This window comes from Nostoc sp. PA-18-2419, assembly GCF_005869855.1.
Lineage (GTDB): Bacteria > Cyanobacteriota > Cyanobacteriia > Cyanobacteriales > Nostocaceae > Nostoc.
The window spans coordinates 57672-115342 of record NZ_SZNH01000007.1; the positions used below are offsets into that span (position 1 = coordinate 57672).

Genomic DNA, 57671 nt, shown 5'->3' on the forward strand with positions numbered 1-57671 from the left:
GTAATTCAACAGTTTGGATTAGCGCAGATTAAAGTAGATGAAGTTGAGAGAATAGTTTCAGTAAAGAGTTTAACTAGATAAAACAAGCATTATTACTCTAGTAATGCTTGATATATAGAGTAGTACAAAGTACTAATTATAAATCAAAATTAATATTTTAATACATTATGTATTCAATGAAAAACAGTATCAGGACTAATACTTTACTCGATTTACAATAATAAAATCATGCATCATAAAATAAATCAAATAAAAATTTGTCCCATTAATAAAAGTGGAAATGAGACAAGGGAGTTTTTAAGCAAAGACAGAAAACTTGTATTTATTTAGAGGTATTTGCAATCAAATCCATAAAGCCATACTTCTGATAACAAGAAGGACTGAGAAATTCACAAAATGACTACAACTATAAATGAGAGTGAGTTAAGTTGTTCTTAATACTTCCTATTGATTTAAATATGAAACAGAGTATTTAAATTGACCTCTTCTAAAAGAATATATTTAAATTTAGTCAGTTTGCGAGCGCAGATACAAAAGATAGGGTAGGGAGTATTGCTCATTTGTTATTCTCCTTGTCCTCTTGTATTTCTCATCTTCCTCACTTTTGATCCCGTTCTTTGAGTTTCAGCATAATTTCTGCGTGCATCTCGCGGGTAATTGGGTAAAAATACGTTAAAACTAAGCCACAAATCAAACATATTGTGGGTATAGGCCCAACAGCGATCCGAATAGCTAGCAGTGCCGATTCCGGTTGAATAGGTAGTGTAGTTTGTCCAATTACAGCTTCTTTAAAACCAGCTATTTGTAAAGCATTTCCTACTAAAAATAGCCCAAAAGCTAAACCAAATTTTTGTAGTAAAACCATAAAGCCATAAAAAATGCCTTCTCTACGTTGTCCAGTTTGCAGTTCATCTAATTCAATTACATCTGGAATCATTGACCAAGGAATTAAATAAGCTGTGGACACACCAATACCTGCCATAACAGCCATAAAATACATCAAAGCAATTTGACCAGGTTGCAAGAAAAATAATCCGGCGGCTGCTATAATCCATAAACTCATTCCCAGAAAATAAACAACTTTTTTACCAACTTTTTTACTTAATGCACCCCAGACAAATAGCATTAACAAAGCAGTTCCTTGGACTGCAATCATTAATGTAGGCACATCTGATTCCTTGAGGCGCATACAATCGACTACAAAATAGGGAATAATGCTAGCTGTGATTTGCACGCCTAGCCAAGAAAAAAGATATATACCAATAACAAATAAAAAAGCTCTATTAGTGAAGACAATTTTTAACTGTTCGTTAAACGGGAGAGATGGAGGTTCCTCAATTTGGGTACGTTTGGCTTCAAAAGCCAGAATGCGATCGCGGACTCCAAAAACACAGCAATATAATGCCAAAATTGAAATTATTGCACAAATTCCTGATAAAACTAGATATTGTTGTTGGCGATCGCTAATTAGAAAAAAAATAACTTGTGTTAAAATCAACGACAAAATGCTGCCACCAATAGAAAATGTAAAGCGAAAGCTATTTAAGCTAGTGCGTTCGTCGTAATCTTGAGTTAATTCTGGAGTCATTGCCGTATAAGGCAAATTCACAACAGTGTAAAACGCCTGAGATATCACGCCAATCACCACGTAATACCAAAACAACGGCCAAATATTATTACTCTGCTGGGCACTAAAACGCGGTACAATCCACTGCAAGAAGAAGAAAATTCCAAAGGGAATTGCTCCATAAAACATCCAAGGAAGACGACGACCCCAGCGACGAGATTTTGTTTTATCAGTTAGAAAGCCGACAACAGGATCGTTTATTCCATCCCAGATTTTGCCAATCATCAAAATACTGCCAGCTAAACCTGCTGGGATACCAGCAACATTAGTAAAAAAAACTAGGAGAAAAAAGACAGAGATATTTGCAGTAACAGCTGGACCTAGATCTCCTACACCGTAAGCTAATTTTGTTTTCAAATCCAGTTTTTCACTTACAGGATTTCGTTGGGCATTGCCATCACCAACAGAATCATTCATAATAATTTGCACTCATACTAAAATAAAAAGTTTGCGTTTGCCTTCAATAGTAGCTATTTACCACTGAAGTGAGACTTATGCCAGACCTTTATGTTTCTTGGTCAAATTATCACCAAAAAATTGAACAACTGGCCATTGAGATTTATCAATCTGGTTGGGAATTTAACCAAATTATCTGTCTTGCTAGAGGAGGACTACGAGTTGGAGATATTCTCTCCCGTATATACCAGCAACCGCTGGCGATTTTAGCAACCTCATCTTACAGTAGCCCTGGTAAACAAGAAAGAAATAATTTAATTATCTCCGGTCACTTGACAATGACTGCCCAAAAGTTAGGTTCGCGCATTCTTTTAGTAGATGACTTAGTAGACTCTGGAATGACACTCCAGCAAACTGTTTCTTGGCTGAAGCAAAATATTGATTTACCCATTGAAGAAATTCGCACCGCTACACTGTGGTACAAAGCGTGTTCAGTTATAGCACCCGATTATTACGTTGATTATCTGCCCGATAACCCCTGGATTCACCAACCCTTTGAACGCTATGAACAAATGAACATCACTGAACTAGCAGCCAAGATAAGTCGAGAAGATTAAATTATACTTCTTGTTTCAGTATGGTTGAAAAGAAAAAAGCTTAGAAAGCTATATTTTTAGTAGTTTTATAGCAAGCATTAAAAGTTGGGGTGTAGTTAGTTTATTTGTTCATAAGTAATGTATACTACATTAATTTGATAAGTAATCTAACCGTTTCTACTTGAAAGCGATCGCCAGACATGATAATGCAAACTAAATATTTTGCCTATCTCTAGACTGCTTTTAAGAAATCTTTCTCTGATGGATTTATCAAAAAAAGATAGCAGAAGAAACATCATAAAAATCTGCAAGCTTTTGGATACGAGTGACTGTTAAATTGCTTAAAAAACCTGACTCAACTAAATAAATAAAGTAAACGTTAAAAAAAATTAGCAAGTTGCGAAGCTGAGTGTAAATACTTACTTTTGGAGTATTTATACTGACTAAGATAGTGGATTAATCTAAAATCAAAACAGCCATAGCCAAATTGGCAGAGTAATCAGCAATACTATAGCTCCAGCAGCTAAGGCAGTTACAGCTAAATCACGATCAAGATTGAATGTCTCAGCAATTACCAGTGTGGCAAAAGCTGGAGGCATAGACATTTGCAGGACTATCACCTTTGCTATAGAACCCGTTAATCCAAACACTGGTAGGATGCTTCCCAAGATTAAGGGAACTAGTAGCATTTTGATTGCTAAGCTTACTGCTACTTGTGGTAGGCTGCGCCAAGAGTTGAGCAACGCTAGTCGCATTCCAATTAGCACCAAAGATAAAGTTAGAATACTCCAAGCCAATTTCTCTAAGCACAATTCCACCACTGTGGGGATTGTGACCTCTCGAAACAGCAAGCCAAATCCGAAACTCCATAGAGCAGGATTAATTAAGACAGCTCTAAAAGTTTGCCAATAATTGTGGACACCACCGCCAAAACGCGCTGCTAGTAATACGCCCAAGCCATAAGCTCCTGGGAACGAACCCAACAAATCGTAAAATAACGCCCAAGCAAAGTATTCTTTACCTACCATTGCTAAGGCGATGGGAAAGCCGAGAAAGCCTGTATTACCCAGCATTGCCGTTAGCAGCAAACTAGCCTGAGTTGGTGGTTGGGGAATGGTCTTTCTAAAATAGGCTTGTACTTTAATGCCTACCCAAGCTAAAAATGCACCGAGTAGAATGGCTAGGTAAGCGATCACAGGTGCAATCCAAATCTGCCCAGACAAGCTAGAGCGGTGCAAAAAAGATACTATGCTGATGGGTACTCCCACCCAATAAAGAAACTGCCCTAACCTGGTAGGAACTGTTACAGGTAGTTTGCGTCCCAAAACAAAACCTACTAGTACTAATCCTCCCAGCTTGACGTATAGTTCTAAAAGGTTTGTCAAAATTGCGCCTAAGAATTACAAATCTAAAATGCTACCTTTTACCTCTACCTTTTGTCCAGTGCAAAATCTGTTATGGCTATCCCACAAAACAGGAGTTTTCCCTTGAAGAAGGCTGGGTTTTCTAAAAAACTACACAATTCATCACCCGATCCAGATGATATTCCGGTGGCTGTACGTGATACTCCTGTTGCAGTACCCAAGGTGTGGTTGCAGCCTCGATTTTTGTTGATTGGGGGATTAGCAGGATTTATCCTGCTGGCTTTAATTAGTAGTTTTTTGTTTTTTCTGATTACATCTAGAAAAACTGCCAATTTGCAACCCTCAGCAATTAGTCCTGCTCCTGCAACCAGCGCAACATCCAATAATTCCAACACCAATAATTCCAACAATACTTTGTTAGGGCATCTAGCATACTCAGAAGCCCCCGAGTCACAATTAGTAACCATTTCCGGAAATAGGGGCATTAGAATGCGAAAAGCTGCTGCCCAAAAGTTTCAGGAGATGGTAGCAACTGCACGAAGTGCAAATGTAATTTTAGTGCCAATTTCTGGCTTTCGCTCAATTAAAGACCAAGAGCAATTGTTTTTTGCTGTCGGTGCCCAGCGAAATCAAACACCAGCAGAACGAGCAGCCCTTAGCGCTCCTCCTGGTCATAGCGAACATCACACAGGTTATGCTGCGGATATTGGAGACGGTGCAGCACCAGCGACAAATCTCCAAACCAACTTTGACAAAACCAAAGCTTATCAGTGGCTACAAGCAAATGGAGCCCGTTTTGGTTTTGAAATGTCCTTTCCGAAAGATAATCTTCAAGGTGTGAGTTACGAACCTTGGCACTGGCGTTTCGTTGGCGATCGTGATAGCTTAGAAACTTTCTACAGAGCTAGAAATTTAAAACCCGCTCAGGCGGCTCAATAAAACTTTATCTCTGGGGTAAGAGTCATGTGTTATTAGTTATTTTCACCTCTACCTGCTGCTTTCCCTACTCTTTTAGTAGAGGCTAAAGCACTAGTCCCCTAACGACTAGACAGTAATATTCAGCATACATTTTGAATTCTTCCTTCTCTTAGTCTCCAGTACTATGTCCAGAATTGTGAGTTTTAGCTTCTGATGCTTCAGACTGGGGTTTTTGATACTTACTGGGATATTGATGCTGAAAATAAGCTTCCAGCACTTGTAAAACCATTGGGCCGCAAACAGTACCGCCATGATCGCCGGAGTTTTCACCAAATGCTACAACCACAATTTCTGGCTTATTAGTGGGGGCATAGGCACCAAACCAAGTATGATTGGGGCGACCAACACCAGCTTCGGCAGTACCACTCTTTCCTGAAGCTGGGGCAATTGTGGGTACATCTAAGCGCTTACCTGTACCCTCACTGATTACCTTTCGCAGTCCCTCGCGGAGAACTTTAATGGTTTGGGGCTTCATATTTAAAGACTCTCGCCAACTTTTTGCTGATTCGTTGTCTTTAAGTAAATGCGGTTGAACTCGATACCCACCATTAGCAGGGACAGAAAACATGATTGCCGATTGCAGGGGTGTCACTTGCAAAGCACCTTGACCAATTGACATATTAATGGTGTCACCTACAGTCCAAGGTGTCTTCAAAACTTTTTGCTTCCATATTTCATCTGGAACCAAGCCTTTTGATTCTTCATTGACAAATTCAATGCCGGTTTTTTGACCAAACCCGTATTTGCGACTCCATTCGATTAAAGTCGGGCCACCGACTTTTCTGCCAACTTGATAAAAGAAAGTATCGCTACTCATCGCGATCGCTCTGGGAAATCCCAATGGGCCAAATCCGGCGTGGTTCCACTCGCCAAAAGTTACTCCACCAACAGTCAGCGAGCCAAAGGTTTGTAATACTGTGTCTGGAGAAAAATTACCCGATTCCAACCCAGCTGTTGTTGTAATAATTTTAAAGGTACTGGCGGGTGGAAAAGCGCTCAGGGCACGATTTACTAAGGGATGGTCTTTACCTTGGACGCTTTCCCAATCTTTGTGGGAGAGTTTTTGTTTGGAGAAAATATTCGGGTCAAAGGTGGGGTGAGATACCATTGCTAAAACCGCACCATTATTCGGGTCAAGTGCGACGATCGCTCCTTTGCGATCGCCTAAAGCTTTTTCTGCTGCTTTTTGCACATCTAAATCTATAGTCAAGTGTAAATCATTACCCGCTTTGGCCTGTTTTTCGCCTAAAACCCGCAGTGGCCGACCTGCACCATCTACTTCTACCTGTTGACCACCCCATTCACCTCGCAACATTTTCTCATAAGCCTTTTCAACTCCCATTTGACCGATGACATCCCCCAATTTGTAGCCTTCCTGCTTCTTTTCTTTTAACTGTTCGGGAGTTAATTCTCGTGTATAACCTAGTACATGCGCTAATTCTTGACCATGCGGGTAGTAGCGAACGGCTTCCGTAGAAATTTCTACATCTTTAAGTTCACTTTCATACTCCTTTAATGCCGTAATTTGTGCTTCATTTAAGTCGCGAGCAATCCGAATCAGTGAAGAAGAATTGGCACCAGCTTCTTCGAGTTTCTTTTCCATCTCCTCTTGAGGAATATCGAGAATTTGAGATAGACGCGGAGCCACAACTGACCATGAGGGTTTAGTATGTGCCATCGGCCACAAATACACGGAGCGAGGATAGCGAGTACTAGCTAGAAGTTTGCCATTACGGTCAAAAATATTACCTCGTTCTGGTTGTTTGGAGATCGTCCGAATCCGATTTGCTTCTGCTCGTTTGCGGTGATTCGCTCCTTCAATAATTTGTAAGTATGCCAGACGAGCGCTAATTCCCGTCACCATCAATAGAGTAAATACAATTAAAAATATTGGTTGGAAACTCCGTCCGACTGTGCGTGTATTTTTTTTACCACCAAATGGAGCTGGTTTCAATAATGTCATAAGACAAAGAGTACTTCAAGATTAAGATTATTTGTAGATATTACGATAGTCAGTACTGGGTGCTAATAAATTGGGCGAGTATATTCCTAAACAATTGTTTTTGGCGGATACAATAAACCAAAGTGTCAAATTTAGTCTGCCCAAAAGACTAAACAAATTGACAAAATCAGGTAAAATCACGGCATTCTACTAAGGATTATGGCTCAAACTGCGATGCAGAATCAGAGGGGGATCGCAACTTTTCACCCACTTGACGTTGAACTGCGTAATGTATTCAAGTTTTTTAACCAAGAACCAGCAGTACACGGAATAGATTTGGATGTCAAACAGGGGGAATTTTTTAGTATTTTAGGCCCCTCCGGTTGTGGAAAAACAACAACACTGCGTTTAATTGCCGGCTTTGAAATTGCCGACGCTGGCAAGGTGTTGATTCAGGGTCAGTCTATGACTAATGTGCCCCCTTACCGCCGACCCGTCAATACTGTATTTCAAAGTTACGCTTTATTTAACCACTTGAATGTGTGGGATAACATCGCTTTCGGACTGCGCTTAAAAAAATTACGTAAAACGGAAATTGAAACTAGAGTTCAAGAAGCATTAAAACTGGTAAAAATGGAAAGTTTGCGATCGCGCTTTCCCAATCAACTTTCTGGCGGTCAACAGCAACGCGTTGCTTTGGCTAGGGCTTTAGTCAATCGTCCTGCTGTCGTCCTATTAGATGAACCTTTAGGGGCGTTAGATTTAAAACTGCGTAAGGAAATGCAAGTTGAGTTATCAAATTTACATCAAGACTTGGGATTGACGTTTGTGATGGTGACACACGACCAAGAAGAAGCACTTTCTTTGAGCGATCGCATCGCTGTGATGAATCTAGGGAAAATAGAGCAAGTAGGTACTCCCAGCCAAATTTACGAACGTCCCAAAACATCTTTTGTTGCTGATTTTATTGGCGATACTAATTTATTTAATGGTGAAATCCTAGCGGTCAACTCTTCTGATGTGGAAATTTTGACAAAAACAGGACTCTCAATTATCATCGCCCGTGCTGAAGATACACCAACTGAATTATCACAACCAGTAGTTGTCAGTGTACGCCCAGAAAAAATCCAGCTTTCACTTTATCCGCCCAATTTGCCAACAAATTGTTTTGAAGGTCGCTTAGTTAATGTTATGTATTTAGGCACCCACGTTAATTACATTGTGGAATTAATAAATGGTATCAGAATCAATGTATTACAACCAAATACTTTTGGTAATTTACCAGACCGCGATACACCAATTTATGCTTGGTGGGCAGAAACAGATTGTTTAGCATTATTAAGTAATTAGTTGTCCTTTATTTGTAAACGAACAATAAAAAGAGCTAGGATAACCTTTGAGTTTACTTAATAAAATTTTTGGCGATCCGATTTAATTTGATTAATTCGGTTACTATTTTTATGCAAGCTTCTATAAAATTTACTCAAGTTTAATCATATAAATTAATATAAAATTAATCATAAAAAGTATTCAAGAAGAATAGAAATATAAATGATCCGACCACGCAAGGTCTTTGCTCAGCATTGGCTTAAAAGTGAAAAGGCACTCGAGGCAATTATTAAAGCAGCAGAGTGTACAGAAGGCGATAGCATCCTGGAAATTGGCCCAGGAACAGGTATTCTCACTCGTCGTTTACTACCTTTAGTACAATCTCTACTTGCAGTTGAAATAGACCGTGATTTATGTAAAATATTGGCAAAACAAATAGGTAAAAAGGAAAATTTCCTACTGCTGCAAGGAGATTTTCTCACCTTAGATTTACCATCCCACTTGGTAGCATTCCCTCATTTCCAAAAGCAAAATAAAGTAGTAGCCAATATTCCTTACAATATTACAGGCCCAATCATCGAAAAACTACTCGGTACGATTGCTAATCCTAACCCCGAACCGTTTGAATTGATAGTCTTGCTAGTACAAAAAGAAGTAGCAGAAAGATTGTACGCTCAACCAGGGTCAAAAACTTTTGGGGCATTGAGCGTGCGGGTACAGTATTTAGCTGAGTGCGAATTAATTTGCCCAGTCCCAGCAGCTGCATTCCATCCACCGCCAAAAGTCGATTCAGCTGTCGTGCGATTGCGTCCCAGAAAAATAGAGATCCCAGCACTTAACCCAAAACGGTTAGAAAATTTGCTAAAGCTAGGATTTGCTGCCAAGCGTAAAATGTTACGAAATAATTTGCAATCTGTAGTAGAACGCGATCGCCTGACCCAATTACTGGAACAATTAGAAATAAATCCCCAAGTCAGAGCCGAAGACCTCAGCCCTCAGCAGTGGGTAACTCTAGCAAATGAGTTGTCGGGAGTGCTGAGTACTGAGTGTTAACTGTTGACTGTTGAGTAAGGAGTTAAGAGTTATTCTCCCCACCTCCTTATCTCCCCATCTCCCTCATCTTTCTCGCTCCCTAAAAATGCATTCCTACAGCTTAATTGCCCCTGCTAAAATCAATTTATATTTGGAAATCATTGGCGATCGCCCTGATGGCTATCATGAGTTAGCAATGATACTCCAAAGTATCGCTCTTGCAGACCAGATCGATGTCCGTTCTAATAGCAATCGAACCATTCACGTTCACTGCAACCACCCACAAGTACCGACAGATAAAAGTAATCTGGCATACAGAGCGGCAGAACTGATGGCGAAGGAATTTCCAGAAGCGTTTGCTAGATATGGAGGTGTAGACATTAGTATCAACAAGCAAATTCCTGTAGCTGCTGGGTTAGCCGGAGGTTCGACAAATGCCGCAGCCGTGTTGATCGGGATAGATTTACTCTGGAAATTGGGACTAACTCAGTCAGAATTAGAGGGATTGGGAGCTAGACTCGGTTCAGATGTCCCATTTTGTATATCAGGTGGAACAGCGATCGGTACAGGTAGAGGTGAGCAACTTTCTCCCCTGCCAAATTTGAATAACATATATATAGTATTGGCAAAATACCGCAGTCTAGAAGTTTCCACCGCTTGGGCGTACAAAACCTATCGGCAGCAATTTAGTAATTCTTATATCAAAAATACCAACGACTTAGTAGCTCGTGCTAATGCAGTTCACTCAGGAGCGATAGTAAAGGCCATTTTTGCTCGAGATACAGGGAAAATAGCCGAAAAATTGCACAATGATTTAGAGCGAGTAGTATTACCAGCCTATCCCCAAGTATTGCAACTGCGAGAAGTCTTTGCAAATCAACAAGGCGTTTTAGGAACAATGATGTCTGGTTCTGGACCGACGGTATTCGCTCTTTTTGAGTCTGAACAGCAGGCAGAACAAGTTAAGCTCTATGTCACAGAAGCACTTACCGATGGAGATTTAGAATTGTTTGTGACTCGGACAATTTCACATGGTATTCAGGTAACATCCTCAGTTTAAAAAAATCTTTTGTATTTTTACTTTTTACTTTTCAATACGGCATCCCAAATCCCAAATCTAAAATTGTATGAGTGACCAAAATTTAACTTCAAAAACTGATGCTCAAGTACAGATGACAGCGAGTCCTTTACGCTCTATCACTGGGGCTGTAATTTCCGCAGGAATGGCATTTGCAATGTATTCGCTGATGATTGCGATCGCCACAAATTTTGCAACCAAACCTATTCATTCAATAAATCCATTAGTAATAAAAATTGCCTCTGCTGTTCGTACCTTGGTTGTCGGTATAGTTGCTTTAGGAAGCGGCATATTTGGTATAGTAGCAATTGGTTTGTTGGCTTTGACACTACAATTATTAGTGCAACAATTGAACAAACCAAAAACTAAGGAAAATTGAGAATTGGCTTGAAAGCTAACGACCTAAAAAGACAAGTTTTTCTACGGAACCGCGATTTTTGATTAATTGTAGCTTGGCAATTTTAGAAGACTCAAGAAGTTGTTGCTGTTTTCTCCAAATTTTTGGAGAAAGCCCGTGATGTTGACGAAACTGACGAGAAAAATGACACGTATTTTGATAGCCTAGTGCAAAAGCAATCTGCTCAATAGTTTGATTAGTATTTTTAAGTAAGGGGCGTGCTGCTGCCATCCGGCGCTTGACTATCCAAGCGTTTACACTTTCTCCTGTTTCTTTTGCTACTCTATTGGTTAAGTAAGCAGGCGAATAGCCAACTGCAACAGCCACTTTAGACAAAGTAATTCCTTGTCGATAATTATTTTCAATGAAGTCGAAAACTGATTGTAATTGAGGAATATATGGAAAAATAGACTCAGAGTTAATCGTTGAAGCTACCGGACGGCTGAGTTGATGAGAGTTAGTAGCATACCAGTACCTGAATAAAGCTTGCTTTTCAAATCGGACAGCGATTGCTTTGAGCAAATCCTCTATAGTAGAAGGCTTAGTCAGATAATCATCTGCTCCTAACTCCATACTTTTGCGATGGTCTGCTTGAGTATTACTACCAGTCAAAAAAATAAAAGGAATAACTGCTGTTTCCGGATTTTGGCGGAGTGTAGTCAAAACACTATAACCATCGATATCTGGCATTTGAATATCGCAAATCACCAAGTCAGGTAAATGCTCTTGTGCTTGCTCGATACCATTTAGCCCATTTTCTGCTTCTATAGTATGAAAACCTTCAGCTTTAAGAACCTCCAAGAAGACATTGCGCATGACAGCATCATCTTCAATGACAAGAATTTTTTTCGACGGTTCGTGTATCATTTTTCTAGCAATAGGATTTTTGTGGCAGGAAAAAAGAATCAAATTTTGTGCCGACCCATTCTCTAAAAAAACTATGAGTGTTGATTCTAAATATATTTATTAATTGATGGTTTACAAAACTGCATCAGGAAATCAGTAAGTTTCAACTCAACTTCTGGCTGTAAATAAATAGAAAGTTAGATTATATCTATTTATAACCACCAGAATTCATATACCTAGTTACTCACTTAAACAAGTCGGCACTATACCCATTCAGGAGTTGTTAATCACTGCTTAATCAGATTTTAATATTGCTGTTTTTAAGTCAAAAGCAATATTATTTTAGATAATCACAGATAGATTATGATTTTAAATTTAATTGTAACAATAGAATGTGATTTTTATTATAATGATAATGTAAAGATATTTTTGCTTTCATATTTTACATAAATAAATATTATGTATAATTTTGTCAGTTTCAAAAGTATTTATTTTAAATTTAAATAATTTATTTTCATCAATAAGTAATGAAGTCTTGAGTAGACAGGATAATTACACTATTAAATAACCTTGTTTTTGTAGATTATTTAACTGTATGTAACAGTAATTTTCAAAAAACATCGACTATTTAATTTTTTGAACATAGAATAATATCTACATCATTAGTTATCAATTTTCTCTTGACTACGCCTATATTACGTAAATATAAGCTTAATCAATAAAACATTTTTGATTAATTTAGTTTATTTTTTCTTTTTCAAGGATTAAACTATATATCAATAAGTGCTGTCATCTGTCACAAGATATATATTTTAAAAAATTATATGTATTGTTAAGTCTAAAATATCTTCCAAAAGAAATATAAAATATGAATTACTTATGTGTTTAAGAATACTATAAGATATTAATTCATTTATGGGGGGTTTAACCCCTCATCTCTAAAACCTCATTTTTGGATTGCTTGACCGCGTTGCAATAAATTAATGGTTCATTGCTGAAGTATCTTGAAACGTACTGAAATTAAAGAAATTAAAATAGATTAAGGTTACGATATTAGACCTAGTATCAACTTGGCAACAATCTTATAGTAATCATTGCAATTAGTGAATACTTGTACCTCTTAAAAGGTCTAGTCGGAGAATACAGGAGTCGTATGAAGCATATCGCCTTAGCAGCATAAAACTCGAATAAAGCTATCGGCCTTCTCCTAGTTCATGTTTATTTATTCTAAGCAAATAAATCTGATTTCAAGAGCGAAAAAATAGATATATCTATCAAAAAATTGTTCATATACTCCTTCACTAAACATTGAGTAAGCTTAATTAAGAAGCTGCTTCTGCAATACGGTTCATCTGTAAGAGCGGGTTAACTAGATATTTATTCTATCGGTTATACCCGCCCCTACTTTTAAGATGAGCTGAGAATAACTATTAATTTAGTTATTTAATAGTATTTTTTTATATCTTAATTATTAAAAAATTTTAAATTTAAACAATTCAATTTTAATTTAATTAATAATTTTTTTAAATGTAGATTATTTATAAAAAGGAGAATAATTGATAACAACAAATTAAAATAAATCTAAAAAGTTTTACTAATTTTATACTAAATATTTTCTTTAAAAAAGAGTGTAAATTATGTCTCAAAGTATTAGTAGTTATCAAAACCAACTGGGTAGAAAAATTAACAATGAACAAATTGAGCAAATACTAAAAGCAATTATTGCAGGTAAATATTCATGGGCATGTGTTTTAATACTGCGTTTTACTGGTTATAATCCGATAGACTATATCCCTTATCGTACGTACATCCGACTTCTCAAAAATAACTGCTTAGTTGAAAGTTCTAAACCAAATCAAACTAGTAATGAAACTGTAGAATCTTTAAATCTTAAATCAACGTGGCTTCAGTTGTGAAAAAAATTATGACAGCGAAATTCCTGTAAATAAATATTAACAAGTAAGTCTATTTCAAAGCAGTTGTTCACAAAGTTCCCTTAGGGAAGGAAGAAGGCTGAAAGTTTTACATCTTTGGTTATTCAATGTTTCCTTTCACTATAAGGCATCCCACACACTGTCATTGTGAAGAAGATATGTAGGGGTAGCCTGAAATTTTATAATTGATACTTTTTGGTGATCATTAACATATGACTTACTCATTTACTACCCCTAATACTTATTTGCAACCGACTCTCAAAGAGATTGTATGGCAGAAAAAGTATGAAGTTGCACAAATTCAGCAAGAGATGTCTTTAGCTTCATTGCAACGTCAGTTAACCGCTGCGCCGACAGTGCGAGATTTCCTCACCGCTTTGCAACAAAGTCATTACCGACCTTGTATCATTGCAGAGGTGAAGAAAGCATCTCTAATTCATGGAATAATAAAGGCAGACTTTGACCCCGTAGCGATCGCCAAAGCTTATGAGCGTGGTGGCACAACTTGTATCTCTGTTGTTACGGATCAGAAGTTCTTTCATGGCGGCTTTGAGATTTTACGTACTATCCGTCACCGGGTATCATTACCTTTACTGTGTAAAGATTTTATCTTAGACCCGTGCCAAATTTATTTAGCACGAGCAGCAGGTGCAGATGCAGTGCTACTGATAGCAGGGATTCTGTGCAATCGGCAACTTCAAAATTTTTTGCGGGTGATTCATTATTTAGGAATGAATGCTTTGGTAGAAGTGCGTACCTTGGCAGAACTGGATCGAGTGCTACAACTTGATGATGTACGCTTAATAGGAATCAACAATCAAAGCCTAGAAGATTTTAGCGTTGATATCAGCACAACTCGGCAATTGCTGGCAGCTAGGCGATCGCAGATCCAGAACTTAGGTATTTATATCGTCAGTGAGTCTGGCTTGTATACACCAACTGATTTATCCTTTGTGGCTGAAGCTGGTAGCCATGCCGTTCTACTGGGAGACACTTTAGTCAAACAAGAGGATTTACAGCAGGCTGTGCGCAATCTACTCCAACTTAATCTTTCCACGCACAACAACCTTCTAAAGAGGGCAATAAAGGAAAGATAGTTTTAAAGATTGTTTCAGAAATTATCAACAAAGGTAGAGGACAGAGGGCATTCAACAGAAGGTATAAATCCCTTGTGTTGAATGCCTGAACCGTCTCTTGCCACGCTAGGGAGCAAGGGTTTAAAACCTTTTGTAAAAAGAACCTTCTGCCTTCTTGAACAGAGTTACTGTTAAACCCCTACTTTTACGGTAGATATATTAAAAGCGATCGCTCGTCCAATCTGGAATTTTCTTTAAACAGCGATCGCTTCTGTAAAAATGGTGTTTACTATACCTTTGATTTTTGAATTTCTGCAAATGCCACTCGAACTGCAAAACCTCACAGGCGGTTATACAACACTACCAATTGTCAAAGACATTAACCTCAGCCTGCAAACAGGAGAATGGTTGAGTTTAGTTGGTGCTAATGGCTCAGGTAAGTCTACCTTACTCAAATTGCTCAGTCGAATTCTTCCTCCACAGCAAGGAACAGTGCTACTTGATGGCAAAGCGATTCATTCTCAACCCCCAAATTTAGTTGCACAAAAACTAGCATTCTTACCTCAACAACAAATAGTTCCCGTTGGCTTAACAGTGCGACAATTAGTAAGTTTAGGACGCACTCCACATCAACCTTGGTGGAAATGGGAATTAGATAGTGGAGATTGGTTAAAAGTTGAGGCTGCAATTCAAAAGACGCAACTAGAAAAATTAAGCGATCGCTTAGTCGAACAACTTTCAGGCGGTGAAAGACAGCGGGCTTTTTTAGCTTTAGCGCTAGCTCAAGAACCAAAACTTTTATTATTAGATGAGCCTACAACTTTTCTGGATATCAACTATCAGTTGCAACTTTTGGAACTGCTCAAACAACTGAATCAGCAACAGGAATTAACTATTGTCACAGTTTTACACGAACTAAATTTAGCAGCACGATATAGTTCTCGCATTGCATTATTAAAACAAGGTCATATTTGGCAAGTTGGTACGCCTAAAGAAGTTATGACACCAAATGCGATCGCCCAAGTTTTTGGTGTAGAATCAGTGATTATTCAGACACCTGTTGGATTACAGGTTTGTGCTATTTCTGCTATTTAAAGCTGTAGCCACACCCTTTAGGAGAAAATGACAAGCGTGAATGCTAGAAATAATAGTTCTACCTCCAGCAAGAACTGCCTTCTATCTCCTGCCTCCTGCGATAAAATCATACTCTGCTAAATTTAGCATTATAAAAATCCCTCTCGCTGATTATTGAGAGGGATTTAAGTTTTCAACTGTAAATAATTTCAATCCTCAAAGGATGTTTGAACTTATGCTAAAGTTGCCTAAGACTTAGTTTCTTGGGTCTGTGCGTCGATAATTACACTCCAATCATCATTTTCTACAGCTGCTTCGAGTTGACGCTGACGTTCTGTTTCACTAAGATCTGTTGTTTGTGAGTCTTTAGAAACAGTTGTGTCAGCCATTGCTTTTTGCAGTTTTAGCTTTTTCTCCTCGTAGGCTTGGCGTTCAAGCTCAGACATTACTGCCTTAGCAACTTCACCTACTGTGCTAGCCCACATTGTGCTTTCAGCAGCATTACCAGGAGGTGCGTTTTGGAGTTCTGCTATCCATGCATCTCGTAAATCTTCCATTTCTTGACGCTTCGGGAACTTAAATGGTTGCACGCGTACAAAAGCACACTTTTGTTTGCCATTTTGGTGAAGATGGCCATTTAAGGAAAGCAACACATTTCGAGAATAGCCAATGTACTGAGTGCGACCTTCTATATTTAATACTGCGTAAACACCTGCAATTTTAGTGTTCTCAGCAGCTGCACACCAAGCTTCAAGGGACATAATTTCAGTACTATTGTTTGTTAATTCACGAGTTATACTCACCTCAGAGGTAGCATGTTCGTCATCGGAACCATACAAAAAGTCATGTAGTCCCTGATGATTTGTAGGGACATTTTGATGTTCAATTGGTAGATTGGGTTGAGTTTCCATGGCTGTTTATCTCTGAATTATTAATTTATAATGTCTACGACGAGCTTTACTTACATAAGCAAATATATGCCCTTAAAATATTGAAGCTTAAATCGACTTACATCTCCAAATCTTAATTATGAGAAATTCTGACAAAGTAAAAATAACTATTAAACCTTTACTGAATCAATTAATACCTAAAAGATGGATATTAATTAAACAGCGACTAACTCCTTATTTATTTTTATTACCTGCCTTACTTATTTTGGGGTTAACTGTCTTTTGGCCTGCACTGCAAGCGTTTTATCTTAGCTTTACTAGCTATGAAGATATTGCCCAAGCGCCGCAATGGATAGGTATTGCCAACTTTCTCAAGCTTTGGAAAGATGCAGTTTTTTGGAAAACTTTGGAAAATACTTTTTTATATCTTATAGGTGTAGTACCAATTTTAGTAATTGCTCCCTTGGGGCTAGCAATTTTGGTAAATCAAAAACTCCAAGGAATGAATTGGTTTAGATCTGCATACTATACACCAGTAGTGATTTCAATGGTAGTTGCTGGGATAGCTTGGAAATGGTTGTATGCAGAAAATGGATTACTCAACCAATTATTTAAATCTTTGGGCATTATTTCAGAAGCTATTCCTTGGTTAACTAGCCCAGCTAAACTTTTTGGTATTGTACCAATCTCTCTTGCGAGTGTCATGGCTGTTACTGTGTGGAAAGGGCTAGGCTACTATATGGTAATTTACTTAGCAGGATTACAATCAATTCCTGCTGATGTGTATGAAGCCGCAGGAATTGATGGCTCTGATGGTATTAGAAAACATTGGGATATTACCATACCTTTGATGAAGCCGTATTTAGCTTTGGTGGCTGTAATTTCGGCTATTTCTGCTACTAAAGTCTTTGAAGAAGTGTACATCATGACTCAAGGAGGGCCACTCAATAGCTCGAAAACAATTGTTTACTACCTGTATGAACAAGCATTCACCGATTTGGAAATTAGCTATGCTTGCACAATTGGACTCGTACTATTTTTGATAATTTTAGGATTATCAATTTTGCGATTAGCAGTCAATAAACAGGGAAACGATAATATCACAATCGAATAATGCTTTGGGGATACCAATCTGCTCGGTTCAGGCGATAAACCAAGCAATCATCATCGCCAAATCGTCGACGCTCTACAAACTTAAAGCCAAGACGTTCATAGAAGCGGTGAGCGCGAGTATTGCTCACCAAAGGGTCGATGAGTACAGCCGTCACTACTGGTTCGGCGAAACATCGAGCCAAGGCAAGCTGCATCATTTTCGTTCCATAGCCTTTGCTTAAATTAGACTCTTCCCCAATCCAGATATCAATAGCGCGAATATTTGCTGCGACATCTCCCCAATAATGACTATCCTCCTGTGCCGGATCGATAATCTGGATAAAACCGATGGGACGACCTTCAATCTCAGCAATCAATTGCTCCCTCCAATCCGGGGTACGACCGAGTTCAACCCTCCAGTTCCAATCATCATTCGGGTCTGAGGCAACCACATGGGCTTGTTTATCCCAGTGTTGCAGGAGAGCCAAGTCAGCTAAGGTAGCAGCGCGTAAGTTCATCATTCTATTTTTACTTGTTTTTGCCAACGAAAATCATGCAATAGTACCGATAAATGTGCCGGAACGGCAAAGTTATGCTTACAGTCACAAGAAATTAGTTTTCCACTTTCTAGCTGTTCGCTTGCCCAATTAAATTAAACTTGATCGCCAGATTGCAACCAAAAATCCCAGCAATAGGCACAATAGTAGTTGAAATGATTTTTAAATCATTTTATTAAAAATCCCATACTTAAAAGTTGGGGGATATCATTAGTCAAAAAATTATATGAATGCGGAAGATTTTTTTTATCAAGGATTTAACAATAACTTGCAAGGGGATTATCAAACAGCGATTACAGCTTACACCCAAGCAATTAATCTCAACCCTAAGTATGCCGAAGCCTACCATAATCGAGGGATTATTTTAGGTAGTCAACTCAAAGATTATCACAGTGCGATCGCTAACTTCAACCAAGCAATAGAAATCAATCCCAATTTGGCTACAGCTTACTGTCACCGCGCAAATGCACGCTACTTTTTAGGAGATTATGAAAAAGCGATCGCCGATCATCACCAAGCATTAGCAATCGACCCCAATCTCGCCCAATCTTATCACAGTCGGGGAAATGCCTACTTTGCCTTAGCAGACTACGACAAAGCGATCGCCGACTATATCCAAACAATAGAAATTAGCACCCAATTAGCTGATAACATCAATATTGATATTGCCAATGCCTATCACAATCGCGGTGTAGCTCGTCTTGATCGCGGCGATTCTCAAGCAGCAATCGCAGATTTTCAACAGGCTTTACAGTGGTATCCCCATTTTGCCGCAGTTTACAGCAATCGGGGTAATATTCACCAAATATTAGGAAATTATCACCAAGCGATCGCTGATCATAACCAGGCATTAGAATTAGATCCTAACTTGGCAGAGGCTTATCATAACCGAGGTAATGCCTATTATGCTTTAGCAGACTATGAAAGTGCCATTGCAGATTACAACCACGCCTTAAAAATTAACCCCAACTTTGCTAGCGCATATTACAATCGGGGTCTGGTTTTGTCTCACCTCAAAAACTATCAAGCAGCTATTGAGGATTTTAACCAAGCGCTCAAACTTAATCCCGATGATGTGCAAGCTTATTATGAGCGGGGTCTGGTACGTAGCATTCTTGACGACTATCAAGGAGCAATTGAAGATTATGACCGAGCATTACAAGAAAATCCGACTTTAGCTTTAGTATACGGCTTTCGGGCAAATGCTCTGCGCCGATTGGGAGATTATCAAGGTGCAATTGAAGATAGTAATCGCTTATTACAACTCAATCCTAATTTAGCTGAAGGATATTGCGATCGCGCGGCGGCTCGTCGTTCCTTAGGAGACCAAAAAGGAGCAATTAAAGATTACGATCAGGCATTGCAAATTAATCATAACTTAGCTGTAGCTTATTATGGTCGGGGTATCGCTCGTGAAGCTTTGCAAGATTTTCCAGGAGCAATTAATGATTACACTCAAGCTATAGAGTTGATTCCAGACTTTTCCCCAGCTTACTGCAATCGAGGCAATGCTCGTCGTCTTTTAGGAGATGAACTCAAAGCAATAGCAGATTATGACAAGGCTTTAGAAATCAATCCTGATTTAATCGAAGCATATTATAACCGCGCTTCTGTCCGCTACGCTTTAGAAGAATATGAAAGTGCGATAAAAGACTATACCCAAGCTTTGCACATCAATCCTCAATCTGCTGTATTTTACAGCGAGCGGGCTAATGCCCGCTACGCCATAGAAGACTATCAAGGTGCGATAAAAGATTATACTCAGGCAATTGCGATCGACCCCAGCTTTGCTGAAGACTGGTACAATCGGGGACGTAGCTATTCTCTGTTAGAAAACTTTAACTTAGCCTTAGCAGACTTAAACCAAGCTCTACACCATCAACCTCATTGGACTTCAGCTTACATCCTTCGAGCAGATGTTTATCGAAATTTGGGTAACTATCAACGAGCAATTGCCGATTTCCAAAAATCCGCAGACTTGTATTATCAAGAAGGAAATACCGAGTATTATCAACAAATTATTCAGCTAATTGAACAACTTAGTAATTCTAATTTGTAGTTTTTATACCCTCAGCGTTTGATTGATTTATCATTTTGCAAACAACTAAATCCCTGATTTATTAAATAAGTCGGGTATCTGAGGCTTGGGATTTCGGCAAAATCAAATATAATTTATATGTATTACTTACAAAATTATCATGATTGTGATTAATTGTTAGTGAAGAATAATTAATTGCAAGTGCAACTGATGACTGATGATGGCAAGCAGCATATACAGTAGTTTGTAACTAAATAAGATACAGCTATAAGGATTTACAAATCAAATTATTCCTCTTTCTCCAGCATAGCTGCCAACGCTCTCTACGAGACGCGCAAGGGATGCGGACACGGCTTAGCTGCGCTATCCTGCCTCAAAACCAGTGATTTTATAACTTATGCAAAAGAAAACTGCTGTATGCTATTTACTATTTACTATTACTAAACAGTTATATTATCTATTTAGTTGATTACGTTAATATATTCAAATATTGACCTTGCATGAAACAATACCTTAGACAAGTAAATTGTTAAAAACCACTATAAGTATTTTAATATGTTAACAGTAATTATTAATGCTTTTCATATATGAGAGATATTATTCCAACAAGTAACAATCGGTTAGTAAAAATATTTCTTAAGACATATAATTTTGTGGCAATCCTTCAAGTAATTCAGCAAAAATCACTAAAACAGCGTTTAAAAATAGCAATAGAGTGGTTAGGTAATAACACAACGGAAACCAGTGTAGCTATAATTGATGATTTAGAGCAAATTGCCCATAATCATCCACAATACCACTGGATAATCATGGAAATTCTGACTAATTTTATCCGGAAAAATACTTCTTACATCTCCCAAAAGCAAGTTATCACTAACTCCTCAGTAAAAGTTCGTGAAGATATTCAAGCAGCTCTTACAGTTATCGCTAGAAGAGATGTAAACAATGACCCAGAAAATCAGCAGCTTGATTTGAGTTATACGGATATCAGAGGAGCAAACCTAAATGGAGCTAATCTAGAACAGACAAATCTTTATCAAACTAATCTTGGTGGAGCTAACCTAATAGAAGCCAATTTAGAAGGAGCAATCCTCAGTGCAGCTAATTTAGAAGGAGCTAACTTATATTCAGCTAATCTCAAAGGCGCAATCCTCAGTGCAAGCAACCTCCAAGGGGCTAACCTCCAAAGAGCGAACCTGCACCATGCCAGTTTATATCTAGCAAAGCTGCATGGAGTAATTCTCGATGATGCCATACTTGATGGCGCAAACTTCAGGGGAGCAGAATTTTCTGATTCAAAGGGTGTAGGGGACAGGGGGTAGGGTGTGGGTAACCCACGTTTTAAAACGTAGGATTGTAACAAAGATATTGTTTTTCTCGCCCTGTCCCCTTAAAACATCTTTTTTAAATATAGCTGTGATATCAAGTTCAGCTCATTACTTACAATATGGTTAGTCTTTTTGGGAATCTGCATATTTGGTGGGGGCTTGTACTCTCTTTAATTACGAATTACATAGCTTGCTTCTCGCCGAAGGCGAGTATTACGAATTAGTAATTATTTGGTCATGGCTGAGTTAAATGACTGTTGTGACCATATTATAATTTTTTGCTAAATGCTATACTATTTTGTCCAAATAACTAAGTAATAATTCTAGGTTGTAAGGAAAATTTTTACCATGTCTTCAAAAAAGACAGATACTTTGTTGAATTGGTTGATAACTATAACAGTTATATTTGCTGGCTCATTGACTGTAATTTTCTTCGTATTGTCCAGTATTAAAGAATTATCAATTCAGGAGAAAATTCAGTATAGAAACCAAGCCTTAACAACCACTGCAATAGTTTTTCTAGCATCGGCAGCAATGTTTAATGCTTATTATGCAGCAAAGCGTGCCGAAGCTTTGCACAAAAATGCGATCACAGCTGAGAAAAATCTCGAAATTGACATTCAGAATGCGAAACTCAATCAAGATAAATTGATTGCCGAACGCTTTATGGGAGCAATTGCCCAGCTAGGACATGAAAAAGTTGAAACTCGCACAGGTGCAATTTATGCATTAGAAAGAGTTGCTCAAGATTTTCCAAAAGAACACTGGACAATCATGGAAATCCTCACTGCCTTTGTACGAGAAAATACACCAATTCTCCAAGCAAAACAAGAGCAACAGCCAGAATACTCTCCAGCAGTTTACTCAAATAGGCGTAAAGGTGGGTCACGTTCAACACAGCAGTTGGATCCAAATTTCCATCAAGAAATAGTAAAAATACGCACCGATATTCAAGCAGCGTTAACTGTAATCGCCAGACGTAATTTACTTGAAGATCCAAAAGACCAGAAACTTGATTTACGTAATACCGATATCAGGCGAGCAGATTTAGTGGGAGCTAATCTGCAACAAGCTGACTTACGGGGAGCAGACCTGAGTGGGGCTGATTTGCGCAGTGCAGATTTATCTGAGGCTGACCTCAACGGCGCAAAACTCGTTCGCTGTATTCTCTATGAAACTAAATTGCTCAAAACGATCCTGTATGGAGCCGACCTTTGTTGGGCTAACCTCAACCGCGCCAACCTCTGTGGTGCAAATCTGCGTTCAGCTAATCTTTTTGGAGCAAGTCTGCGTGCAGCAAATCTGCAAGGAACAAACCTCTATAAAGCAAACTTGCAACAAGCAACCTTGAAAATTGCCAACCTCTCTGGAGCAAAGCTGTTTTTAGCAAACTTGCAAGGAGCAAAACTTGGTAAAGCTAACTTGCACATGACTGGTTTGATTGGTGCTAACCTCTCTGGGGCTAACTTAAATGGTGCTAACCTTTCTGGGGCTAATTTGAATGCAGCCAAACTTCAGCAAACAGAAGTTTATTTTGCCAACTTCTCAGAAGCCACCCTAACCGAAGCAGACTTGTATCAAGCAAACCTGATCGGAGCCAACCTTCAAAAGGCAACCTTTTATCAAGCTAACCTGACTCAGGCAAATCTCATGGGAGCTAACTTTTCCCAAGCTAACCTCAGTGATGTGAAACTCGAAGGAACAATTTTGACAGGAGCAAAAAACTTAGAGTTGCAGCAGATTAAAAAAGCTGTTGGCGATCGCACCACTCGCCTACCTGATTCTATGGAACCGCCCACCCATTGGCGACAATCTGTGTAAGTTATACGATTTTCGATTGGGAATCCCTTGCGCATCTTTTTTAATTTGAGTCCATCTCTGGCAATCATTTTTCAAATTGGGATTACCTCAGCATCAAGTTAGTTATCTAAGCGTACATCTACCAGTTTCACTTACTCTTGCATCTTCCGCGACAAAGTTCCAGTTTATTAATCCCTTATTATCGGCGATCGCACTTTATACGTGCTTGTAAATGTTCTCTATGTGTGGGACTTGCACAATTAATTCTATTTATCACTGGCTTCATAATGTGGCGGTATCGCAAAACACCTACGATTAATTTACCCGCAGAAGCCATGTCTACCGCAAGCTGTACCACTTCGTAAAAGGAAGCTACGCCTAGCGTCTTTGACAGGAGAAGCAGGAAGGCTTGAAGAAAAGGGACATTTTTAATTTGTCAGTTCTGAAATAAGATGGCTTTGTCCGCCGCACGCATCACAATAACTAAAAGCCAAATTCAAATTTTGCAACGCCACAATAGCAGTTACAGTCATCCTCTTAATGCATTTGATAATCGCCTCACTACCAGCCAGACACTGTACTATATGATACTTAGGATAAAATCTCAATAAATCACAAAAAATGACTCTGTTTCTTTCAGCAAGAGAAGCTCATCACCAACAGCAAAATACTACTCCAACCTCTGAACTTACAAAAACCAACTTGTTTACTGGGTATCAAGTAGTGTTGGACGATCCAAAAAAACAAAGTTGGGGCTATGAACAGACAACGGTTTTCCCTACAGGTATCTACTTGCTAGTAAAACAGTATGACTTAGCGGAGGATTTAATTGTTGAGACAAAAGGTGATAACCTCCCCCTGATGGAATTTAGTTTTGCTGTTATCGGAGACAACCAAACGGAAATGATACCTGCAGGACAAAATTTTACAGCAACTTATTTTGATTCGCATCAAGAAATTCTTGGTAGTGGATTTTATTGGCAGGCTGGTCAATGCATTCTGGAGGTAGAAATCGGGATCAATCCACAGGAATTCTTTTGCAGAGATGAAGTTAGTGGCTTAGACTTTCTACCCAAATCACTCCAGTTGTACCTAGAAACTGACAACATATCCTTTCTCAACTACTTTCGCATCGGGCAAACTACACTCGAAATGCAAATTATTTTGCATCAAATAGTTAATTGTCCTTTCCAAGGTTTAATTAAAGAAATTTACTTGCAAGCCAAATGTCTAGAATTAATGGCTCTGAAATTGGAACCCGATACATCTGGGGAACGGGAATTGATCCGATCGCGCATTTTGCGAGGAGATGATATCGACCGAATTTATCACGCTAGAAAAATTTTAATCTCCGATTTTGACAACCCACCTTCATTGTTAGAATTGGCGCGAAAAGTAGGTTTGAACGATTACAAACTCAAAATCGGGTTCCGTCAGGTTTTTAACACAACAGTATTTGGCTATTTATGGGCATACCGGATGGAAAAAGCCAGAACACTGATTATGAGTCAGCAAATGACCATAAAACAGGTAGCTAAGGTAGTAGGTTATGACTGTTCTAGTCGTTTCGCTGTGGCTTTTAAAAAGCGCTTTGGCATCCTACCAAGTCAATACTTAGATAAATTTCTTGTTGCCAAAAACACCTAAAAAAATCCGTTTCGGCATATAGCTTGAGAAAGTTTTTCACTATAAATTCCCCTATGCTGTTGATAATAAATCCCATATAAAGATTGTTGTTTGGGATACTGTGGTGTGTGTGAGAGAAATGAGCAAGCAAACATTCAAAATCTTCAGTTGCAGACTGGAGTGGTTGATACTTTTTACGGTTTTGGTGGTTCAGCCAGCCAAAGCCCAAGATATTCCTAAATTTGATTTATTCGTTAATCGGCTTCGCCCAGCGAAAACAATACAAGAAGCGAAGCCACCTCAAGCAACTAGGAAGATTCGACAATTAAGCCAAATAGAACCTGTTATTACCAGCGCCCAAATGTTACTGGTACAGTCCCCAACACCAAACAACCTCCCTAATCAAGGGAGTGAAGTTGTGCTGGTAACGGGAGTAAAGGCAAATCCTACCAATCAAGGCGTGGAAATAATTTTACAGACGACTAAGGGGCAACAGCTGCAAGTTATAAATCGCAGTATTGGTAATAGCTTTATCGCTGATGTTCCTAATGCTCAACTGCGTTTACTGTCGGGTGAAGCCTTTACATTCCGCTCCACTAAACCAATTGCAGGTATTACTGAAATAACAGTTAGTAATTTTGATGCCAGTACTATTCGAGTGACAGTTATTGGTGAAGCAAGTGTACCAGCAGTTGAGTTGTCTGACAGTCCAGACGAGGGTCTAATCTTCTCTGTGGCTAGTGCTGCATCTACGCAAAACCGCACCCCGCCAGCGCCAGGGTCACAACAAACCCAGCCAGAGCAACCAACAGCCCAGGACGATCAGCCGATCGAATTGGTAGTCACAGGTGAACAGGATACAAGATATAATGCGCCAGATGCGTCAACTGCTACCAAAACTGATACACCACTGCGGGACATTCCCGGTTCAATTCAGGTAATTCCTCAAGAAGTGATCCGTGATCAGGGTGCAATCAGCGTCAGAGAAGCAGTGCGTAATGTCAGCGGTGTTACCTATAGCAGTTCATTTGGTAACCGTGGAGAGAGTTTTACTGTTCGGGGCTTTGGTGCCGAGCCGTTCTTGAATGGATTTCGCGGTGAAGGCTTTTCGCGTACCCAAGAGGAGAGTGCAAACATTGATCGAATTGAAATATTGAAGGGACCTGCATCCATTCTGTATGGACGGGTAGATCCATCGGGAATCATCAATCGCGTTACCAAGAAACCGCTATTCGATCCTTTCTACGAATTGAATTTTACAGCCGGAAGTTATAGTTTTTACCGTCCAACCTTAGACTTTGCTGGTCCACTCAACGATGAGAAAACATTAGCATATCGTTTGAACATTGCCTACGAGGATGCAGGAAGTTTTCGCGATCGCGTGCAAACTGAACGATTCTTCTTTGCACCATCTTTTACCTATCAGTTAGGCAAAAATACGAGCTTAAATCTAGATGTATCATATCTGAGAGACGCACGACCGATTGATCGGGGACTGGTGGTACTGAGTGACAATAAAGTTCCTAATATTCCAATCGGTCGCTATCTGGGCGACCCAACTAGGCAGGAAAAATTCACCCAAACTCTAGCAGCCCTCTATCTCGACCATCGTTTTAATCCTAATCTCTCGCTCCGGTCTTTATTTCGTTATACCGCAAGTACTGAAAGTGGTCCCGGTGCTACTCTACAAATCTTCGGTGATACAGAAGACGATCGCACCTTTGAACTGGGCAATTCTATTGGCGATCAATATTATGAAACTTACTCCTGGCAAAATGACCTAACTGCCAAAGTCAAAACCGGAGCAATTCAACATACGGTATTGTTGGGCTTAGAACTCACACGACAGCAGAGCTTTTTCTCTGCTAGAGATCGTTCGGCTGGATTCATTGATGTTTTTAACCCCAACTATAACTTTACTTTTGGTGAGTTTGATCCCTTGAGAACTGGTAATGATGTCACCGAGACTTTTGGTATCTATCTGCAAGATCAAATTACTTTGCTGGATAACCTTAAACTGCTGGTAGGTGGAAGATTTGATACCTATCACTATGAATCCACTACCAACGATGTTGCAAATGCACCCGACAACGCAGATGCATTTACCCCACGTGTAGGTATTGTTTATCAACCGATTCAACAAGTGTCACTTTACACCAGCTATAGCCAGTCTTTTACCCCTAATAGCGGTAGAAGTATCAGCAATCAACCGTTTGATCCCCAACGTGGTACAGGCTATGAAGTTGGAGTCAAAACAGAGTTGCTTAATGGTCGGTTATCTTCAACGCTGGCTTACTATGATACGAAGCTGAAAAATGTCCTCACTGACGATTTAGATAATCCTGGCTATTCACTTCAAGTCGGTGAACAGCGCAGCCGAGGTATTGAGTTTGATATTGCAGGTGAAATTCTTCCAGGTTGGAAGGTGATCGCATCCTATGCTAATACCAATGCAGAAATTACCAAAGACAACACATTCGCGATCGGCAATCGACTCAATAATGTGCCGCGCAATGGTGGCAGTTTATGGACAACTTACACCCTGCAAACAGGTAGTTTGAAAGGATTAGGCGTTGGATTTGGGGCATTTTTTGTCGGTGAGCGAGCAGGAGATTTAGAAAATTCCTTTGTGCTTCCCAGTTATACTCGCTTGGATGCAGCACTGTATTACCAAAAAGATAATTTGCGAATTGGGCTCAATTTCAAGAACCTCTCTGACATTAGGTATTTTGAAGGGTCGCAAGGTCGAGTTCAGGTTATTCCAGGCGCGCCCTTTATCGTGCAAGGTACGATTTCATATTCATTTTGATTGGTACAGCAGGAGTATCCACTATGACATCTAAAACAGTACGTAAAGTGATCTTTGGTTTACACCGCTACATCGGGTTAGCTGTCGGACTGATTGCGATTATTATTGGTTTAACTGGTAGCTTGCTGGTCTTCCAATCCGAAATTAGTGATTTTCAACGGCATAACCAGATTGGGACAATTACACCTAAAGGAGAAATGCTGCCGATCGAGATGGTTCTAAATACAGTCAAAAAGAGCTATGCCAGCCAACCCGATGCCAAGCTCAACCGAATTTATGTGCCGACAAAACCAGATGAACCATTTGATGTCATCTATGTAATCAAGGAAAATGATTGGATTGACAATTACGTTCATCCTTATACAGGAGCAATTCTCAGTAATAGCCTTAATCCCAACTCTATAGACCGCTTTTATAAGGTTATTTATGAACTCCACTACAGTCTGCTAGTAGGCGATATTGGATACAAAATTGTTGGCACTGTTGGTTTACTGGTGTGCATTTTAACGATTACAGGAATATTTCTTTGGCCTGGTTGGCGTAAACTTATTGCAGGCTTCAAAATCAAGCTTGATGCTCATCCCAAGCGAGTGAACTTTGATATTCACAAAGTTGCTGGTGTAATTGCAGGTGTGTTTCTTTTGTTCACATTTTTCACAGGTTTTTGCTGGAATTTTAATGAATTTAGTGAGCCTCTGATTCGGGCAATCACCTTTAGTTTCAAGCAGGAAGCTGTTTCTCAACTTATCCCTGGTAAGTCTCCTCTGAAGCTTACTGAGCAACTAAAAACCGCTCAAGCTCAATTACCCAGTGCAGAACTCAGAAGCGTTTATTTTGCTCAAAAACCAGACAGGGCTTTAATGATTCGCTACAAGTTTCCTCAAGAAATAGAAGACGGTGGAAACAGCTATGTCTATCTCGACCAGTATAGCGGCAAGGTTTTGCGGGTGGATAATGCTTTAAAACCGTTATTGGGCGATCGCATCCTCAACTCTTTTGACCCACTCCACTACGGTACTTTTGGTGGCTTACCCACCCGCATTCTCTATGTGTTTGTAGGACTTGCGCCGTTAATCTTATTTATTACTAGTTTGGTAATGTGGCGGTATCGCTATTAAGCGGCGTTGCATAATAGAGGGATGAATTGAGGTGATCTACTGTGCAATGTCCATACTGCGGCTCTACGGAAATCAGAAAGAATGGGAAACGTAAAGGTAAACAAAATCACATTTGTACTCATTGTTATCGCCAATTGACACGGGTGGAAAATGAAAATACTCGGTTACGTCATTATCTTGCACGCTTTCACTGTAAAACTTTACGCTATTCCAAATCAGAAGAAATGCTAAGATACTTAATTAAATTATTACTTTATCTCTTAAAGTATGAAACTGTACCCACATAAATTAATTCATCCTTTGATTCAGCAACGCCCTGATTTAATAGCTTGCTTAGATAAGCAAGAAAGTAATTAATTTCAAGTGTCTATCAACTGTATAAATCAACACTCAGTTTTAAATATTATAAACATAGCGGTAATAATGACTGTCAAGTTGCAAGACACTGTAATTCAAAACATCTAATTTCTACTCACTCAACTAAAAAACTTCTCTACGCATCTGACAAACATCTCCACACCCATTCCCAACGCCGTCTCATCAAAATCAAACCGGGGATGATGATGCGGATAAGCCAAATCTTTTTCTGCATTCGCAGAACCCAAAAAGAAATAGCAACCAGGTACCTCTTCCAAGAAAAATGACATATCTTCAGCCGCCATAGTTTGGCATTCTGGCACAATTCCCACAGGAGTTTGTACCACTTCTTCTGCTACAGACTTTACCAATTCTGCCATCTTCACATCATTAATTACTGGTGGATAAAGTGACCAATAATCTAAGTCATAATTTGCACCTTGACTCTGACAAATTCCGGCGATAATCTGCTCAACCCGCTGATGGAAAAAGCCTTTAAAACTCGGATTAAAATACCTAATAGTGGCACTCATTGTTGCTGTGTCAGCAATTACATTCCGCTTGGTTCCAGCATGAAGTTCACCTACTGTTACCACAGCCGAATCAATAGGATTTACATTCCGAGCGACAATAGTTTGCAAAGCATTGACAATTTGAGCAGCAACGACAACGGAATCCACAGTTTGATGAGGTAGTGCGCCGTGTCCACCTTTACCCAAAATTGTACAGTTAAAGCACTCCACAGCGGCCATCAAGGCACCACTACGAACTCCTACAGTTCCCAAAGGCAAATTATTCCACAAATGCAAACCGATAATTGCATCAACATCAGGATTTTTCAGCACCCCAGCTTCAATCATCGGCTTTGCGCCTCCTGGCGATTCTTCCGCTGGCTGGAAGATAATTTTCACCGTACCTGAAAAGTCTTGACGATGCTGTTGCAGATAGTAAGCTGTACCTAAAGCGATCGCAGTATGTCCATCATGTCCACAAGCGTGCATTACTCCATCATGCTGTGATTTGTAAGGTACTTTGTTAAGCTCTTGAATTGGCAAAGCATCCATATCGGCTCGAATTGCCAAAACCTTCTGTGTGCTGAGTGGAGAGACACGATTAATCGCGTCTGTACAAAGTTGATTAATCGTTTCTGTTGCGAGTTTGTTACCCTTGATAGTGGCGACAATACCAGTTTGGGCAATACCAGTTTGATGCTCAATTCCCCATTCTTGCAATTTTTGTGAGACAAACTCAGCAGTCAGTTTTTCCTGAAAACCCAACTCTGGTTGTTGATGTAATCGCCTGCGCCACTCTATCAATTGCGGTTGCAATGAGCGAATTGAAAGTCGAATTCGAGATAGGTCAACAGAAGAGGGGTTTGGAAAAGTGGAAACCATTATCAAGACAAGGTAGTTTACAACAGAGCTAACTCGGGTTATTTTCTTACTTTAACGTGAGTTTGACGAGTCTCATAGCCTTTACGCATCAAAGCACAAATTCAGTAGGTCGGCGTAAATAATGATTCTTGGGATAAGACAGGGAGCAGGGGAGAGAAAGAGTTTGAGCCTTATTTACTTTTATTTATACAGTTTGGTTTTATTGCGCCGACTTACTTAATTGCTATTTGGGACTTTATACCTAAAGCAACTGACAAACAAAAAATATGCCACTGTTTACACTCAACGCTCAAAAGTCATTAGTCACCAACTTCAAGAGGTTGTTTTTCTTAGAGTTTTTTAATAATCGCTGTCAGCCACACAAATTCCTTTACATTTAATACCGTTAGTAGCGGTGCGCTGACAATGAGAACATAGAATCTTTTCGTTTTCTGTTTCTTGATTTATCTTGATACTACTGCTTGCTTGTATTTTTTCTTTTTCGTTCTGAAGTTCTACAGTCATAACAATCGAGGAATTTTTGGCAATTTACATTAGTGTTTCTAAATCTAAATCTGATGCTATTTGAGCAAGCTTCTCTAAATCAGTAAGATTGTCTACATAAGGTAAGCAGCCTAAAACTGGTGTGTTAGTCAATGATTGAATCAATTTGTACGGTGTCCAGTCGGCTATTTCTGCATCTGAACGGGGTTGTACGCAGTTCAAAACAATGCCTACCAGATGCACGCGCAATTGTTTAGCTAATGCTACATTAGCCACTGCACCAGCGATCGCTCCTAATTTCACAGGTACTACCAATACTGTTGGTAAGCGCCATTCTGCTGCTAAATCAGCTACCGTTAATTCTTCTGTAACTGGCGAACCTAACCCACCCAAGGCTTCTACTAATAAAAAATCACGCTCTGCTCGCAATTTAGACAAAGTTTGCCACACCAGTGCTAAATCCACTCGGCGATTTTCTCGTGCTGCGGCGATCGGTGGAGCTAAGGGCGCTTGAAAATATAAAGGTGTAATTTCTTGCAGAGATTGTTCTAGCGCGAATAAATTTTGATACCACTCGCGATCGCCAATCCCCGATTGAATCGGTTTCATGATTCCCCAGCTACGTTGCGGGTAATATTTTTGCCAATAAGCTGCTAACGCTGAGGTTAAAACAGTTTTACCAGTGTCGGTATCAGTTCCAGTAATCAGTAGTGTGTTCAACAATTTGTATAATATTATTTATTTAATTGAGTAACTGGATAAAAATAATAAATATACAGCAGTTTTTATTATTTTTCATTATTGTTATTAGTGTTGATTTTATGAACACTAATAACTAATAATTTATTTTAGTCCAATTTCGATAATTACACTCATTAGACCTTTTAGATAAATCACATACCAAAAACCTAAAGAGGCAAAATTAGGCTTAGTCTCCCCTCCTCTCATCAAGAGGAGGGATTAAGAGGTGGGGTGTTACAGACTTTTACAAGATAGCTATTTACTTAGAAAAAACTGCTAAATTTAGGGCGAAATTGTCGGATTGGGAATTGGTGCAAGTGGGCTATCAACAGGTGGATTATCGTTTTGTCTGTCTGGAGTTGGAATTAGAGTTGGAATTGGTATAGGTGTTTGTGTGTCTGGAGTTGGAATTAGAGTTGGAATTGGTGTAGGTGTTTGTGTGTCTGGAGTTGGAATTAGAGTTGGAATTGGCGTGGGTATCTGTGTTGGAATTGGCGTGGGTATTTCTATGGGTGTTGGTTGGATGAGTTTCTGTAATCCAACATTGAGATTGTAATTACTTTCGGCAACTCCTGGAGGCAAAGTTAACTCAATAGTATATACACCGGGAACTAGCAATGTGCCTTCATAAGATGTAACTTGCTGAGCATTATTATCAATTGGTTGTTGATTAGGATTTAAGACTGTTAGCAAAACACTGCCTCCTGGGTCAAGAAATGTACTGAACCTGACTCCTTCCTGGCCATCAAAAGTGTAGCGGATGATTTGATTTGCTTTGATCGTACCTTCAACTGGGATAGCATTAAATGCTCCCACATTCAAACGCTTAGTAGATATAACAGGTTGTTCTTGAGTAGGTGTAGGTGTAGGTGTGGGTGTGAATGTAGTACCACCAGAAATCACTGGTGAAGGAAAATTTTGGGGAAGCGTTTCATCTGGTGATGCTTTTGACTGACTGCGAATAGAACTTACCAATGCCCAAGAACCAAATCCGGCTACGATAACTACAGCACAGCCAATTGCAGCGATCGCTAAGGGATTATCCAATAGCGATTTAGTCTGATTTGGTGGAATCACTGGAGCAGGTTTTTTCGGAGAAGCTGGTGGTGATACCAAGTCAGGACGGCGGCCAACAGCCATTGTCTGCAAGTTGGAATTAGGGGTAGGGGCACTGGGTTGCTGTAAAGATTGTAATGCTTGGGCTACTTCAACAGCAGTTTGGTAGCGATCGCTGGGAATATGATTTAACATTCGATTCAAAACCTGGGCGAATCGTGGATTTACTTTTGCCCATCGCTGCCAATTCCAAGTTAATTGATTTTCATCAAATAAATCTCTTGGTTCTCTACCAGTTAGCAAAACAATCGCACTTACCGCTAATGCATACAAGTCACTACTAGGATAAGCTCCTCCTGTTTGCGCTTGCTCACTTGGAGAGTAGCCTAATTTTCCCACCCTAGTTACGGGCATTGGGCTATCTGGAGATTGCAAACGCTTTGCAAGTTCTTTTACCACTCCAAAGTCAATTAACACAGGCTTGCCATCGCTATCTCGCAAAATAATATTTTCTGGCGAGATATCCCGGTGAATAATTCCTCGGCTATGAATATGCTCTAAAACAGGCAACAAAGACTGAATTAACTTGAACACTTCTGCTTGTGTAAAAGTTTGACCCACAGCTTGCTTCTCGCTCAGCAGAGTTCGGTACGTCTGACCTGCTACGTAGTCCTCCACTAAAAACAAGCGTTGATTTTGCTCAAATCTTTCCCGGAATTTCGGCACTTGTGGGTGTTCGATTTGATATAAAATAGCAGCCTCTCGCTGAAAAAGTTCTTGTGCTTTCTGCCAAGCGAAAGCCTCCGTTGCTGTTGAAATCAATTCCTTGATCGCGCAAAGTTCGTTAAAGCGCCTCTGGTCTTCTGCCAGATAGGTTCTACCAAATCCCCCTTGTCCGAGAATTTGAATTATGCGGTAACGATTTTGCAAGACAGTACCAACTGTAATGGGTGATTGCATGATCCAATAATTGAGTGTAATGGCAACTGAGGAGGAAGTCACCGACAAAGATTAAGTCCAAGTGGCGACAGACAGTTACATGCAGCGATATTTTACCTTACCTAATAGGTATACTCCCAATGAGAAACTCTGCACAGCAATCTTGGCTTTCTGGAATAGGGCACGTCAACAAAGAGGATAGAGAGATGAGGCAAATTCGCGGCAAGGAAAAAGACTTGTTGCAAGTCCCTCTTTTTATTCTTTTCTAGTCAGTAGGGTAGAGGAAAAAACTAGCTGCCAGCAATTATATGTCAGCTTCACCATAACCCATAACTGTAATAATTTAGTTAAATACGCATATATTCTGATTTATATTGTGTTAATTACAACTTACAATTAAATCTGTCAGATTATTTATTACAATTAAAATCTTAGAATATAATAAGATACCCCCTAAGCACTTAGTCATCAACCTTCTTCTGTCTTTGAACAAATTTCAATATCACTTAAGTTGTAAATGCTTTGCTCTCAGTTATAAATGAGGTAGTTAGAACAATCTATCGCACTAATCTTTGAGAGATTAAGGTTATTTACCTTAAGACCAAAAAATTCAACTAGTATATCTAGCGGGCTGACTTGACTTAACATCAGGTAAGGGATCAATAATTTGTTACATAAGAAGATTAGACAATTAACAAATGATAATTTTGTAGAAAAATGTTTAAATTTTGTATGGAAGCTTCAATAAAACTCACAGATGTTTTTTTAGGCTATTTCTTGATTAAATCTATAAAATCTCTAATGATAATATTGCTATGAATGCACATCGAGGATCTGCTGTGCTCAGTTCTGCAACTTTTAAAGTGGAAACATCTGCAACAGGACTGACTGATAATCATCGCCTGCGGCTGTTTTCTGGCTCTGCCAATTTACAACTGTCTCAAGAAGTCGCTCGTTACCTGGGCATGGACTTGGGACCAATGATCCGTAAAAGATTTGCGGATGGAGAACTTTACGTTCAAATTCAAGAATCAATTCGGGGTTGTGATGTCTATTTAATCCAGCCATCTTGTCAACCCGTCAACGATCACTTGATGGAATTATTGATTATGGTTGACGCTTGTCGTCGAGCTTCTGCACGACAAGTGACAGCTGTAATTCCTTACTACGGCTACGCCCGGGCCGATCGCAAAACGGCAGGACGAGAATCAATAACTGCCAAGCTAGTTGCTAACTTAATTACCGAAGCAGGTGCTAACCGCGTTTTGGCAATGGATTTGCACTCGGCTCAGATTCAGGGCTATTTCGATATACCCTTCGATCATGTTTATGGTTCGCCAGTATTGTTAGATTATCTAGCAAGAAAACAACTACCTGACCTTGTGGTTGTTTCCCCAGATGTTGGCGGTGTAGCACGAGCCAGGGCATTTGCCAAAAAACTCAATGATGCTCCACTCGCAATTATTGATAAACGCCGTCAGGCACACAATGTTGCAGAAGTGTTAAATGTGATCGGCGATGTTAAAGGCAAAACCGCAGTGTTAGTAGATGACATGATCGATACCGGTGGTACGATCGCCGAAGGAGCGCGACTACTGCGTGAAGAAGGAGCTAGTCAGGTATACGCCTGTGCAACTCATGCTGTATTCTCTCCACCTGCTATGGAGCGATTATCTAGTGGCTTGTTCGAGGAAGTGATTGTCACAAATACAATTCCTTTATCAGAAAGCAATCGCTTTCCCCAACTGGTGGTGCTGTCAGTCGCTAATCTTTTAGGAGAAACTATCTGGCGAATTCATGAAGATACCTCAGTTAGTAGCATGTTCCGCTAGTCAACAGTGATGTATTTATCCTTTGGTTAGAGTCCCCACCATTTGGTGCTAAGCGTTGGTGGTAAGTCTAAATTCCCTACCATACACGTGACAACTGATAACTCAATCACCAATGGCTGATTAAATAAAAGAGTGTGATTTTCCTTAGAGGCATGAAGTATGAAGTTTTTTAGCTTTTATTCTTCAGCCTTGATTTTTTATTTATAACGCCATTACTTGACTTTAAATCTGCTGTATCATATTTCTAATATTAGATAGATACAGCTTGTCTGACTTCAACTGGTTCACCTGTCAAGCTAAAAGCGCGAACTTCAGTAATTTTAACTTTTACTAATTGCCCTTTCAATTCTTCGATGTCACCAGTGAAGAAGGTTAAACGATTACCACCAGTGCGTCCCATGACTTGAGTTTTATCTTTGGGGTTTTGGTCTTCCACTAGAACTTCTTCAATACGTCCAAAGTAACGTTGCGATCGCTCGCTTGCTTTGACCCCTACGAGATGATTCAATCTTTGTAGGCGATCGCTTTTAATTTCTTCACTCAGTTGATTGTCCCACAAAGCGGCTGGTGTGCCTGGACGCGGCGAATATGCGGCAGTGTTCAACATATCAAAGCCTATATCTTCCGCGAGTTTCAAGGTATTTTCAAACTGTTGTTCTGTTTCTGTTGGAAATCCGACAATTGCATCGGCACTAATTGAAGCGTCTGGCATATATCGCCGAATGGTATCGATAATTCGGCGATATTTTTCATGGGTGTAACCGCGTGACATCGCCTTTAAAACTTCATTATCCCCAGATTGAAAGGGAATGTGGAAGTGTTCGCAGACTTTGGGCAACTCAGCACAAGCCCGAATTAATCTCTCAGTAAAATAACGGGGGTGACTTGTGGCAAATCTGAGCCTTTCAATTCCTGGCACGTCATGGACGTAATAAAGTAAATCTGTGAAGTTGTGCAGATGCCTACCTTCTGGTGTGGTTCCTGGCAAATCTCTGCCGTAAGCGTCAATATTTTGACCAAGTAAAGTAACTTCTTTGTAACCTTGTCGTCCTAATTCTGCCATTTCTGCACGAATAGCTTCTGGTGTGCGAGATTGTTCTATACCCCGCACATTGGGAACTACGCAATAGGTACAGCGTTCGTTACAGCCGTAAATCACATTCACCCAAGCTGTGACTTTACTATCTCGTCGCGGCTGGGTGATATCTTCAATAATGTGAATCGGCTCAGTTGCCACAACTTGGTTACCCTCAAACACCGATTCCAACAAATCTTTGAGACGGTTAGCGTGTTGTGGCCCCATTACCAAGTCTAATTCTGGCACACGCCGCAACAGTGCTTCGCCTTCTTGCTGGGCAACACAACCAGCAACAATCAGGGTTAAATCAGGCTGCTCGTGCTTGCGCTTCGCCTGTCTGCCAAGGTAAGAATATACCTTTTGCTCGGCATTATCTCGAATTGTACAGGTATTGTAAAGAATCACATCTGCACTATTTGGGTCTTGAGACCACTCGAAGCCCATGTCTTCTAAAACGCCAGCCATGCGCTCTGAGTCAGCTTTATTCATCTGACAACCGAAGGTAGTGATGTGATAGTGGCGTTTAGAAGTGGTCATGGGCAATTATGCTTAATCAGCGAAATGTATATAAACTTTATTCCTATTCTATAACGCTCTTAACTAACGTTAGGTAAGTCTGCTCTCTACTTACTGTCCCAAGGGTAATTGATTTACACCAGATTTTAAGTGAAGTACTCAACGATTCGTCTTCAAACTAAGTATCAAGCTGATTTTACTTGCGAATTCTCAACTTTTGAATTCTGCTCTATTTTATAAAGATGTGTATATAATTACATATTTGGGAATAATAGCTCAGAAAGCAGCGATCGCAGTTATTTACGCTACTGAGTAAATAAAAATAATATTAGTATGTAATATGCCCAAAATTACTGTTTGTATTCCTACTTTTAATCGGATCTCTCTTTTGCCTTATGCCATTGAGAGTGTACTTAATCAGTCAGAGCAAGACTTTGAACTAATTATTTGTGATGACGGTTCTAGCGATAATACACCTAAGTTCATCTCAGAATACACAGACCAGCGGATTAAATACATTCGTCATCCGCAAAATATAGGTAAAAGTAATAATATGCGCTCTGGATTTGATGCTGCCAGTGGTGAATATTTCATTAAATTTGATGATGATGACCGACTCACACCTGATTTTCTGGCAAGTACAGCAGCTATTCTTGACCAAGACTCTAATATTGATTTTGTAGGTACAGACCATTGGATAATTGATATTAACAATATCCAAGATGAGGCAAAAACTCAGGAAAATTCTCATCGTTGGGGAAGAAAGAATTTACCCGCAGGTATTGTAGAGAATTTACTGGAAGTTGTATTTATCCATCAAAGTTTTCAAATTGGTGCAACATTATTTCGTCGTCAAACATTGCAAGAATTAGGATTTATGTTGCCGAATATCCAAAATTGTGAAGATAATGATTTATTTGTGCGGCTAGCTTTGGCTGGAAAAAAGGGTTATTATTTACCAAAATTACTGATGGAATATCGTTGCCATGCAGAACAGCAAGGTATTAATCGAGCTATTCCTTATTTTTTTGATAAACTTCGGTATTTAGAAAGTTATAAATTTGAATCGCAGAAATTAGAAAAAATTAGGCAAAATCGTCTAATGGAAACGCAACTATTATTAGGTTTGCGTTTAATTGAAAAAGGGGAAACACACAAAGGTAGAGAGCTAGTTTTAGCAGGACAATCTAGTTCAACTGCTAAGGCTTGGACTGGTTTAGGGTTGTCTTTGTTACCAGTTGGGTTGCGAGGTAAGGCGTTTAATGCACTGCGACAGATGCAGGGTTAGCAGCTAACAAATAAAAAATATTCCATCCCTGCGGGACGCTACGCGAAGGCTTTTAGGGCAGGGGGCAGGGAGCAGGGCGGAGAGAAAGTCGTTTTGATGGGCGTGAAATTGGATAATTTATTTCTTGGAAGTCCTTTAGCAAATAACTCAATCTTAACCCTAAATTATTCTCGAAACTTCAGATATAACTAGACTTTAAATAAATAAAATACCTGACAAAGACCTGCAAAACTAATCCCATGGACAAAGTTATGCAGCAACCTCTGATGTTGGACTGAAGGTTACTTAATTTGGATACAGGGGTTCTACTTAAGTGACAAAAATTACAAAACTGTAATTTACAAGCAAGGCAAATTGTAATTTTGGGCTAGTTCAATCAGAAATGTAAACAATCTATCTTTTGAATGTTGATTATGAATATTCGTAAAGTGTTAGTGCTAGCAGCGATTCCTGTTTGGTTTGGTACATTTGGTTTTTCACTTGATCAAGCAAATGCTGCTAATCAATTCCAGCAAATTGCCCAAGCAACAGATGTTCCCAACCAACCACCTTCATCAAAGCCGCGTCCGCCTCGTCCTGATTTTAGGGCGGCAGCGGCGAAGTTGGGTGTGACTGAAGCTCAGTTAAAAGCTGCGCTAGGAGTTCCTGCTAATCCTCCTAGTCAACCTAACGGCCAGCGTCCGCCTCGTCCTGATTTGAAAGCGGCGGCAGCAAAGTTGGGTGTAACAGAAAAACAATTAAAAGATGCATTGGGAGTACCTGCGAATCCTCCTAATCAACCTAACGGCAATCAGCGTCCACCTCATCCTGACTTGAAAGCGGCGGCTGCAAAGTTAGGTGTGACGGAAGCTCAGTTAAAAGCGGCACTGGGAGTGCCTGCGAATCCTCCTAGTCCACCTAACGGCAATCAGCGTCCGCCTCGTCCTGACTTGAAAGCTGCTGCGGCAAAGCTGGGAGTAACAGAACAACAATTGATCCAAGCTTTGGGTATTCCGCCTCACCCTCAAGGCGATCGCCTTGCACCTCCCCCTCCTAATAAATAGTTTGGTAAGCAACCCCAGAAATTATCGGGATTCTCATTTAAATAAGTAGAGCAGCACAGCCATGCTACCCTACTTATTTCACTTAATTGAAAACAGTTAGAGTTTAACCAGGTAGAGGTAACCCTGTAACCGCGATCGCACCAGCGATCGCACTAGCTGCAAGGGAAGTTAATGCTGTGCCAAATATCCACCACGCTGCATTTGCAACGGTTTTTTTGGTTTCTTCAGCTTGCTTTTTAGCTTGGTGTTGAATCGCTTTTAGGCGTTTTTGGGTTTCTTTTTGAATGCGTTCGGCTCGTTGCAATACACCATCTCGCGCCCCTTCTATTTGGTCGATAATCCGGTTAGCATCTGCTTGCGAAATATCCTCACGAGAACTCAGGACAGCAACTAGGGTATTGCGGTCGAATTGAGTTAAGCGATCGCGCAATGCTTCAAATCCAGCTTGCGGATCGTCGAAGACTTTGCCAAAGTCTTGCTTAATTCCTTCAAAGTTGAGTTCTGGACGATCCAAAGAGTTAAGATAGTTGCGAATTTTGGCAAAAGTCCCATCTAAAATTGATTGCACTTTTTGTTGAATTTGTTGGAATTGTTCGACAATCGAATTGCGAACAGATTCGATTTGATCCACAATTCGGTTAGCTTCTTGTTCTGAGATATCCTCGCGTTGAGATAGCAGCGCCACAATTGTCGAACGGTCAAATTTGGAGGCGCGATCACTTAAATTATCAATTCCAGCGCGGGGAGAAGATAACAGCAATTGCAAATCGCGCTTGATTGCTTCGGGGTTGAGTTCTTCTTTATGAGTATTTTGCAGATAATCTTCGAGATTAGCTTCAAAATCTAAAATCCTTTGAGTGGTACGCTTTGCTAAACGTCGCGGCGCTTTGAGAATATCACGAATTGCATCTTCGAGGCGATCAATAATCTGATTAACTTGCTCTTGGCTTAAGTCTCCCTGCTGACTGAGAAGTTTAACCAAGGTTTCTCGATCAACTTGAGCCAAGCGATCGCGCAATGCTGATGCACCCGCTTTAGGATCGTCTAGCAATGTTTCCAAATCGTGCTTGATACCTTCTGGATCGAGTTCTGCCAAATTGGTATTGCGGAGATATTCTGCAATTGCTTTTGTAGTTTTTTCGTACTGTTCTTTCACTTGCTGGGGTGCTTGCAAAATGTTATCTCGGACGGCTTCAAGTTGATCGAGAATTTGGTTTATTTGCTCCTCGCTTAAATCTTCACGCTGACTGAGCAATTTCACTAGTGTATCGCGGTCAAATTGCGATATACGTGAGCGCAAAAGGCTAATTCCCGCTTGGGGATCTTCTAGTAAAACTTTAAAATCTCGTTTGATACCTTCGGGATTGAGTTCTTCTTTGTTAGTATTGTGCAAATAATCTTCAACTCTTTGCCGCAATTCATCGGCTTTAGCTTTTGCTTGTTCTTGCAATTCTCTGGCACGATTTAAAATTTTATCGCGGTTGCTCTCTAGTTGACTAACAATATTATTCGCTTCTTCTTCGCTGATATCTTGACGTTGTTGCAGCAATTGTACAAAAGTATCGCGGTCAAATTGCCCAAAGCGATCGCTTAAATCTTCAAAGCCAGCTTCTGGATTTTCTACTAACTGAGCAAAGTCCCGTTCTATACCTTCAGGATTGAGTTCGTCTTTGCCAGTTGAACGCAGATAATTTTCGATGCGGGTACGCAAATCTTGACCTTTTGTTCGTGCTTGGGCCTGTTTTACAGTTTCTAAAACTTCCTGGCGATCGCTTTCCATTTGTTCAGCAATTTCTGTTATTCTAGCTTCGCTGATATCATTTCGCTGCTTTAATAAATTTGTAAAATATTCTTGATTGAGTTCTTCCAACTCTCGTCTGACGGTYGCCGGATTTGCACTTACGTCATAGATGACTTCTTTGAATTCTTCTTTGAGGCTAATCCGGTTAAAATGCCAAGGAAAGGAATTCAAAATGTAGTCTTCTACATCTGCTTTAATTGCATTTTCTTGCGATATTGGCAATCTTGCTGTTGCTTGTTCTCTTAACTTTTGTAGTTCCTGTGTAATTTCTTGGACATCGACATCTTGAACTTTCTCTTTTAGTTTTTGCAACTGAGTTGTAATTTTGTTCACATCAATGTCAGAAAGGTTTAGTCTATCCAAAACAGCTGGTACAGCCGCAGTCAAGCCAAATCGAACAGCTTGGTTAATTACACCATTGCTTTGCTTACCATTACCACCTCCAACTGTAACTAATTGCTGAAGTTTTTCACCTAAATCTTCTGAATTGAGTTCTTCGGGAGTGGCAGATTGGAGCAAGTTAATTACTTGCTGTGTTGGATTTTTCCGATTTAAAGCTTGTTGCCAAGCACCTTCTAATTGGTCAGTAATGCGATTGATATCTTCTTTAGATAAATCAGTGCGATCGCTGACTAAATCCACAAAAGTTTGACGGTTGACTTTTTGGAATAAATCACTATTAGCAACAGATTGCAAATCTCTATCTTCAATCAGTTGGTCAAATTGAGAACGAATTTCTTTGAGATCCAACTTCGGTAATTGCACAGAAGCTAAAGAACTTTGCAGCGTAGTTTTAATACTTTCAGAGTCAAAACCTGATGTTAATTCTCGCCGAACTGCTGCTGTAACTTCTTCTGCTGTAGAAACCAATTGTTGTTTGGCAGTATTAGCACTGATTCCAGTAGTTGCAGTACCCACCAGAGTTTGAAAACCAGAAGTTACAGTACTGGCAATAGAACCAATTAAAGAACCTACTGCGGACGATCCGAACCAAATGATCAGTGAAAAATAAATAGACCAGATGACTACACCAATAGTTGCTCCTAGAAATGCATTTTCGACTAAGCTAAGTTTTACCGCCAGAAAACAAGCAATAAATAATGCAATACTAGCGGTTATTAATGCCCAGGAACCGACTTTACCTTGAACTTTACGAATTTTACTACCCAGCTTTTCTGACTCATCATCATCTGAGTCAATTTCCCAAGCTGAAATTCCCACAGCAACCGAAAAGTTTGTGAATAACAATTGCAAGGCTAAAGCCATTGAAACCCCAGCCAGCAATGCTACTAAGAATTTAGGCCCAGCAAAAAGAACTGATGCTTCTTCTGAAGTTAGTAGTTGCTGAGCAAAAGTCATAGGTACTAATCCAAAAGATAGCGAATCCCATCCTAATATGGATAAAACTCTTTGAAACATACTATTTTCTCACTTGCATTCAATTAAATAGCCATTTTTGATAGAGTGGCATATTGATCAGTCTAGATATTGAATTGACTAAGCTTACACTTTCCCAGGTAATAAAGAATTTCGTCAAAAGTCATACTTTGATAAATATTGGTGATTTTAATTACTTTATTAAAAATGTTATAATCAAATTACTGAATTTAAAATTATTAAGTTAATTTACTTTAAATATATATTTGATAAATACTTTCCAAAAAATATAAATTAATTAATATATTATTTTTATATTATTAAGTAGTATAAATAATTTATTTAACAATAGTTTAGTTAAATTAGTTAATATTTTTGGCAGATTTATAATAAGAATAATTAATAGTTAAGTATTAGTATTAAATATGATTTAATACTGATATTTTTGCTTTCTTAAGACAAAACCACTTATGTCTGTTGATAGAGAAAAATTTATTCCAAGGGATTGATGAAAAATAAACATAAACATGTATAAATAGGTGTTACTACCAGCTATAACCGAGCTATAAATTTTTGAATAATTAATTTTACACTGGAGAAAAATAATGGTTGTAGGTGTACAAAAGCGTGCTGTAGGCGTATTTTCAAATCGTCGAGATGTTGAACACGCATTACACGAATTGAAAAATGCCGGCTTTGACATGAACAGAGTATCTGTTATTACGCAGGATGGAGAGCGTGATGATATCGCTGGCGCCGAGGTACGCGATCGCATTGGTGATAAATCCGATGAAGGTGCGGCGGTGGGAGCAGTTTCTGGTGGTGCTTTGGGGGGATTAACAGGCTTATTAGTCGGTCTTGGTACTTTAGCAATTCCAGGAATCGGGCCAGTGATGTTGGCTGGAGCAGCAGCAACCGCTCTGGCTACTACTCTTGCTGGAGCAGGTATCGGTGCAGTAGCAGGTAGTTTACTTGGGGCATTGATTGGTCTAGGAATTCCCGAAGAACGAGCCAGAGTATACGACGAACGTGTCAGACGAGGACAATATTTAGTCATCCTTGATGGTACGGATGCAGAAATTACTAAAGCAGAAGCAATTTTACGTCAGCGTGGTATCGAAGAGTTAGGCATTTACGATCACCCAGATAGTACATATCCGACTACAGGCGTTGCTAACAGAGATGTAGTTGCCGGCAAATATGCAGTAGGATACTTTTCTCATCGTCAAGATGCCGAAGGTGCAATTAACGATTTGCGAAATGCGGGTTTCCCTTTAAATCAAATTTCCTTAATTTATAAAGACTCTTTAGGACGGGAATCTTTTGGAGGAGTTCAAGTGAGCGATCGCTGGGACTCAACACGTTGGGTTCTACCACATGACCGGACTAATTTCTATAACGAACGCATCAATCAAGGGGACTACATTATCCTTGTAGGTGGTACGGAAGCTGAAATTCAACGTGCGGCTGCTATTATTAGTGGGCATGGAATCCAACAGTGGCAAATTTACGATGCAACTGCTTACACGCCTGCAACTACATCAGAAGCTACATCAGTGCAAGCAGCCAAACGTGCGATCGGTGTATTTTCTCATCGTCGAGATGCAGAAGCAGCACTTACTGAATTGCGAGACGCGGGTTTCCCGATGAGTAGAGTCTCAGTGATTGCCAAAGATGCAGACGAGCGTGGAATCGCTGGAGTAGATAATAGAAATATCGGTGCAGGCAATAAAGCAGACGAGGGTGCTAAAGCTGGTGCAGCTACAGGCGGTGTCGTCGGCGGCTTGACAGGTTTATTAGTTGGTCTTGGGACTTTAGCAATTCCAGGAATCGGCCCGGTAATTGCAGGTGGTGCAGCAGCTACCGCCATAGCAACAACACTGGCTGGTGGTGCCATTGGTGCAGCAGCTGGGGGTATTGTTGGCGGGCTGGTTGGTTTGGGAATTCCTGAGCATAGAGCTAGAGTTTATAGCGATCGCTTCCAAAGAGGGGATTACTTGCTAATTGTTGATGGTACTGAAGCTGAACTCCGCCAAGCTGAAGCTATTCTCAAACGTCGGGGTATTGAAGAATTCGATACGTATGACGCTAGGGATTTAGGCGGAGCTCGCTCAGGTTTTGAGCGAGGAACCTATGAAAACACGGAAGTTTTTGAACGTGATCGGATCAACTACGCAACAGTTGATAGAGACGAGCCTGCTGTAATTATTGTTGACAATCGCGATGAAACAATTTAAATTCAGGATTTAGAATTTAAAATTTTAAATTCTAAATTCTGTGGGTCTACAGAAGGGATTAATCAAATCTCTACTCTAAATGCTCAACGGCAGTTACTCATGGGGAGACACTCCACTACGGCGGTTTCCCCATTGTCAGCAGAACGCCTTCGTGCAGGGTAGGAAGTGTTGTAGAAATCTCTAGACTGCATTACCTTCCTCCTGACTCCTTGCTCCTCACTTGTGCCGTGATATTTGAACAAATTTCACTTTCTGACTCAGATTAAACATATGCAAAAGCTAACTCCCTTCGTAATTAGTTGCCTTTTAGTTTTTGGTGTTGCTGCTTGTGATAACGCTTCTAAAACAAGTGAATCTGCACCTGGTAATCCTAATCAAGCTCCACAAACACCTACTGCCCAAACAACAGAAGCCTCTCAAAAAGACGCACAAAGTGAACTCCGTAGAAAACAACTAAATCAGGATATTCGCGCCCGGGAACAGCGTAATAACGCTACTGGTGGCGATGCAAATAGAGATAAAGGCGACCTAGCAAGTGAAGTTCGCTCTAAGTTGGAAGCTAATATACCCAATGGCCAACTAACAGTTGATGCAGCTAAAGATGGAACTGTAACTGTAGGAGGAACCGTAAACAATAAAGAGCAACTTGGTAAAATTGAACCGTTGTCCAAGCAAATTAAAGGTGTCAAAAGTGTAGTTGTAAAAGCTGTAGTTGCCCCGCCAAAAAACTGAGTCAGCTAACAACAATTTAGATAAGTGAGTAGGCAGCTATAAAGAAGACTTACAGCAGACTTGAATTTGGCTAATTTCACAAACTAAACTAAGTCTAGTAGTGATTCTGCTCTAAATGCTCCTACTCAGTGTTAGTTATTAATCATACAAGTACAGAATTTAATTGAATTTTAATCTTTTACACTCTTAATTATAGAAATAACTGAAAGGCAATTTAAAAATCAAGTACCACGTCATGGTATAAGTAGAGCAATTATTTAAAGATTCTATAATTATCGCTAAATATAGTTTTAAATTTTGATTTTTCGCTTGCAATCCTACAAGTGCTATACTTAACCAGAAACAAAAAATTATGCAAAATTGAAAAACTGGCTAATTATATTTATTAATGCTCAAACAGTTATAAAAACTCTTGTAATTGCTAAAAACTAAAACTATGGAATCCCAACAACAGCAACTCGAATCTATCAACCCCTCTCCATTAGAAACTAAGCTAGCACTTGAAGGGACAAACACTGCAAACTTACCAAAGCTACCACCAGCATCGGAATCTCAGTGGCAAAAAATTAGCAGGCAAGTTGCTGAATTTTTTGAGCAGTTGCCCGAATACTTAAGCAGCTTTTTTAAGGACTACAAGCAGCCTTTAATAACGGTTGGTTTAATTTTGACAGCGATCATCACAGTTAAGGTAACATTAGCAGTTCTAGATGCTATCCATCATACCCCACTGCTTTCAACAATTTTTGAGCTAATTGGAATCACTTACACCACCTGGTTTATTTTCCGTTATCTGCTTAGGGTTTCAAATCGGCAAGAATTAGCCCAAGAGATTCGATTACTGAAGAAGCAAATTGTTGGTGAATAAATTTCTAAATCATTAAGTTAGTTTCATCCTCAGACTCCCACACCCTGCAATCTCATTCCCTTCTAAGAGTAGATTGCAGGGTGTGGGCTGTATTGAGGAATGAAGAATAATCACTTCCACATCAGAAAAACTCCAAGGCAGAGGGCAAGAGGTAGAAGGAATAATATATTCTTTAAATACTGCCGCAACCAAAGGGAGCAATATCATATTGGTTTTTGGCTTCTGGTTTCTTTACTTGAGTAGATAAACAGCGATAATGTACTCAAATTATCACCGAGTTGTTTCATGCTGCCAGTTATTAAAACCATTCCTTTACGTCAAATGGCTTCAGGCGATCGCCTTTTTCTCCAAGTTTACAAATTCATCGGCGCGCAACCTGGTAAAAAGGTTTACCTTCAATCTAATTTGCACGGTGCAGAAATTGCTGGTAATGCGGTTATTTACCAGCTAATTGAATTTTTATCAACAATAAATGATACAAATTTAATTGGAGAAATTTGGCTTGTTCCCGTTTGTAATCCAATGGGTACAAATGAACGCGCTCAACATTTTTCTCCTGGGCGTTACTGCGTTTACGAAGCTAAAGACTGGAATCGCATATTTTGGGATTACGAGAAAAAAGCTGATGATTTAGTAGCTTTTGCTAAATCTCAACTTCATCTTGATATAAAGATCATTCGACAAAATTATCTAACTATAATTAAGCAACAATTCGCCAAAATTTTATCAAAAATTAATTCTCCTAGTGCTGTACCCTACACTGAGCTTTTTAGCTACAAACTACAAAATCTGAGTTTAGATGCAGACTATTTAATTGATTTACATAGTTCTACTAATCAAGCTTTAGACTATGTTTATTACTTCCGAAATCGAGAAGAAAGTGCAAAATACTTTCTGCTTGATTTCGGAATCTTACTCGATAAATATGATGGTGATGCTTTTGATGAAGCATTTATCAAACCTTGGTTAGCACTGGAAGCTTGTTTTCAAGAGCTTGGTAGAGAAATCAAGTTTGATATTGAGGCTTGGACTTTAGAATTGGGAGCAGGAATGCAAATGAATCCTGATTCAGTTACTAAAGGTGTACGGGGCATAAAAAATTATTTAGCCCAAAAAGGTTTACTACAAGTTCGTAATTTATCTGATACAAAAAACTATCAAATGAATTTTGTATGCAGCCGCAACCGAAAAAAATATTATGCGATCGCTGGTGGTATGATTCAAGAAAGAATCAAATTAGGTACCACTGTCAAAGCTGGAGAAAAATTGTATCAAATTCTCAGTTTTAATAAAGAAAGTCACTTACCTACTGTAATTGATGTCTGCGCTCAACAAGATGGATTAGTTTATGATGTTGCAACTAATCAAGCTGTGAATGAAGGTGAATTTGTCTTGGGAGTTATTAGTTAAAATTTTGTAATTTATTGAACTTTCAAACCTAATTAAAAATATTTACATAGAAACCAGATAATTACTCCAGTTCCCAGTAGACAAATAATTCCCGACAAGCCAGCTAGAGGTTTTTTGTTCTTACCTGTAAACCAGTCAGAGACTTTACCAGTATAAGTAATCAGTTCTGCTGTATCTATGGTAGCGATCGCCCATACCCATCCTGCATGTAGTCCCCAAGCTAAACCCAAATTACCGCGATCAGCGAACCGTGCCAACACCAGCACCATTCCCATCAGCCACAATCCAGGGAGTTGAGGTATAGTTTCGCGTTGCTCCCAAACGAGGTGTAACAAAGCAAAAATCAAGCTAGAAATTATTGCTGCTAACCAAACCGGATAATCCTGAGCTAATTCAGTCAACAAAAAACCACGAAAAACTAACTCTTCTATCCCACCAACTAATAACGCTATCAAGAAAATTGGTAGCAAGATAGGTAGTAATAACTTAATATTCGTATTTTGAAAAGAACACCAACCTAGCCCAAATTCCCCACTAAATACAATAGCTAAGCTCAGCACTCCTAAGCAGAAACCTAGTGCTAAAGAATTTACAATTGAAAGATTACCAACAAAGCCATAATCTAACAAAGACCTATTCACCAACCAACTAACTCCCCAGACAATCGGGGGAGCTAACAGGTAAAGTGACACTAACAATGGCATCTTTTGCTCTGGCTGCAAAAATTTTGTTGGTTGCCAATCGAGCAATATTCCTAATATTGTTACCACTGGTAACCAACACCCTATCCAGCAAATTAGAAATGCGATCGCTACAACTGGTGCAGGTGCATTTTCCATAAATGCCAGTAAGGCGTTAACTGAAAGTTCAAAAAAATTTATCAACACAAACAAAAAAATACGATAGACTTCTTGCACTATAGATTTCCTGCTGATTAATCAAGACTCTACTAAATTTATTCACTCTGGCAAGGGGTCTAATCGTATTTTTTCCCTCGATAAAATTCTCTTAACACAGCTACCAATTGCCCTCAGGGTAAGGACAAGCTATCAAGTATTTACCTGAAACTCATCCCTCCCATCAGCTTTCTTTACTCTTCCTCATCCAAATCTTCGTCCGATTCGTCATCAGAGTCTAAATCTTGTGAGGTTAGTTTTTTATCGCTTTCACCAAGTTGAATCAGATGAATATGTTTATATCCCAACCTAATTTCAAACTCATCTCCAGGCTTTAAACCCATTGCTTTGGTATATGTAGCACCAATGACAATTTGACCATTTTGATGCACGCTAACGCGATATGTCGGTTCACGGCCACGACCATCTTTTGGTGCTTCAGGACTTAGAGGAATCCCTCTAGCTGATAGCAAAGCGTCATAAAAATCAGTGAGATTGACCCGAACCTGGTTATTCTTTGTAACAGTGTAATAGCCGCACTGCTTAGCTCTTTCTCGGCGTGGTAAAGTGGAAAGTTCTTTTACTTTAGCAAGTAACGCTTTTCCGGTTAATGGCGCGGTTGCAGTTTCACTCATTATGCTCAATTTTTCCTTACTCTCTCCAAACTGATAAACGATGTAGTTTCATGCCAGTATCCGGTTTTTTAGCATATGCATAAAGCTACTTGGGACACTAGTGTGAGGCGTGAATTCCTGCTGAACAAAGCCAAAAGCACTTCTATTATGGTTGTTCACAACCTATTAGAGGTCAGAGTTACCAAAGAGATTAATTTTGGTGATTTTACTGTACTTTTAACCATTATTCGCCATCAGAAAGCAAACTATTTTCTCTTTTGGCGCTAGTGTAGCGGTGTAATTTTCAGCCACCTTTACAAATTGGCTAAGTTCTACTACAAATAAGTCGTAGATCCAATAAATTGCAGGTTTTTCACTTTCAGTGGTTGCCCTGATTGCCAATGAGCAAGTAGAGTTTTCTCCACTCATCCTCAAAAGCTGAGGACAGCATAGTATTTTAATAGAGTCCTATGGGTATACACCCTTTTGTCCTGCAAGTAGAGATGTGAATTTTCTTATCTCTACTTTACGAATCAACAAAGCAGTAGTAGCTGCGCTGATACAGCTATTGATTCTGGTTTTGTGAGTTCGTAATTTTATATTAAATACTAGCATGGACTAATAATAGCAAAATAGTTGTTTAATTTTGAATTAAACTTGGTGGTAAATTTTTATTTAAATCACTGGACTTCGTCATAAAAAAGCAGTCAGGATTTTTTAACCCTTAATTGCAAGCGTGAGTATTGGCCGATGGCTTTTAGAAAAATTTATCTAATTTAGACGAGCAGTTTTGACCAATCACTGAAATCTAAGATTTTTTTGATTCAGAGGAGGTAAAAAGCAAAAAGTCTCATCTGTCTAGGTTTTCCACTGCAAAAACTTTTCTTTGAAAGTGATGAGATTTTTTTTAGGTTTATTACCGTCAAGTAAAAAGTGGTTAGAGGATTCTGCACGTCTGTCTGTGGGAAGAATAAATCTCTTAACATGTGCCTAGTGCTTAATTATCACCAGCATCTATTGAGGTAAGCTTTCACACTTCTATATAATCAAAATATTGTGCCTTCGCTACTGGTTAAAGGATTTTGAGAGCCAGTTGCTCTAATACAAGTTGACATGGATTAAATTGGGATCCGCTCGCTATGTAGGAGATGAACGTAAGTTACTCCCAAGCAAACCGTCTTTTGTTCACACTTCCCAACAGGTAAATTCAATTTTTAGCTGCGATGATAATTTTAGTGTTTTAGCTCAGAAATTGACACAAATTTGTTATACAACAGTACTACAAGTCAAACTTTAATCGTTATCCTTAAACTAAAATCAGTCACTCTTTTATCGTCAGCTTATTAACATCAGACTTATGATTAAGAGCAAAAAGAATATGGCTCACGAGTGACAACTAGCGCGCTTGAGTGATAATTTTCGAGACTGGTAAAGCAATTTTAAAATTTTGGTTAAAAGCAATGGAAGTTATTTTTAAGGTGATTCGACAGCAACAAAATTCCTCCCCTGTTGTCCAAACCTATATTGTGGAAGCTCAACCAGGTAATACAATTTTGGATTGCCTCAATTATATTAAGTGGGAGCAAGATGGAACTTTGGCATATCGCAAAAATTGCCGCAATACTATTTGTGGTAGCTGTGCTATGCGAATTAACGGGCGTTCAGCTTTAGCTTGTAAGGAAAATATTGGCAGCGAACTTGCTAGATTACAACAAATACCATCATCCGAAAGTAAAGTAAATGCCATTGGTGAAATCACCATCGCCCCTCTGGGGAATATGCCCGTGATTAAAGATTTGGTTGTAGATATGAGCAGTTTCTGGAACAATTTAGAAGCAGTTGCTCCTTATGTGAGTACGGCAGCCCGACAAGTACCACAAAGAGAATTTTTGCAAACACCAGAAGAGCGATCGCGCCTCGATAAAACTGGCAACTGTATTATGTGCGGTGCTTGTTACTCTGAGTGCAATGCCCGCGAAGTTAATCCAGATTTTGTTGGCCCTCATGCCCTTGCGAAAGCTTACCGCATGGTAGCAGATTCACGAGATAGCGACACCGAAAATCGCTTAGCAAGTTACAACGAAGGTACTAAAGGTGTCTGGGGTTGTACGCGTTGTTTGTACTGCGATTCCGTTTGTCCAATGGAAGTTGCACCGTTAGAACAAATCACCAAAATTAAACAAGAAATTCTCACCGAAAAGCAAGCCAGTGACACTCGCTCAATTCGCCACCGCAAAGTATTAATCGATTTAGTCAAACAAGGTGGTTGGATCGATGAACGTCAATTTGGTTTACAAGTAGTCGGCAATTATTTTCGTGACCTCAAAGGACTACTTAGCCTTGTGCCTTTAGGATTGCGGATGTTATCTCGAGGAAAATTCCCCTTATCATTTGAAGCTTCCGAGGGGACACAACAAGTGCGATCGCTTATTGAATCTGTGCAACAACAAGAGGGAGTGGGGACTGGGGACTAGGGAGTGGGGATTGGGTATTAGGTATTGTGGAATTAAAAAGTTCTTTCTCAATCCCCAGTCAACAGTTAACAGTCCCCATCTCTAACGCGGTTCCTGGGGTATATTTAACGGTTGTCCATAACGGTCATATACTAAAACATCCCACTGCCCGTTGTTACTGGATTCAAAAGCAATCCGATTGCCATCAGCGCTAATTGTGGGGTTGCGGACTTCCGCTTGCAAGTTAGAAGTCAAATTTCGTAATTGACGTGTTTCTCGGTCGTAAAGAAAAATAGCTGATCGCCCTTGGCGACTACCTGCAAACACAATAAAGCGACCATCTTGGGAAACGCTAGGATGATTGGCTATCATATCAAAAGAATTTAAGCCTGGTAAATCAACCAAATCACGACTTAGCGTATCAAACATATAAATATCTTGGCTACCCCGGCGATCGGTGACAAAAACAATATATCTCCCAGAAATTTGGGGATCTAATTCCGAAGCCAAACTATTGAGACTACGCCCCCCCGAATCAAACGGATAACTTAAAATACGTGGGTAGCCAAAACACCCAGTCAATAAACTTAAGCATATAAATACAGGTATAAAAAAAATACGTTTCATAATAATTCCTATTAGTCATTAGTCAAGAGTTTCATAACTCCCAACTCCTAACTCCCTGCTCCCCATTGCCCCTAATTCCCACTGGGCTCGGCCTCGCTTTGCTAACGTAGAGACCCCAAGTTCCCCATCTCTCTACCTCCCCATCTCTCCACCTCCCCATCTCCGCACTCCACTACGGAGGCGAGCCTACAGTTGCACCATTGGGAATATCTAACTCTACATTCGGCCCCCGGTCTAGGACTTCAATATCCCATTGACCACGGCTGGCGCTTTCAAAGACAACATAACGTCCATCTGGGCTGATATTGGGCTTTMTCACCCAACCACGATAGATTGGGGTGAGGATTTGCGATTGTTGGGTGGCACGATCATAAAGCGCTACTACTGGTCTACCTTGGTCGCTAGTAATATAAGCAATGTAACGTCCGGTGTAACTTAAGCTAGGACTTTCAGCAATGGTTTCCTGTCTGTTTATGCCTGGTGTGGGGATAAATAGTTGTCTCTCTAAATCGTACACTAGTAGCTGCTGATTACCATTGCGATTAGATACAAACGCTAAAAAGCGCMCATTTCCACTCAAAGCAGGTTGCTCCTCGGTGTAGCGACTGTTAAGGGAAGTAGGCCCAATAAGGATGTCGTTAGAACCACAAGATACAAGCAAACTTGTAAAACTAAAAACCAGGCTCCAATGAATTGGTCTTTGGAGCCAGAATCTAGGCGTAAATTTTTTCACCTCAAGTGTTTTTCGTTGCCTCCAAATCTATCTCCACGCCAGCTATTTTAAACATCATTATCAAAATCCGTTGAATTATCTAGCCCCTCACTTGGCCTTTCAATTGGATTGTATGGTACATATTCAGTTGGGATTGCGTCATCATCTTCGCGGGGTCTTCGAGGAGCGGAGTCAGTGGTTGGACGACGCCTTCTTGGTCTGGGAGCAACATCATCTTCGCGGCTTTCTGATCGCCCAGACCCGTTATTAGTCCGGCGAGACGGTTTTCTCGATTCTTCACCCGAACTGTCCCAATCATCAACTTCTCTAGATGAAGAACCCCAATTTTCGTCTTCAAAACTTTCAGAAGGACGATTTACTGGACGCCCGGAACTACGCCGTCGTGTTCTATCTCCTGGACTCTGCCTTTCATTATTGTTGCTGTTACGACGTTCTGAACGACGGGGGGGTTGATCCTCGTAGTAGTCATCACGAGTTGAAATTTCATCCCTGCTACCGCGAATTCGGGGACGTACAGAGCGTTCTTCCTCGTCTTCATAAGGCAGTGGCTCTAAGCCTGCATCCATCTCAGCTTGATACTTTTTGCGATTGCGGTTGTAGGAATAATTTGTGCTTACCTCTCGCTCATCATCCACAATCGGAGTGTTACGCTTAGCTTGCTGAGTAGCTATACTCCGCAGGCGAATACTTTCAACCGCAAAAAACACAGTTGTGCCGACTAAAAGTAATTGACCAAATTGTAGAATCGGGTCTAGTCGCCATCCTTGGAAGATGAGAATGAAGCCGCACAGCAAACCCACTGCTGCAAAAAAGATATCTTGATCTCGTGACAGTTCCGGGCGTACAGTACGGAGAAAATACAATGCTGCCCCAGCCACAGCCAGGAAAATTCCTAGAATACTGGCTGAGTTTGCCCCAAAATTTACCTGAGCCAGAACACTGGCTGAGTTCAGCCCAAAATTTATCATTGCTGTTTTCCCAATATCAAATCTATGTTAGCGAGTCACAATTAAAATCACTACTCTAATTAGTCATCATATATTGAAGCTTCAAAGCCTCTAGCAAAGAAGCTCTGAAGCTGTTCACCCAAAAATAAAAAACATGTTTTCTCAGCTACAAATGCCCCTGCACCAAAAACTGCTGCTTTTGGTGCAATTATTTAAGTAGATAGCTGAGAAATCGCTTATAAGAGTCCAAAAGATCTTGTAAGCATTATGAGCGCTGAATTTTATCTTTTTGGCTAATGAAAATCAGAGCTCCTGTTATTGGTACCACAACAATCACAGCACCCCAAAACAGACTCCAAAGAAAATTTGCTAAAGCAGGCGTCATACTTCTCAACCTTTTTTTACACACTTCATCCTAATTTTAATGGTGTAGTACTTTCTTGAGAAGCCTTTGAGTAAGAACTGCCAAACTTGATAATTGCTCTTTGTTAAGTGCTGCTTAGTAAATTCAGTGCTAAGTCCCTCTCTATTCAAATAAAATTGTAATGAGAGTGCTTTACAAAGCTTTAAATTTTTTGGCATCGCCCAAGTGTTTTGTTTATTCACAAATAGCTGCTTAAACCGATGACTGGTGTTGACCTGACTGCTTGGATTCTTGGCCCAGTGTTAGGGCTGATGACATTTTTATTTATATTTCGCATTATTCTCACTTGGTATCCCCAAGTGGATCTGAATCGTTTGCCGTTCAATTTAATAGCTTGGCCTACTGAACCATTTTTAATCCCTTTACGAAAACTCGTCCCGCCCATCGGCGGGGTAGACATTACCCCCATCATTTGGGTTGGTATTTTTAGCCTAATACGAGAAATTCTCTTAGGCCAGCAAGGATTACTAACCATGCTGGCTAATGTGAGTTAAATGTGGGGCATAGGGCATGGGGCAAACAGGGAGTGTAGGAGGGTGGGGAAGAAATCTTACCCCCTCTCTCCCTACACTCCCCACACTTCCCTATCTCCTCATCTTCCCATCTCCCCACTTCCCTACCCGTTCATCTCTTGCACAAAATTTGTATAGATATTACCCTGCAAAAACTGTGGAGTTTCCATAATTTTTTGATGAAACCCGATGGTAGTCGGTAATCCTGTAATTGCACATTCTCGTAGTGCGCGTTTCATGCGGTTAATAGCAGTAGGGCGATCCGCTCCCCAAACAATTAACTTGCCAATTAAGGAATCGTAATAGGGGGGAATTTGGTAATCTGTGTAAACGTGGGAATCAATGCGAACACCTGGGCCTCCAGGGGGAAGATAACCGCTGATCCGTCCAGGAGATGGGCGAAAATCGCGATCAGGGTCTTCAGCGTTAATCCGGCATTCGATCGCATGACCCCGTAAAACTACCTGGTCTTGGGTAAGCTTGAGTCTTTCCCCTTGGGCAATCCGGATTTGTTCGACAACCAAGTCTACTCCAGTAATCATTTCTGTTACAGGATGTTCAACTTGAATCCGGGTATTCATTTCCATAAAGTAGAATTTACCGAATTTATCTAAAAGAAACTCAATAGTTCCCGCCCCAGTGTAGTTAATGAATTGGGCAGCTTTGACAGCAGCTTGTCCCATTTTCTCACGCAGGTCTGAGTCAAGAGCGGGACTTGGAGCTTCTTCTAAAAGCTTTTGGTTTCGGCGCTGAATTGAGCAATCTCGTTCGCCTAAATGAATAACATTACCGTAGTTATCTGCCAAAACTTGAAATTCAATGTGCCGAGGACGTTCAATAAATTTTTCTATGTAAACGCCAGAATTACCAAAAGCTGCTCCTGCTTCCCCTTGGGCTGCGAGGAAAAGTTTGACAAATTCGTCTTCCGAACGTACCAAGCGCATACCCCGGCCACCACCACCTGCTGTAGCTTTAATCATCACTGGATAGCCGATATCCTTAGCGAATTGTAATCCTTCTTGCTCGGATTCTACTAACCCATTACTACCTGGTATTGTCGGAACTCCAGCTTTTTGCATGGTTTCTTTGGCAGTGGATTTATCCCCCATCAACCTGATAGCTTCTGGAGTTGGTCCAATAAAGGCAATATCATGGGCAGCACAGATTTCTGCAAATTTGGCATTTTCTGCCAAAAACCCATAACCTGGATGAATGGCAGTAGCATTACGAGTCAATGCAGCAGCAATGATATTGGGAATATTCAAATAACTTTTACTGCTAGCAGGTTCGCCAATGCAAACTGCTTCATCAGCAAGTTGAACGTGGAGAGCATTACGGTCAACACTAGAGTGAACCGCAACTGTCGCAATTCCCATTTCTTCACAGGCGCGGAGAATGCGAAGCGCGATTTCTCCCCGATTGGCAATTAATATTTTGTCAAACTTCATTTTGGAGTTTCGATATTAGTACCAGCAGATTGACATTTTCTCCCATCTAATTTCTAACAACGCTTTGGCGTTATTTCAAATTATGACAGGAGATTCCCAACCTTCATCTTCACCAAAGTCAAGAATTGGGCTTGCTGCCTCTACGGGTCTTAACTAGATTAACAACATTACTGTTGCCAATGTTGCCAGTTTCCCGAATTGCTTTTCCACTCAAAAGATATGCCGTTTGAGCGACAGCTTTTGTGCTTGACCGTGCTTCTTACAGTAGCTTTACCCTTTTTAATATCACTTGTGCATCTGCGACATTTCTGTCAGCCTGATACCGCCTTGAGGAAATTTATCAAACCCTTCACTGAAATTTTTCTAAACTGAAACTGAGAACTCACCTTACTATAATTAGTTTCTTATGCTATAGTCTATGCTTAGACAACCTACGCGGATGTGGCGGAATTGGTATACGCGCACGCTTGAGGTGCGTGTGGCTTTGCCTTGCGAGTTCGAGTCTCGCCATCCGCATTTTTTGTTTATTTAATCAAGGGTCAACAGTCAAAGGGGCAAAACACCTAAGACGGTTGACCCTTAAATCTACAGTGGAATGAGGAGTAGGGAGGCAAAGAAGTGAGGAGGTGGCCTGATGAGGGAGAAAGTGATTCTTCTTTCCCCCTATTTCCCCATCCTCTGCCCATGCCTAATGACTAATAACTAATGAGTCTAAGGTTTTTTATGCTTTTATAGAGATAGGTGAAGTTTTGTAAAAAATATTGACTATTACTTTTACGCCAACGAACAACTTAACACTGCCACCAGCTTGGCATCGCCTGACTCCGATTTGGCAAGGAGGGGAGGAAGTAATTCAACAAAGTTTGCCTCACACTCAGCTTGCACCAGCTTGGCAATTACTGCTTCTAGGAGACGGTTCGCCAACACGTCACTTAGAATTG

Annotated in this window: 45 protein-coding genes, 1 tRNA gene and 1 pseudogene (2 of these 47 cut by a window edge); 29 read left to right on the forward strand and 18 right to left on the reverse strand. The window is 39.9% G+C overall.

The window, feature by feature from the left end; translation table 11 throughout:
* Positions 1 to 81, forward strand: partial view of an RNA 3'-terminal phosphate cyclase gene (gene rtcA, locus FCR06_RS09360; protein ID WP_138498877.1) — the 3' end only. 966 nt of this gene lie to the left of the window's left edge; only the last 81 of its 1047 coding nucleotides appear in the window; its start codon lies beyond the left edge, outside the window; its stop codon occupies positions 79 to 81.
* Positions 82 to 598: 517 nt separating this feature from the next.
* On the opposite strand, the gene FCR06_RS09365 is transcribed toward rtcA, so the two are convergent.
* Positions 599 to 2044, reverse strand: a complete 1446-nt coding sequence (locus FCR06_RS09365) for an MFS transporter (RefSeq protein WP_138498879.1) — start codon at positions 2042 to 2044, stop codon at positions 599 to 601.
* A 77-nt stretch (positions 2045 to 2121) separates the two neighbouring features.
* On the opposite strand from FCR06_RS09365, the gene FCR06_RS09370 reads away from it, so the two are divergent.
* Positions 2122 to 2640, forward strand: coding sequence for a phosphoribosyltransferase (locus FCR06_RS09370; RefSeq protein ID WP_138498881.1), 519 nt, complete (start codon positions 2122 to 2124; stop codon positions 2638 to 2640).
* A 446-nt stretch (positions 2641 to 3086) separates the two neighbouring features.
* Here FCR06_RS09370 and FCR06_RS09375 read toward each other — a convergent pair whose 3' ends face one another.
* On the reverse strand, positions 3087 to 4004 hold the full coding sequence (locus tag FCR06_RS09375; RefSeq protein WP_138498883.1) for an AEC family transporter: 918 nt from the start codon (positions 4002 to 4004) through the stop codon (positions 3087 to 3089).
* Between the two features lie 102 nt (positions 4005 to 4106).
* Between FCR06_RS09375 and FCR06_RS09380 the strand changes: the two genes are divergently transcribed.
* A complete protein-coding gene (locus tag FCR06_RS09380; RefSeq protein ID WP_138499187.1) occupies positions 4107 to 4922 on the forward strand; it encodes a D-alanyl-D-alanine carboxypeptidase family protein in 816 nt (271 codons plus the stop codon).
* A 148-nt stretch (positions 4923 to 5070) separates the two neighbouring features.
* On the opposite strand, the gene mrdA is transcribed toward FCR06_RS09380, so the two are convergent.
* Positions 5071 to 6924: a penicillin-binding protein 2 gene (gene mrdA, locus FCR06_RS09385; RefSeq protein ID WP_138498885.1), complete on the reverse strand. Its 1854-nt coding sequence runs from the start codon at positions 6922 to 6924 to the stop codon at positions 5071 to 5073.
* A gap of 198 nt (positions 6925 to 7122) precedes the next feature.
* Between mrdA and FCR06_RS09390 the strand changes: the two genes are divergently transcribed.
* The 4 genes from FCR06_RS09390 (at position 7123) to FCR06_RS09405 (ending at position 10721) form a co-directional block, all read left to right on the forward strand.
* The gene (locus FCR06_RS09390; RefSeq protein WP_138498887.1) at positions 7123 to 8253 is read left to right on the forward strand and encodes an ABC transporter ATP-binding protein; all 1131 of its coding nucleotides are present in this window, start codon (positions 7123 to 7125) and stop codon (positions 8251 to 8253) included.
* Positions 8254 to 8454: 201 nt separating this feature from the next.
* On the forward strand, positions 8455 to 9285 hold the full coding sequence (rsmA, locus tag FCR06_RS09395) for a 16S rRNA (adenine(1518)-N(6)/adenine(1519)-N(6))-dimethyltransferase RsmA (protein ID WP_138498889.1): 831 nt from the start codon (positions 8455 to 8457) through the stop codon (positions 9283 to 9285).
* Between the two features lie 85 nt (positions 9286 to 9370).
* Positions 9371 to 10324: a 4-(cytidine 5'-diphospho)-2-C-methyl-D-erythritol kinase gene (gene ispE, locus FCR06_RS09400; RefSeq protein WP_138499189.1), complete on the forward strand. Its 954-nt coding sequence runs from the start codon at positions 9371 to 9373 to the stop codon at positions 10322 to 10324.
* Between the two features lie 67 nt (positions 10325 to 10391).
* Entirely contained in the window at positions 10392 to 10721 is a 330-nt protein-coding gene (locus FCR06_RS09405; protein ID WP_138498891.1) for a DUF3082 domain-containing protein, read from the forward strand.
* Positions 10722 to 10736: 15 nt separating this feature from the next.
* Here FCR06_RS09405 and FCR06_RS09410 read toward each other — a convergent pair whose 3' ends face one another.
* On the reverse strand, positions 10737 to 11606 hold the full coding sequence (locus FCR06_RS09410) for a response regulator (protein WP_138498893.1): 870 nt from the start codon (positions 11604 to 11606) through the stop codon (positions 10737 to 10739).
* 1616 nt (positions 11607 to 13222) lie between these two features.
* Here FCR06_RS09410 and FCR06_RS09415 point away from each other — a divergent pair.
* The 3 genes from FCR06_RS09415 (at position 13223) to FCR06_RS09425 (ending at position 15690) form a co-directional block, all read left to right on the forward strand.
* Positions 13223 to 13501, forward strand: a complete 279-nt coding sequence (locus FCR06_RS09415; RefSeq protein ID WP_138498895.1) for a HetP family heterocyst commitment protein — start codon at positions 13223 to 13225, stop codon at positions 13499 to 13501.
* 230 nt (positions 13502 to 13731) lie between these two features.
* Positions 13732 to 14616 carry an indole-3-glycerol phosphate synthase TrpC gene (gene trpC / locus FCR06_RS09420; protein WP_138498897.1) on the forward strand — a complete coding sequence of 295 codons (885 nt, stop codon included), beginning with the start codon at positions 13732 to 13734 and terminating at the stop codon, positions 14614 to 14616.
* Between the two features lie 297 nt (positions 14617 to 14913).
* Positions 14914 to 15690, forward strand: coding sequence for an ABC transporter ATP-binding protein (locus tag FCR06_RS09425; RefSeq protein ID WP_138498899.1), 777 nt, complete (start codon positions 14914 to 14916; stop codon positions 15688 to 15690).
* Between the two features lie 227 nt (positions 15691 to 15917).
* Here FCR06_RS09425 and FCR06_RS09430 read toward each other — a convergent pair whose 3' ends face one another.
* Positions 15918 to 16580, reverse strand: coding sequence for a GIY-YIG nuclease family protein (locus FCR06_RS09430; protein WP_138498901.1), 663 nt, complete (start codon positions 16578 to 16580; stop codon positions 15918 to 15920).
* A gap of 160 nt (positions 16581 to 16740) precedes the next feature.
* On the opposite strand from FCR06_RS09430, the gene FCR06_RS09435 reads away from it, so the two are divergent.
* The gene (locus FCR06_RS09435; RefSeq protein WP_138499191.1) at positions 16741 to 17673 is read left to right on the forward strand and encodes a carbohydrate ABC transporter permease; all 933 of its coding nucleotides are present in this window, start codon (positions 16741 to 16743) and stop codon (positions 17671 to 17673) included.
* Here the strand turns inward: FCR06_RS09435 and FCR06_RS09440 are convergent.
* The gene (locus FCR06_RS09440; protein ID WP_138498903.1) at positions 17660 to 18172 is read right to left on the reverse strand and encodes a GNAT family N-acetyltransferase; all 513 of its coding nucleotides are present in this window, start codon (positions 18170 to 18172) and stop codon (positions 17660 to 17662) included. The two genes, FCR06_RS09435 and FCR06_RS09440, sit on opposite strands and share 14 nt — an antisense overlap.
* A 262-nt stretch (positions 18173 to 18434) precedes the next feature.
* Here FCR06_RS09440 and FCR06_RS09445 point away from each other — a divergent pair, with 262 nt between their 5' ends.
* The 7 genes and pseudogenes from FCR06_RS09445 to FCR06_RS33475 all read left to right on the forward strand — a co-directional run.
* Positions 18435 to 20267 (forward strand): tetratricopeptide repeat protein, encoded by a 1833-nt coding sequence (locus FCR06_RS09445; protein WP_138498905.1) that lies wholly within the window; start codon positions 18435 to 18437, stop codon positions 20265 to 20267.
* Between the two features lie 632 nt (positions 20268 to 20899).
* Positions 20900 to 21568: a pentapeptide repeat-containing protein gene (locus tag FCR06_RS09450; RefSeq protein ID WP_223280088.1), complete on the forward strand. Its 669-nt coding sequence runs from the start codon at positions 20900 to 20902 to the stop codon at positions 21566 to 21568.
* A gap of 780 nt (positions 21569 to 22348) precedes the next feature.
* Positions 22349 to 23395 (forward strand): pentapeptide repeat-containing protein, encoded by a 1047-nt coding sequence (locus tag FCR06_RS09455; protein ID WP_223280094.1) that lies wholly within the window; start codon positions 22349 to 22351, stop codon positions 23393 to 23395.
* A 600-nt stretch (positions 23396 to 23995) separates the two neighbouring features.
* On the forward strand, positions 23996 to 25021 hold the full coding sequence (locus FCR06_RS09460; protein ID WP_138498911.1) for a helix-turn-helix transcriptional regulator: 1026 nt from the start codon (positions 23996 to 23998) through the stop codon (positions 25019 to 25021).
* 118 nt (positions 25022 to 25139) lie between these two features.
* Entirely contained in the window at positions 25140 to 27809 is a 2670-nt protein-coding gene (locus FCR06_RS09465) for a TonB-dependent siderophore receptor (protein WP_138498913.1), read from the forward strand.
* A gap of 23 nt (positions 27810 to 27832) precedes the next feature.
* Positions 27833 to 28927, forward strand: coding sequence for a PepSY-associated TM helix domain-containing protein (locus tag FCR06_RS09470; RefSeq protein ID WP_138498915.1), 1095 nt, complete (start codon positions 27833 to 27835; stop codon positions 28925 to 28927).
* A 134-nt stretch (positions 28928 to 29061) separates the two neighbouring features.
* Positions 29062 to 29214 (forward strand): annotated as a pseudogene (locus tag FCR06_RS33475) (IS1 family transposase); the annotation flags it as partial.
* 189 nt (positions 29215 to 29403) lie between these two features.
* Here the strand turns inward: FCR06_RS33475 and FCR06_RS09480 are convergent.
* The 3 genes from FCR06_RS09480 to FCR06_RS09490 form a co-directional block, all read right to left on the reverse strand.
* Positions 29404 to 30678 carry a M20 family metallopeptidase gene (locus FCR06_RS09480; RefSeq protein ID WP_138498919.1) on the reverse strand — a complete coding sequence of 425 codons (1275 nt, stop codon included), beginning with the start codon at positions 30676 to 30678 and terminating at the stop codon, positions 29404 to 29406.
* 528 nt (positions 30679 to 31206) lie between these two features.
* Positions 31207 to 31881 (reverse strand): dethiobiotin synthase, encoded by a 675-nt coding sequence (gene bioD, locus FCR06_RS09485; protein WP_138499193.1) that lies wholly within the window; start codon positions 31879 to 31881, stop codon positions 31207 to 31209.
* 303 nt (positions 31882 to 32184) lie between these two features.
* Positions 32185 to 33918, reverse strand: coding sequence for a serine/threonine-protein kinase (locus tag FCR06_RS09490; protein WP_138498922.1), 1734 nt, complete (start codon positions 33916 to 33918; stop codon positions 32185 to 32187).
* 794 nt (positions 33919 to 34712) lie between these two features.
* Between FCR06_RS09490 and FCR06_RS09495 the strand changes: the two genes are divergently transcribed.
* Positions 34713 to 35729: a ribose-phosphate pyrophosphokinase gene (locus tag FCR06_RS09495; RefSeq protein ID WP_138498924.1), complete on the forward strand. Its 1017-nt coding sequence runs from the start codon at positions 34713 to 34715 to the stop codon at positions 35727 to 35729.
* 250 nt (positions 35730 to 35979) lie between these two features.
* Here FCR06_RS09495 and miaB read toward each other — a convergent pair whose 3' ends face one another.
* Complete coding sequence (gene miaB / locus FCR06_RS09500) at positions 35980 to 37344, reverse strand: tRNA (N6-isopentenyl adenosine(37)-C2)-methylthiotransferase MiaB (protein WP_138498926.1); 1365 nt, start codon at positions 37342 to 37344, stop codon at positions 35980 to 35982.
* Between the two features lie 319 nt (positions 37345 to 37663).
* On the opposite strand from miaB, the gene FCR06_RS09505 reads away from it, so the two are divergent.
* On the forward strand, positions 37664 to 38611 hold the full coding sequence (locus FCR06_RS09505) for a glycosyltransferase family 2 protein (protein WP_138498928.1): 948 nt from the start codon (positions 37664 to 37666) through the stop codon (positions 38609 to 38611).
* A gap of 413 nt (positions 38612 to 39024) precedes the next feature.
* The gene (locus tag FCR06_RS09510) at positions 39025 to 39654 is read left to right on the forward strand and encodes a hypothetical protein (RefSeq protein ID WP_138498930.1); all 630 of its coding nucleotides are present in this window, start codon (positions 39025 to 39027) and stop codon (positions 39652 to 39654) included.
* Between the two features lie 103 nt (positions 39655 to 39757).
* Here the strand turns inward: FCR06_RS09510 and FCR06_RS09515 are convergent, their stop codons facing one another.
* Positions 39758 to 42814, reverse strand: coding sequence for an MFS transporter (locus FCR06_RS09515; protein ID WP_223280089.1), 3057 nt, complete (start codon positions 42812 to 42814; stop codon positions 39758 to 39760).
* Between the two features lie 623 nt (positions 42815 to 43437).
* On the opposite strand from FCR06_RS09515, the gene FCR06_RS09520 reads away from it, so the two are divergent.
* The 4 genes from FCR06_RS09520 to FCR06_RS09535 all read left to right on the forward strand — a co-directional run bounded on the left by FCR06_RS09520 (position 43438) and on the right by FCR06_RS09535 (position 48076).
* Positions 43438 to 45069: a general stress protein gene (locus tag FCR06_RS09520; RefSeq protein ID WP_138498934.1), complete on the forward strand. Its 1632-nt coding sequence runs from the start codon at positions 43438 to 43440 to the stop codon at positions 45067 to 45069.
* A 270-nt stretch (positions 45070 to 45339) separates the two neighbouring features.
* The gene (locus tag FCR06_RS09525) at positions 45340 to 45801 is read left to right on the forward strand and encodes a BON domain-containing protein (protein ID WP_138498936.1); all 462 of its coding nucleotides are present in this window, start codon (positions 45340 to 45342) and stop codon (positions 45799 to 45801) included.
* Positions 45802 to 46237: 436 nt separating this feature from the next.
* Complete coding sequence (locus FCR06_RS09530) at positions 46238 to 46666, forward strand: CAAD domain-containing protein (RefSeq protein ID WP_138498938.1); 429 nt, start codon at positions 46238 to 46240, stop codon at positions 46664 to 46666.
* A gap of 285 nt (positions 46667 to 46951) precedes the next feature.
* On the forward strand, positions 46952 to 48076 hold the full coding sequence (locus FCR06_RS09535; protein WP_138498941.1) for a succinylglutamate desuccinylase/aspartoacylase family protein: 1125 nt from the start codon (positions 46952 to 46954) through the stop codon (positions 48074 to 48076).
* A 32-nt stretch (positions 48077 to 48108) separates the two neighbouring features.
* Here the strand turns inward: FCR06_RS09535 and FCR06_RS09540 are convergent, their stop codons facing one another.
* Both FCR06_RS09540 and FCR06_RS09545 read right to left on the reverse strand, forming a co-directional pair.
* The gene (locus FCR06_RS09540; RefSeq protein WP_138499195.1) at positions 48109 to 48915 is read right to left on the reverse strand and encodes a CPBP family intramembrane glutamic endopeptidase; all 807 of its coding nucleotides are present in this window, start codon (positions 48913 to 48915) and stop codon (positions 48109 to 48111) included.
* A gap of 251 nt (positions 48916 to 49166) precedes the next feature.
* Positions 49167 to 49607 carry an AbrB family transcriptional regulator gene (locus tag FCR06_RS09545; protein WP_138498943.1) on the reverse strand — a complete coding sequence of 147 codons (441 nt, stop codon included), beginning with the start codon at positions 49605 to 49607 and terminating at the stop codon, positions 49167 to 49169.
* A 1439-nt stretch (positions 49608 to 51046) separates the two neighbouring features.
* On the opposite strand from FCR06_RS09545, the gene FCR06_RS09550 reads away from it, so the two are divergent.
* A complete protein-coding gene (locus tag FCR06_RS09550; protein ID WP_189523362.1) occupies positions 51047 to 52060 on the forward strand; it encodes a succinate dehydrogenase/fumarate reductase iron-sulfur subunit in 1014 nt (337 codons plus the stop codon).
* 81 nt (positions 52061 to 52141) lie between these two features.
* Here FCR06_RS09550 and FCR06_RS09555 read toward each other — a convergent pair whose 3' ends face one another.
* The 4 genes from FCR06_RS09555 to psbX all read right to left on the reverse strand — a co-directional run bounded on the left by FCR06_RS09555 (position 52142) and on the right by psbX (position 54731).
* Entirely contained in the window at positions 52142 to 52666 is a 525-nt protein-coding gene (locus FCR06_RS09555; RefSeq protein WP_138498945.1) for a TolB family protein, read from the reverse strand.
* Positions 52667 to 52838: 172 nt separating this feature from the next.
* The gene (locus FCR06_RS09560) at positions 52839 to 53399 is read right to left on the reverse strand and encodes a TolB family protein (RefSeq protein WP_138498947.1); all 561 of its coding nucleotides are present in this window, start codon (positions 53397 to 53399) and stop codon (positions 52839 to 52841) included.
* A gap of 47 nt (positions 53400 to 53446) precedes the next feature.
* The gene (locus FCR06_RS09565; RefSeq protein WP_138498949.1) at positions 53447 to 54367 is read right to left on the reverse strand and encodes a Ycf66 family protein; all 921 of its coding nucleotides are present in this window, start codon (positions 54365 to 54367) and stop codon (positions 53447 to 53449) included.
* 244 nt (positions 54368 to 54611) lie between these two features.
* Positions 54612 to 54731: a photosystem II reaction center X protein gene (gene psbX / locus FCR06_RS09570; protein WP_138498951.1), complete on the reverse strand. Its 120-nt coding sequence runs from the start codon at positions 54729 to 54731 to the stop codon at positions 54612 to 54614.
* 239 nt (positions 54732 to 54970) lie between these two features.
* On the opposite strand from psbX, the gene FCR06_RS09575 reads away from it, so the two are divergent.
* Positions 54971 to 55264, forward strand: a complete 294-nt coding sequence (locus FCR06_RS09575) for a YggT family protein (RefSeq protein WP_138498953.1) — start codon at positions 54971 to 54973, stop codon at positions 55262 to 55264.
* A 122-nt stretch (positions 55265 to 55386) separates the two neighbouring features.
* Here FCR06_RS09575 and accC read toward each other — a convergent pair whose 3' ends face one another.
* Positions 55387 to 56730 carry an acetyl-CoA carboxylase biotin carboxylase subunit gene (accC, locus tag FCR06_RS09580; protein ID WP_138498955.1) on the reverse strand — a complete coding sequence of 448 codons (1344 nt, stop codon included), beginning with the start codon at positions 56728 to 56730 and terminating at the stop codon, positions 55387 to 55389.
* Positions 56731 to 57165: 435 nt separating this feature from the next.
* Here accC and FCR06_RS09585 point away from each other — a divergent pair.
* Positions 57166 to 57246, forward strand: a tRNA-Leu gene (locus FCR06_RS09585).
* Positions 57247 to 57491: 245 nt separating this feature from the next.
* On the forward strand, positions 57492 to 57671 hold the 5' end (the start) of the coding sequence (locus FCR06_RS09590) for a chorismate lyase (protein ID WP_138498957.1). 474 nt of this gene lie beyond the right edge of the window; the window shows 180 of its 654 coding nt (coding positions 1–180); its start codon is at positions 57492 to 57494; its stop codon lies off the right edge, out of view.

Coding starts and splice junctions, on each gene's coding strand:
- FCR06_RS09520 (WP_138498934.1), top strand. CDS start 43,438: ATGGTTGTAGGTGTACAAAAGCGTGCTGTAGGCGTATTTTCAAATCGT.
- rsmA (WP_138498889.1), top strand. CDS start 8,455: ATGATCCGACCACGCAAGGTCTTTGCTCAGCATTGGCTTAAAAGTGAA.
- FCR06_RS09565 (WP_138498949.1), bottom strand. CDS start 54,367: ATGATAAATTTTGGGCTGAACTCAGCCAGTGTTCTGGCTCAGGTAAAT.
- FCR06_RS09430 (WP_138498901.1), bottom strand. CDS start 16,580: ATGGAAACTCAACCCAATCTACCAATTGAACATCAAAATGTCCCTACA.
- FCR06_RS09575 (WP_138498953.1), top strand. CDS start 54,971: ATGACTGGTGTTGACCTGACTGCTTGGATTCTTGGCCCAGTGTTAGGG.
- FCR06_RS09365 (WP_138498879.1), bottom strand. CDS start 2,044: ATGAATGATTCTGTTGGTGATGGCAATGCCCAACGAAATCCTGTAAGT.
- miaB (WP_138498926.1), bottom strand. CDS start 37,344: ATGACCACTTCTAAACGCCACTATCACATCACTACCTTCGGTTGTCAG.
- FCR06_RS09445 (WP_138498905.1), top strand. CDS start 18,435: ATGAATGCGGAAGATTTTTTTTATCAAGGATTTAACAATAACTTGCAA.
- FCR06_RS09530 (WP_138498938.1), top strand. CDS start 46,238: ATGGAATCCCAACAACAGCAACTCGAATCTATCAACCCCTCTCCATTA.
- trpC (WP_138498897.1), top strand. CDS start 13,732: ATGACTTACTCATTTACTACCCCTAATACTTATTTGCAACCGACTCTC.
- psbX (WP_138498951.1), bottom strand. CDS start 54,731: ATGACGCCTGCTTTAGCAAATTTTCTTTGGAGTCTGTTTTGGGGTGCT.
- FCR06_RS09550 (WP_189523362.1), top strand. CDS start 51,047: ATGGAAGTTATTTTTAAGGTGATTCGACAGCAACAAAATTCCTCCCCT.
- FCR06_RS09425 (WP_138498899.1), top strand. CDS start 14,914: ATGCCACTCGAACTGCAAAACCTCACAGGCGGTTATACAACACTACCA.
- FCR06_RS09415 (WP_138498895.1), top strand. CDS start 13,223: ATGTCTCAAAGTATTAGTAGTTATCAAAACCAACTGGGTAGAAAAATT.
- FCR06_RS09455 (WP_223280094.1), top strand. CDS start 22,349: ATGGAAATCCTCACTGCCTTTGTACGAGAAAATACACCAATTCTCCAA.
- FCR06_RS09460 (WP_138498911.1), top strand. CDS start 23,996: ATGACTCTGTTTCTTTCAGCAAGAGAAGCTCATCACCAACAGCAAAAT.
- FCR06_RS09510 (WP_138498930.1), top strand. CDS start 39,025: ATGAATATTCGTAAAGTGTTAGTGCTAGCAGCGATTCCTGTTTGGTTT.
- ispE (WP_138499189.1), top strand. CDS start 9,371: ATGCATTCCTACAGCTTAATTGCCCCTGCTAAAATCAATTTATATTTG.
- accC (WP_138498955.1), bottom strand. CDS start 56,730: ATGAAGTTTGACAAAATATTAATTGCCAATCGGGGAGAAATCGCGCTT.
- FCR06_RS09505 (WP_138498928.1), top strand. CDS start 37,664: ATGCCCAAAATTACTGTTTGTATTCCTACTTTTAATCGGATCTCTCTT.
- FCR06_RS09370 (WP_138498881.1), top strand. CDS start 2,122: ATGCCAGACCTTTATGTTTCTTGGTCAAATTATCACCAAAAAATTGAA.
- FCR06_RS09405 (WP_138498891.1), top strand. CDS start 10,392: ATGAGTGACCAAAATTTAACTTCAAAAACTGATGCTCAAGTACAGATG.
- FCR06_RS09525 (WP_138498936.1), top strand. CDS start 45,340: ATGCAAAAGCTAACTCCCTTCGTAATTAGTTGCCTTTTAGTTTTTGGT.
- FCR06_RS09490 (WP_138498922.1), bottom strand. CDS start 33,918: ATGCAATCACCCATTACAGTTGGTACTGTCTTGCAAAATCGTTACCGC.
- FCR06_RS09480 (WP_138498919.1), bottom strand. CDS start 30,678: ATGGTTTCCACTTTTCCAAACCCCTCTTCTGTTGACCTATCTCGAATT.
- FCR06_RS09535 (WP_138498941.1), top strand. CDS start 46,952: ATGCTGCCAGTTATTAAAACCATTCCTTTACGTCAAATGGCTTCAGGC.
- FCR06_RS09440 (WP_138498903.1), bottom strand. CDS start 18,172: ATGATGAACTTACGCGCTGCTACCTTAGCTGACTTGGCTCTCCTGCAA.
- FCR06_RS09465 (WP_138498913.1), top strand. CDS start 25,140: ATGAGCAAGCAAACATTCAAAATCTTCAGTTGCAGACTGGAGTGGTTG.
- FCR06_RS09495 (WP_138498924.1), top strand. CDS start 34,713: ATGAATGCACATCGAGGATCTGCTGTGCTCAGTTCTGCAACTTTTAAA.
- FCR06_RS09555 (WP_138498945.1), bottom strand. CDS start 52,666: ATGAAACGTATTTTTTTTATACCTGTATTTATATGCTTAAGTTTATTG.
- FCR06_RS09545 (WP_138498943.1), bottom strand. CDS start 49,607: ATGAGTGAAACTGCAACCGCGCCATTAACCGGAAAAGCGTTACTTGCT.
- FCR06_RS09540 (WP_138499195.1), bottom strand. CDS start 48,915: ATGGAAAATGCACCTGCACCAGTTGTAGCGATCGCATTTCTAATTTGC.
- FCR06_RS09470 (WP_138498915.1), top strand. CDS start 27,833: ATGACATCTAAAACAGTACGTAAAGTGATCTTTGGTTTACACCGCTAC.
- FCR06_RS09390 (WP_138498887.1), top strand. CDS start 7,123: ATGGCTCAAACTGCGATGCAGAATCAGAGGGGGATCGCAACTTTTCAC.
- FCR06_RS09410 (WP_138498893.1), bottom strand. CDS start 11,606: ATGATACACGAACCGTCGAAAAAAATTCTTGTCATTGAAGATGATGCT.
- mrdA (WP_138498885.1), bottom strand. CDS start 6,924: ATGACATTATTGAAACCAGCTCCATTTGGTGGTAAAAAAAATACACGC.